The following is a 54,656-nucleotide window of genomic DNA, read 5'->3' on the forward strand; positions in this document are numbered from 1 at the left end:
CTCAAAAATCGCACGCGCACATGAGACCCCCGCTCGGGCTATGCCCTCCCGGCGGTCTCATGCGCGCGCCAAAGGTGGCCTGGTCTTGCTCCGCCTAATGGCCGGATTTTACTCCGCCGTTGACAGATGTGCCGGTTTTCGCTGCCACCGGGCTATACGCGCAGCAAGCCGGTGGCGCGGCCGAAGCTGGACGCGATGGTGCCGGTGATCGCTGCGATCCTGGAGGAAGATCGGGCTGGCCCGCTCAAGCAGCGCCACACGGCCAAGCGGATCTTCGAGCGGTTGCGCGACGAGCATGGGTTCAGCGGCGGCTACACCATCGTCAAGGATTATGTGCGGCTGGCGCAGTCGCGCAGCCGGGAGACCTTCGTGCCGCTGTCTCATCCACCTGGGCATGCCCAGGTGGATTTTGGCGAGGCCATCGGGATCATCGGCGGTGTGCGCCAGAAGATGCATTTTTTCTGCATGGACCTGCCGCAGTCCGATGCCCCGTTCATCAAGGCTTATCCCGCCGAGACGACCGAAGCCTTCCTCGATGGTCACGTCGCGGCGTTTGCGTTCTTCGGCGGGGTGCCGCTGTCGATCCTGTACGATAACCTCAAGATCGCTGTGGCCCGGATTTGCGGCGACGGCAGGCGGGAGCGGACGCGCGCCTTCACCGAACTGGTGAGCCATTATCTGTACCAGGATCGCTTTGGCCGCCCGGGCAAAGGGAGCCTGGACACCTTCGAGTTCACCGCCATGCCCGCCCTCAACAAGATGCTGGTGCTGGAGCTGGCCCGCTGCGAGTACGTGCTGGCGCGCCAGAACATCATCGCGCTCGGCAACTCGGGCACCGGCAAGACCCATATTGCCCTCGCCCTGGGTCTGGCCGCCTGCCAGAAGGGCCTGTCGGTTAGCTTCACCACCGCGGCAGCTCTGGTGCATAATCTGATGGAAGCCCGCGATGAGCGGCGCCTGCTCAAGACCCAGCGCGAGCTGCAGGCGGTCAAGCTGCTGATCGTCGATGAACTGGGCTACGTGCCGCTGTCCCCCACCGGGGCCGAACTGCTGTTCGAGGTGTTCTCCCAGCGCTACGAGCACGGTTCCACCATCGTCACCTCGAACCTGCCCTTCGAGGACTGGACCTCGGTGCTGGGGTCGGAGCGCCTGACCGGCGCGCTGCTCGACCGGCTCACCCACCATGTTCATATCCTGACCATGAACGGGGACAGCTACCGGCTCAAGCAATCCGCCGCCCGCCGGCACCGCACCGACCCCAAAACCGTGGCGGAGCAAAACCAGGCCACCGAGATCATCGACCCCGACACCGGCGAAATCCGCGCATAACTGCTAACCCAGAAGCGCCATATGCCAAGGGCCCCGATCGGGGCCCTTGGCATATCCGCTCACCAGCAGCACTGGCCGGTTTTTACGCCGCCACAATGGCCGACTTTTGCTCCGCCGTTGACACAAACTCGCCGGCCGAGTCGATAGAGCGAACCTGCCGTCGACTGCCGGATTCAAAAACATCTCTGTGTATGGGAGCGCTCAGCGCCAACTTCAGCACCCACGCGTTTTTAGTCAGTTCGGCTCAATGTAGAGCCAACTGGGGCAGCGAGTTCCCGGAGCTTTATCAATGCACCGAACAGCGGGGGCTACACGCGGCGATGTTTCTCGAGAGAAACCTCCTTCACTAACTGGAGCTGCGCCTCAAGCATGCCGGCAGAGCCGAGCGTCGGCCAGTACCTTGATGTCATTCTGGTCATTGACGAACTCGTCCAGGGCCAACCGATCTTATGCGCCCACGGAAAATGAAGTGATGCGCCCAAGGGGCCATGAAATTTGTTGCGCATCAGCAGTTTGGACGCTGGGTAAAATGATTTCTAATGGCCGCCCTTCAATGTGAAAAAGCGGCGATCACCTCGCCGCTTTTTGTTCGCATCGTCAGGGCCGTGGCCCGCTTACTGCAGGCGCGCTTGCACCATCTGGCGCAGCAGGCCGAGATCCTTGGCAAAGGCGCGGATGCCTTCGGCCAGTTTCTCGGTCGCCATGGCGTCTTCGTTCAGCAGCCAGCGGAAGGCCTGCTCGTCCACCTGCAGCGGTGGCGCGGCCGTCACCTGCTGCGGATCGAGCTTGCGCACCAGCACGCCCTCGTCCTGCGCCAGCGCCTCAAGCAATTGCGGGGAAATGGTCAGGCGGTCGCAACCGGCCAGCGCTTCGATTTCACCGACATTGCGGAAGGAGGCACCCATCACCACGGTCGAAATGCCGTTGGCGCGGTAGTAATTGTAGATCTCGCGGACGGATTTGACCCCAGGATCATCCTCGGGCCCATAAACCTGCCCGGTGCTCTTGGCGTACCAATCCATGATGCGCCCGACAAAGGGCGAAATCAGGAACGCCTTGGCGTCGGCACAGGCTACGGCCTGCACCTTGGAGAAGATCAGCGTCAGATTGCAGTCGATGCCTTCGCTCTGCAGCACTTCGGCGGCGCGCACGCCTTCCCAGGTGGCCGCCAGCTTGATCAGGATGCGCTCACGGCCGACGCCGCGCTTGTCATAATCGGCAATGATCTCGCGACCCCGCCGGACCGAGCCGGCAATGTCGAAGGACAGATCGGCATCCACCTCGGTGGAGACCCGGCCGGGGACCAGTTCCGCCAGCGCGACGCCCACCGAAACCGCAAGCCGGTCGGCCACGGCCTTGACCACGCCGTCCGACGATCCGGTCTGCTGCCGGCCCCACTGCACGGCCTCCTCGACGGCAAACGCCAGTTGCGGCGTGTTGAGCGCCTTGAGGACGATGGTGGGATTGGTGGTGCAATCGGTGGGCCGCAGCGCCCGCACTGCATCAATATCGCCGGTATCGGCAACCACCGTCGTATAGGTCCGTAACTGATCGAGTTTGGAAACCATTCGCGCCTTCTATCCTGAATGTAGCTGTCCCAACGGCCGGACCTGGGAGCGGCGCCGGCCTGGGCAGATGATTGAAACGATTAGTGTTTTTCTTGCAGTAGCAAATCTGCCGTGTCGGAATCCGTCGCCAGATGGCTGACATAACCACCCCGCATGCTGGCGCGGATGGCGTCGACCTTGTCCGGCCCGAACGCGATTCCCAGCCGCGTCGGCACCGCCTTGAGCTGCGCCAGCGAGATCGAGATGGTGCGATCATCGAGATCGGAATGCAGCATCTTGCCGTCGGCATCGAAGAACCGCGCGCAGATCGATCCGGCGGCCTTGCGCTCGATCAGCTCGGCCAGGTGAGCCTGGTCGAACAACCCATGCTGGAAGGTTGATGAGCCGGGCGCCATGCCGCCAATACCGATGATAGCCACGCTCAGGCGCTGCATCCGTTCGAACACCGCCACCGCCGCGTCAGAGGCCACGATAGCCTGGGCAATCCCGGCATTGGGCACCACCGCCGGCACCGGCAGCATCCAGGCCTGACCGCCCAGTTTCTCGGCCAAAGCCCGGCAAATCTCGCTGGTTCCCGACGCCGATTCGGCCCGCGCGACGCCGCCGATCAGGGTGATAACTTCAACATCGGCCGAGCGGCCGCGTTGCATTTCGGCGACGGTGGCGGCGACGGCGCGGCCGTTGGAGACGCCGAAAATGCTGCCGCGCGCGACCAGATCGCGGATTACGCGGGCGGTGGATTGGGCCAATTGCTGTTCGGTGGCGGCGTAGCTGTCCATGGTGGGGACGACGCAGGCATTGCTCAGGCCGAATTTGCGGACCAGCTCAGCCTCTTTGGCGAACTGGCGATAAGCGCTTGATACGACACGGGTTTCGACGAAGCCGAGGGCCAGCGCCTTTTGCAGATACCGGCTGATCGTCGCCGGCGAGACCTCCATTTTGGTGGCGATCTCGGCCTGCGGCAGTCGGTCTTCGTAATGCAAACGGGCGATCTCGAGAATGCGGTCGAGGTCGCGATAGGGTCTGGACATGACGTGATGCTAGCGCAGTCCAAACCAATCAGCAACGCAAAATCACCTCATCTAGCCGGGTAAACGCAACTTATTTCACAGCGGTGCTGACAGCATGCTGGCAGATTTCTTGCGATTTTCTGGCATTTAGCTTGCCAGCGCTCCGATCAGTTCGGCGTCATCGAAGGGTTTGCAGAACACGCGCTGGGCGCCCCAGACTTCGGCCAGGGTCAGCATGGTTTCGGTACTGAGACCGGGGCCGCCACCGGTCATGCCAAAAACCCGCAAATTCGGCTTGAGCTTGCGGCAGGCCTTGATCACCGCGACACCATCCAGGCCGGGCATCCATAGGTCAGTCAACAGGACATCGAAATCCCGCTCCGATAATTGTTGCAGGGCCGCCGCGCCGCTTTCGGCGGTTTCAACCTGCCAGCCGGCCGCTGCGACCGTGATGGCGAGCGATTGGCGCACCGCGAAATGGTCGTCGACGATCAGGATCGAGGGCTGTTGCGTCACGTCGCGTCTCCATGGGATGCGGGGAAATACATATCGAGGCGGGAACCCTGTCCCGGCTGGCTGAAAATGGCGAGGGTGCCGCCATGCTCGGCCACCAATTGCTTGACCACGACGAGGCCAATGCCGGCCGCCTGCCCCTCGGGCTTGGTGGAGACGAAAGCCTCGGTGACCCGCGCCAGCAGCGCCTGGCTCATGCCCTCGCCCTGATCGGTGACAGAGAGCATGGCGCCATCGTCCCTGGGCGTCAGGTCGATGCTGATGATGCCACTATCATCGGAAGCGCGGCGCGCATTGGCGACGACATTGATCAGAATTTGCAGGATGTCGCCGGGCCGCACCAGCACCTTGGGCACGGCCGCCAGACGGGTTTCCAATTGCACAGTAGCGGGCAGGATCAGGCGCAGGGTGGCGATGGCGTCCTGCACGGCGACGTCGATCTCGCGCCGGGGTGTCGTCAGCTCCGTGTTGCGCGCCCCGACCTTGAGAATCTGCCCCACCACGCTGATGGCCTGCTGCGCCGCCAGATCGATCAGATCGAGCATGCGGCCGGCGGTTGGCGCGTTGGCCACATGGTCGCGCAGCCCCTTGGACATATTGACGATGGGCTGGATCACATTGTTGATTTCGTGCGCGACGATGGCCGCCAGACTGCCCAGCGAAATCAGCTGCCGTTCCTGCTGGCGCTGATTTTCCTGGTCGATGGCCACCGTCACGTCGCGCAGGATCGCCCGGAAATGCGGCGCGTCGGATGCGGCGGCGCCGCTGAGGCTGAACCAGCGCGGATCGTCCGGCGCGCCAGAGGCGAAAATGTGATTGTTGAGCGGCCGCCGATCCCGCGCCGCCTCGGTCAGCAGATCCTGCGCGCGGGGCGGCAACCCGCCGGCAATGGCCTCCCCGGCCCCACCGCCGGCGAAATAGATCAGCTTTCCCGCCGCATCGATTTCGACATAGATATCGCCGCCAATGCGGGCAAAGCTTTCGAGCCGCTGCAGCAGCGCCTGGGTGCGTTGGCGCAGGCGCGCTTCGCGGCGATACAGCTCCATCGGCGTCACCACCGAGAATAGCAGCAGCGACAGCGCCAGGCCGAAATAGAGGCCGTTGAGCGCCATGGCACTGGCCGCCTGACCCGGCGCGGTATCGAGCTGGAGCCGCAGCAGGCCCGTGGCCACCAGCGGCAGCCACAGGATGACAAACAGGATAGCGCGGCGGGGTGCATGGCGCGCGCCCAACACCAGCAGCAGTGCCAGCACCGCTGCCGCTGCAATGCCGATATAGGGCAGCACGCGCCGCAGCAATCCTGTATCGGCCAGTCCATCAAGGAAGGCCGCGACGCCAATCAGCAGCAGGCCCCCGGCCAAAATGTCGATAGCGCGCCGCAGCCGCCATGATCGCCGTCCGAGATAGAGGAAGCGGACGGAGAAACTCAAAAACGCCGCGTAGAACAGCACCGAGGCTGACAGGGAGAGGGCGCGGGCCAGCACCAGTGCGCCCGGCAGCAGATGGGTTTCGAGCATGGCCTGATCGCCGGCCACATAGAGCGCGGCAAACAGCATGGCGGCGGCGAGACTGAAATAGATGCCCTGCCGCTGCACCAGACCCAGCGGCACCAGATAGACCACCGTGGCGGCCATCATGCCCAGCAACAGCGCCAGCCCGATAGTGCTGCGGGCATAGAGGGTGATGAATTGCGGCTCCGGGGCCAGATAGAGCGTCGCCCGCATCGATGATCCGGTGACGATGCGCGCATAGAGCGCGTCGGCCTGCATCGCCGCTACCGTCAATTCGAAGACGGGAAACCGGTAGCTGGTTTGGGCATCCCGCGTGAAATGCTGCTCGGTGCGCTGCGCTCCCGGGCCGACAGCATAGAGATCGACGGCGCGAAACCGTGGCTCCTCCATCGACAGCACATAGGGGGCAGCGAACTCGGTCGGGATCAGTGCCCGCAACTCGGCCAGTGGCAGGCGCAGCCAGAATGCGGTCTGTGGCGTGCTGCGCACCCCCAGATTGGGGGCGCTGCCATCGGCGGCAGCAAACAGAGCCGGCTGCGCCAGCAGATCGTCCAGCGTCACGGCGCCGCTGGGATCGACATAGGCCTCGGCCAAGCCGCCGATTTCGAGCCGTTGCTCGGCGCGCTGGCTGAGGCCATAGAGCAGCGCCGCCAGCAAGGGCAACATGACCAGCAGCAGGCTGACAATGCTGCGCCGCTCGATCCGCGCCGTGTGGATCGCGTGCTGGTCCAGCGCGATGTCGCTATTGCGGCTCGCCATCGTGCAACACCCGGATCATGTCCTCCAAGAACCGCGCAATGATCTCGCGTTCCGGCCCATCATAGCGTTCGAACACGCTGCGCGCCTTGAGCAGCGGGTCCATCTGCAACAGCGCCGCCCCCTCCTCGGTCAGTTCGAGCGCCGTCGCCCGCCCGCGCCCGGCCGGGCCGGCGGTCTTGAGGTAGCCTTTGGCGATCAGGGTGCGCACCGTGCGCGCCACCGAGCCATGCTCCTGCCCCTGAAAGCGCGCCAGATCGGAGGAGGTACGCAATTGCGGCGGCATCCGCTCGATATAGCGCAAAGCCGCCCACTGGGCCGGAAACAGCGCCTGCACATGGGCCTGCGAATGCAGCCGCCGCGCCACCTGATCGAGCAGATTGGCCAGCGACGGCGTGGGGATCAGCGGGTCTGCCAAACGAATTGCCTCAACTTGTCTGCCCGTCCCAGCACGGCCCATTTGCCTAAGCTATGCCGCGAATATCGCCCCCTGTCACGCCTTGACTGTGCAGCGACGAGCTAAATATGCTCACTGAACATTTATGGGGGCGGCAATGAGCAACAGGCATCTGGGACAGGGGCGGCGAAAGGCGTGGCGGTTGGGTGTGGCGGCAACACTCATCACGCTATCGGCGGCTCCCATGGCGCTGGCGCAGGAGTTGCGCAGCGGATCGGCGCTGGCGGGCGTGCAATGGCCGGTTTCGGCCTATGACTGGTCCGACGGTCCCGGCGGGCCGCGCCAACTGCTGCTGGAGCAAGGGGCGGCTGAGCTGGGCGGCACTTGCAGCCCGACGCGCGAATTCCACGTCTGGAACCTGGTGGCTGAGGAAGAGCCCGAGCAATTCCGGGCCAGCATTCTGACCAGCTATGCAGCGGCCGGATGGACCCTGACCGAGCAGGCCGGCGTCACCCCGACGGTGTTTCTGACGACGAAGAATGCGGATCGCCTGGTGCTCTGGCTCAATGAGCTGCCCGAGGATCATGCGCTGGCGCTGTTCAGCTGTCGGCTGGAAGGGGCGACGCCGGCGGCGGCGATCAGTTCGTCGACCAGCGACAGTCAGAGCATTGCGCCCACGGATTACTCATGGGTCATCAGCCTGATCGGGCTGGGCTTCGTCGGCCTGGGGGTGGTTTTAGGCGGCCTCGGGCTGCGGAAACGCCGACGGGCGCAGGCATCGGCTGCCTGGGACGAGGTGCCGGCGCTGATCGTTTCGAGCATCGTCGACAGGAATGAAATGATCCGCGAGCGTTCGGGCGAGGACAATATCGTCTATACGCCGATCATCCATTACAGCTATGTCTATGACGGCAAAGCCTATGAGGGGAAGCGGCTGCGCTTCGGCTCCAGCGGCACCGACGAGCAGGCCGACGCCGAAGCAATTGTCGCCCAATACATTCCCGGCGCGACCGTGACGGCGCGGGTCAATCCGCAGGAACCAGGCGTGGCGACGCTGCTGGTCGATGTGCCATCGCGGGCCGGGACGTTTCTGTTTCCCATCTTGCTGGCGATTGCCGGCGCCTTCATCCTGTCCGCCGGACAATCCTTTTTGCCCTGACCAAAGCAGCATCGGGCCGGCTGCGGCGGGCCCGATGCGCTGGCGTCAGCTATCCAGCGCGGCGCAGCTCTCCCAATCATAGGACAGCGCTTCGCCGGCATAAATTTTTGTCCAGACGGTTTTGCCATAGGACCGGCCCAGCTCGTAGCGATCGCTCTCGCCCATGCCGGCCTCGACCATCAGATCGTCGCCGCGCTCCAGCAGCCGGTTCCCCACGGCCTCGAGCTTTTCCGCCGTTTCGGCATCGCCGTCAGTCTTGGTACCAGAAAACCGGCGCCGCACACCATAAGCTTGTCGATCTCGACTTCACGCAGCGCCGCTTCGGCCACCGCCACCAGCTCGGCGCAGACTGAGGGATCAAACCCGATATCGAGCTCATCGCTCAGCACCGCGTCCATTTCAGCGGCATAATGGCCCCCAGGCCGCTCGCGTTCGGCTGCGTCCATGCCCAGATCGGTGAGCATGGCATCGGCGCGGATCATCAGGACCTCGCCCATCTGCTGCAATCTGGCGGCTTCCTCAGGCGTATTGTCCATCCCAGGGTCATCGGCCACCAGCAGATAGGCGCTGCCGCAGCGCAGATGCGATTTGGTCGGCTCGTCCATCGTGGCCGCCTGGGCCGGCAGGGGCAGCAGCACGCCCAGACCCAGAGCAAGGCAGAGCAGTCCTCTAAGCATGTCGGTTATCCTTGTGCGGGCAGCATCACTGCTCCGGTTTTTCGCGCTCAGTCACGTCGTTCAAACCCTTGAGGGCGACTGCAACACCGGCATCGGCGGCGCGCTGATACCACTGCCGCGCCAAGGCCAGATCCTGCTTTACGCCCAGCCCCTTTTCATAGTGATCGCCCAGATTGTTCCAGGCGATCGGCTGGCCGAGATCGGCGGCCTCACGGGTCCAATGCAGCGCCTTGGCATAGTCGCGGGCCACGCCCTCGCCGCTCGCATAGGCATGTCCGAGCATAGTCATGGCGGTGGGCTCGCCCAGCGCGGCGGCCTGCTGCAACAGGACGGCGGCATGGACCAGGTCGCGCGCCACGCCATTGCCCTCGCTATACATGACGGCCAGATTGGCGATGGCCAGCGGTTCGCCCGCTGCGGCCGCGCGCGCGAATAAAGCCACGGCGCGCGGGGCATCGACGGCGGTGCCGAACCCGCTAGAATAAAAATGTCCGAGCTGATTGACCGCCAGCGAGTCGCCCAGATCGGCGGCATGCTGATAATATTGCGCCGCCACGGCATAATCCTGCTGCACGCCCAGCCCGGCCTCATGCAGCCAGCCCAGATAATAGAGGCCATAGGGGTCGCCCTGCCCGGCCGCCAGCTCGGCCAGTCGCCGCGCCTCCACCAGATCAACGGCTACGCCGAGGCCTTCGCCATACATCGACGCCAGATTGGCCTGGGCGCGCGAAAAGCCCTGATCGGCGGCCAGCCGGTAATAGCGCACCGCCTGTTCGGCATCGGCGTTGACGCCCAGGCCGAAATCATAGGCCCGCCCGAGCCCGCGTTGCGCCGGCGCAAACCCCGCCTCGGCCAGCGGCGTGAGCAGGCTGACGGCGCGCGCCGGATCGGGCGTCAGATGGCGGCTATCGAGCAGATAAATGGCGTAAAGCGCCGTGCCGAGTTGGCTGCCGCCAGCGGTGGCACGTTCAAGATAGGGCAACGCCGCCGCCGGCTGGAACGCTTCGGCATAGGCATGGCCCAGCCAGGCGGCGATGTCAGGGGACGCTGGATCGTCGGCAAGCGCCGCCGCGCAGACTGCGATGGCCCGGTCTGGATCGGCGATGCGCTGGGGGTGATGGGCAAAACCACGCTCGAAGGGCGAGGCGGCCAGCTTGGCACAATCCTCGCCCGCCCCCGCCTGAGCCCGGCGCCACCAGCAGCATCGCCAAGGCGACCGAACCCAGCATGCGATCGAACCTGCCCACAGCACCCCTCCAAACTGCTCACTGAATAGTTAGTGGCAAAATTCGGTGCTGGCAAGGTGGCCCACAAACAAAAATCGGCGCCCTTGCGGACGCCGATTGGGGTCGATTGAGGCTGCGGCCCGTGGCAGGCCGCCGCGCCGATCAGTTGAAGCGGTAGCGCAAGGTACCGCGCACTTCATGCAGCCAGGCATTGTCGACCCAGGCCGCCGAGGTGCCAGCCGCCGAATTGTTGATCTGGTTGATATAGACAGCGCGATAGCCGACATCGGCGACAACAGCACCGAAATCATAGCCGACGCCGACCATGCCGGCCGCAGCCAGCGAGCTGTTATTGCCATCAGGCATCGTCGTGCCCACCGGGCCCTGCACCGCCAGATTGTTGAACGCCATACCGGCGCCGGCACCGACATAACCAAACGCGCCACCGGCTGCGCCATAGCCATAGGACTGGCCGAAAGCGAAGTCGTAGTAAACGTTGGCCAGCGCAATGGTCGAGCGCAGGGTGCCCTTATAGTCGCCGGGGAAAGCCCCGCCGGCCTTGGAGACGGTCAGGCCGCTATTGTGGACATAATCCACCGTGGCATCGACGCGCAGGCCAGTGCCGGTTTCGTAACCGAAGCCGGCGCCGACACTATAGCCGTAGCCCCAGGCCGTGATCGGATCGACCGCCAGGGTGAAGGCCCCGCCGCAGCCGAAGCAGTCATAGCCCTTGCCGTCCTTGCCCCACAGCCCATTGCCGGCCGCGCTGCCGCGCAGGTAGAACGAGCCGGCGACGCCGTAATCCACATCGGGAATATCGATGATTGGCGGATAGTCAGGAAAATCCGCGGCTAACGCCGGGGCAGCGACAAGGGCGGCTCCTGCCACCATGATCGCAGCGATAAGCTTACGCATTTGAAAATGTCCTTTGATTGCCACGACGCTAATGTGTTGCGGCCCAATATCGGACAATTTCCTTAAAGCTCACTTAACCTAAAGATTTAACCCTAACGAGACATGAGCGCGCTGTTGCTAGTCTAGGACAAGTAAACCGCGCGGCGCGATTATTAGCGGTCAGGCGATTTCGCGAATCGCCGCTTCCACTGCGGCGACGACGCTGATGACCAGCGCCGCATCATCGGCCTCGCCCATGACGCGGATCACCGGCTCGGTGCCCGAAGCCCGCACCACCAGCCGCCCGCCCTTGCCCAGCATGGCTTCGCCATCGGCAATGGCCTGGATGACCAGCTTGTGCTCAAGCGGCTTGCCGGCCTTGAATTTCACATTGCGCAGCAGCTGCGGCACCTTGGTGAAGCGGGTGCAGATTTCCGAAACCGTGCGCTCCTGCAGCTTGAGCACCGCCAGCAATTGCAGCGCCGCCACGAGGCCATCGCCGGTGGTGGTGAAATCGGACAGGATGATGTGGCCCGACTGCTCGCCGCCGACATTGAAGCCCTTGTCGCGCATGGCTTCGAGCACATAGCGGTCGCCCACCTGGGTGCGCTCGAGGGTGAGACCCAGCGAGGTCAGGTAACGCTCAAGGCCCAGATTGGACATGATGGTGGCGACGATGCCGCCGCCGACCAGCATTTCACGCTCCAGCCAGCTCTGGGCGATCACCGCCATGAACTGGTCGCCATCGACCACTTCGCCCTTTTCATCGACGATGATGACGCGGTCGGCGTCGCCATCCAGCGCAATGCCGATATCGGCGCGCACTTCCTTGACCTTGGCCGCCACGGCCTCGGGGGCGGTCGAGCCGACCTTGTCGTTGATATTGAAGCCATCGGGCTTGTCGCCGATGGTGAAGACTTCCGCCCCCAGCTCCCACAGCGCGATCGGCGCGACCTTGTAGGCCGCGCCATTGGCGCAATCGAGCACCACGCGCAGCCCGGCTAGATCGGTGTTTCGCGGCAAGGTGCGCTTGGCATATTCGATGTAGCGGGTACGGGCTTCCTCGTCGCGATGCGCCCGGCCGATGCCGCGCCCATGCGCCAGCGACGCCGACATATCGCTATCGATCAGTCGCTCGATCTCGGCTTCCACCGCATCGCTGAGCTTGTAGCCATCGGGGCGGAACAGCTTGATGCCGTTGTCGTCATAAGGATTGTGCGACGCCGAGATCATCACGCCCAGATCGGCGCGCAGCGAGCGCGTCAGCATGGCCACGGCCGGAGTCGGCATCGGCCCGAGCAGATAGACATCCATGCCCACGGCGGTGAAGCCGGCGGTCAGCGCCTGTTCGAGCATATAGCCCGAGCGGCGCGTATCCTTGCCGATCACCACGCGATTGCGATGTTCACCGCGCACGAATTTCTGCCCGGCCGCCATGCCGACGCGCAGCGCCAGTTCCGGTGTCAGCTTGTCGCCATTGGCGAGCCCGCGAATTCCATCCGTACCGAAATACTTGCGTGACATGATCTGTTGTTCTCCCGGTCCGACGCGTCGAATAATACCACTTCTGGGCGAAATAGCGGAGATTTCGCCCAAGCAAAAGGGCCGCCTCGCGGCGGCCCCTTAAAATTTACTGGCCCATCAACTATTGGGCTGCGGCTCAAGCCCGGTTTCGGGCGGCGCATCGGGACGCTTCTTGCTGGTTTTGCCAGCCGAAGGGACGCCGCTCGCCTTGGGTGGCGCCGTGCCATCTTCGTCCGGGCGGGTCGGCTGCACACCATCCATCAGGGCACGCAACTCGTCGCCGGTCAGCGTCTCGAACTCGAGCAGCGCCTGGGCAATCGCCTCCCACTGGTCGTGGTAGGTGGTCAGGATGTCCTTGGCCGAAGCCTCGCCATCCTCGATCAGCTTGCGCACTTCCTGGTCGATGATGCGGGCCGTGTCATCCGACATATGCTGGCTCTGCGTCACCGAATGGCCGAGGAACACTTCCTGGTCATTGGACTTGTAGCGCACGCGGCCGAGCTTTTCGCTCATGCCCCATTCCATCACCATCGAGCGGGCGAGACTGGTCGCCATCTGGATGTCACCGGAGGCGCCACTGGTGACCTTTTCCGGACCGAACTTGATGATCTCGGCCTCGCGGCCACCGAACAGCATGGTCAGGCGGGCCAAAGCCTTTTCGCGGGAGAACGAATAGGTATCGCTCTCGGGCAGGGTCATCACCATGCCCAGGGCACGGCCGCGCGGAATGATGGTGGCCTTGTGGATCGGGTCGATGCCGGCAACCTTGAGCGCGATGATGGCGTGGCCAGCTTCGTGATAGGCGGTCAGCTTCTTCTCGTCCTCGGACATGGCCATGGTGCGGCGCTCGGCGCCCATCATGATCTTGTCCTTGGCGTCTTCGAATTCGGCATGGGTGACGAAGCGCTTGTTGCGCCGCGCCGCCATCAGCGCCGCCTCGTTGACGAGGTTCATCAGGTCAGCGCCGGAGAAGCCGGGCGTACCACGAGCCAGAACCTTCAGATCGACGTCGGGCGCCAGCGGCACCTTGCGGACGTGAACCTTGAGCACCTTTTCGCGGCCAGCCACATCCGGGTTGGGCACCACGACCTGACGGTCGAAGCGGCCGGGACGCAGCAGCGCCGGGTCCAGCACGTCGGGACGGTTGGTGGCAGCGATCAGGATGATGCCTTCATTGGCTTCAAAGCCGTCCATCTCGACCAGCAGCTGGTTGAGGGTCTGCTCGCGTTCGTCGTTACCGCCGCCGAGACCGGCGCCACGCTGGCGACCGACGGCGTCGATTTCGTCAATGAAGATAATGCAGGGCGCGTTCTTCTTGGCCTGCTCGAACATGTCGCGGACGCGGCTGGCGCCGACACCGACGAACATTTCAACGAAGTCCGAACCCGAAATGGTGAAGAAGGGCACGCTGGCTTCGCCGGCAACCGAACGGGCCAGCAGCGTTTTACCGGTACCCGGCGGGCCGACCAGCAGCACGCCGCGCGGAATGCGGCCACCCAGGCGCTGGAACTTGCCCGGATCGCGCAGGAATTCGACGATTTCTTCGAGATCCTGCTTGGCCTCATCGACGCCAGCCACGTCCTCGAACGTCACCTTGCCATGCGATTCGGTGAGCAGCTTGGCGCGCGACTTGCCAAAACCCATCGCGCCGCCCTTACCGCCACCCTGCATCTGCCGGATGAAGAAGAACCACACGCCGATGATGACGATGAAGGGCAACCAGGAACTGAGCAGGATGGTCCAGAACGGGCTGGCCTCCGGCGCCTTGGCGGTGATCGACACGCCCTTGTCTTCCAGCCGCGAAATCACGTCGGCGCCATCGGGCAGCACGGTTTCAAACCGCGTGCCGTCGCGCAGCGCGCCGCTGACGATATTATTGGTAATGGTGACACTGGTCACACTGCCGGTTTCGACATCGGTGACGAACTGGCTGTAGCTCTTGTCGGACACGGAAATCGAGCGGGTCGACGACTGAAAGACCTGGAACAGGCCCATCAACATAAAGAGAATGACCAGCCAGATGGCGAAGTTGCGGAAATTTCCGTTCATCAATCCTGTCCCGGAGAGGCCGCACACACAGGGCGCGACGAGTAGTGCCGAATGTATGTCCGGCATTGGGGCGTTACAAGGGCATGACCTGCGGCCGTTTGTGCCCGCCGTCCAGTCATTTTAACGCGATTGGGTTAATGCGCAGTGGGGAAACGGGGTGGTTGGGGGGCGCGGGATGGCGGTCTTTCGTCCCCTCCCCCTTGAGGGGAGGGTCAGGGAGGGGGTCTTTCGCCTTGCGCGCTAGCCCATCGACCCCACCCTCGATCCCTCCCCTCAAGAGGGAGGGAAGGTCGACTGAGAAATCGCCCCTCAGTCCACCAACACCTGCACCTTGATCCGCTCATCAAATGACCAGCCGCCCAGCGCCAGCACGCCGCCGGCCGCATCGCGGACGATGGGGGCGGTGCGCAGGGCTTCGGCGGGGGCGGTGATCTTGGTGCCGAGGATGCGCTCGAGCCGGTGGCGCGGCAGATATTCGCCGACGCTGGCGGTGAAGCCGGCATCAGCCGAGAGATTGACGATGCGGAAGCGCTGCTCCCAGACCAGCTCGCCATGCGGGGGCAATGGCGCATCGGGCGGCAGCACCCGGCCCGGCTCGCGCGCCACCACAAAGGCCGCCTCCTTGAGCCGCACGACACAGCCAAGCAGCGTGGTGGTGCGGCTCAGGTTTTCCTCGACAATGGCGAGGCGCAATCGCTCCACCTGCCCCAACGCCCGCGGCTTCTGCCGGCCGCCGACAATATTGAGCACCCGGCCCAGCAGGCGGGTAGCAATGGCCGGGCTCAGCCCGACAAAAGGCGACATCTCGATGCTGGCGGCGCCAAAGCCATCGAATTGCACGATTTCGGTGAAGCAGGCATCGGCCATCTGGGCAATGGCGGCATCGGCCTCGCCCATGCGCTCGGCGAATTGCGCCAGCGTCGCCGCATCGAGTCCCAGCGCCGCCAATTGCGGCAGCGCCTGCCGCCAGCGCACGCGTTCGTAGTGCGGATCGTTATTGGAGGGGTCTTCGGAGGGCACCAGCCCCGCCGCATCGACCACGGCGCGCAACGCCGTCGGCTCGAGATCGAGCAGTGGGCGATGCACCAGCACGCCCTCGATCTGGGCCATGGCCGCCATGCCCTTGAGGCCTTCGACGCCGCTGCCATGCGCCAGCCGCATCAGCACGGTCTCGGCCTGATCCTGCCGGTGATGCGCCGTCAGCAACACGGAAACGCCATCCTCGACCATGGCCTGACCCATCAGCCGATAGCGGGCCATGCGGGCGGCCGCCTGCACGCCGCTGACCGGCTTGTCGCCGCTCCAGGCCAAAGCGCGGGCCACAAGACCGCGCATTTGCGCCGCCTGCACCACCGCCGCGACCTCGCTGGCCGCTTCGGGCCGCAGGCCGTGATCGACGGAATAGACCACGAGCCTGGGCGCATTGGGCAATTCGGCGGCCCAGCTATGCGCCAGCAGCAGCAGCGCCAGGCTGTCGGCCCCACCGGAGACGGCGAGGCCAATGGCCGGTTGGTCGGCTACGGCGGCGAACAGGGCTTGCAGGCCGGCCGCGCTATGAAGATCGGGACTTAGGCGGGCGGGCATTCGGCCCGTGTCTTCTCCTCGCTCAGCCGCGTCACAAAGGCTGGCGTCAGCGTGGTGTAGCGCTTGTCGACTTCGGCAAAGGTGCGGCAGGCGGTTTCGCGCTCGCCGGCGCCCGACAGTGCCATGCCCAGCTTGAGCAGCAGGTCTGGCGCGCGCGGGCTGTCCGGCACTTTCTGGAACGCGTTGAGCAACACGTCGGCCGCCTCGTCATAGGCGGCGCGCTGCAGCAGCACATCGCCGAGGAAATTGGCGGCGTCGGGCGCCTGCGCATTATCGGGATAGAGTTCGAGGAACTGGCCGAACTGATCCTCGGCAAAGGCATAGTCGGCCTTGACCAGCGCGTCATAGCCGGCGGCGAATTGCGCGTCGGCATCGGCATCGCCGGATTTGGCGGCGGCCGGATCATAGCTCAGATTGAGCGGTTGCCCGGTCACCAGATCGACGCCGCCACGGGCGCCGGTGCCGACCAGCGGATCGGCGGATTCGCCCAGCTCGTCAGTCGGCGCCGCGCCGTCATCGAAAGTGGGGTCGAATTCGATTTCGCCGGGCAGCGGCTGCACGCCCTGCTCGGGAATGACGGTCAGCGGCACGCCATTTTCATCGGCCGGCACGGCATTGGGGTCCTGCGGCAACACCTCGGGCTGCGTCACGCCGCCCGGTTGGGTTGCCGCCTCAGTTTTTCCCCCAGCACCGCCTTCCAGCGCCTGAAAGCGGAATTCATTGTCTTCGCCCATGCGGTTGACGATTTCCTGCATCTGCGTGAGCTGGAAGGTCAGGCCTTCGATCTGGCCATTGAGCAGGCGGATCTGTTCTTCGAGCTGCTGGATGCGCACCATCAACTGGGCCGCGTCCTGCGACTGGGCCACATGAATGCGCGCCGGGGCGGCATTGGTATAGGTGAGCCCGCCCAGTTCAGCCGGCGGCAGGCTGGTCTGCGCCGCCATGCCGGGAACGGTGATGCCAAGAGCCAGGGCCAGTGCGCAGAGCGCCGTCTTCCCCCCTCTGGTAAATGCCGAAAGCTTCAAAACAACGTCTCCAAGCGCGGGATGCGAACCCCCAACATGGGGCGGATGCACCTGCCGATAAAGGGCAATTTTGGTCAAAAAGAAGCGCCCGGACCATTTTACTGGTTCCGGGCGCTCTTGCCTCCAGTTTGCACTGGATTCCATAGGCTTTTCGGTTTCGCGAAAAGCCGGGTTTTCTACCTTACTGGACCACCGTCACGCCGCGACGGTTCTGGCTCCAGCAGGAAATGTCGTTACAGATCGCCACCGGCCGTTCCTTGCCGAAGGACTGGCTGGTGATGCGCTGGCCGTTAACGCCGCGTGACACCAGATAGTTCACCACCACGGAAGAGCGGCGGGCGCCGAGGGCGATATTATATTCACGGGTGCCGCGCTCGTCGGCATGGCCTTCGATCATGACGCGGTAATTCTGGTACTGGTTGAGCCAGGCGGCCTGCTTGTCCAGCGTGGCCATGGCTTCGGGGGTCAGCGAGCTGGAATCGGTGGTGAAGAACACGCGGTCACCGACCGAAACCAGGAATTCCTGCTGGCTGCCCGGCGCACCGCCGCCCGGCCCGAGATTGCCGACGCCGGTCGGCATGGTGTTGGGCGTGCGCGAACAGGCCGCGATGACCACGACGAAAAGCAGCATCGCGGCGGCGCGCAACATAGTGTTGATGGGTGCGGTAATGACCACGGGTGGGCTCCTGAAAGGCTACAATCTTAAGCAAGGCATTTACCGCGCTTAATCTTAAGGCCGGGTATTCTGACGTGGTTAATCTTGTGCTATCGCGGCGCCAATGTGGCAGGAATCCTGGCTTTTTTGTGATGGTGCAGTTTAGCCACAGCTCCGGGGCGATCACGTTAAGGTTAAACGAGCGCTGCCCCCGGCCGGCCACGATGGCGCCGGTCAGGAACTGCACCGCATCCTAGGCCCTTTCGAGCTTGGCGAATGACGGCACGAGTGCCTGATAGAGCTCCCGGTATAAGGCCAGATCCTGCCGCAGCAGGTCGCCGAGCTGGCGGTCGGGTTCGACGATTGTCCCGCCCAGTTCCGGGGTCAGGGCAGCCAGGCTCTGCCCGGTCTCGCTGGCGAGAGCCAGCCGCGCCACGCCAAGGGCGGCGCCGACGGCGCGCGACGACAGCAAATGCAGCGGCGTATCGAGGATCGACGCCACCAGCCGGCACAGCAGCGCACTGCGGGCGCCGCCGCCCACGACTGCCAATTGCGCCGGCATGGCCCCGAGATTTACCAGCGCCGCATAGCCATCGGCCAGCGCGAAAGCCAGCCCGCGCAGCACGGCGCGGCCAACATGGCCGGCCGAATGATCGACCAGCAGGCCAAAGATCACGCCGCGCGCATCGGGATTGTCATGCGGGGTGCGTTCCCCGGCCAGATAAGGCAGGAAGACCGGCATGCGCTGGCTCACATCCAGCTCTTCGGTGGCTCGGAGCAATTCGGATACGCTGAGCCCGGTGAGTTGCGCGGCCCAGGCAATCGCCCCGGCCCCGCTTTGCAACGCGGCGGCGCGATACCACAGCTGCGGCAGGCCATGCGCCAGAATTTGCACGGTGCTGCCCGGCGCCGGCGCATAGAAATCCTGGGCGATCGAGATTTGCGCCGAGGTGCCCAGCGAGATGAAGCCCCGGCCTGGCTCGGTCAGCCCGATGCCGATCGCCCCCGCCGCACCATCACCCGCCCCGGCAATAACCACGGCTGGTCGGTCGATCCCCCAACGGGCCGCAATGGCGGGCAGCAGGCGACCCGAGATTTCCGGGCCCTCGATGACGCGTGGCAGCTGCTCCGTTTGCAGGCCGAACAGGTCCAGACTTTCATCCGACCACTGCCGCTTGGCCTCATCAAACAACAGCGTGCCCGCCGCATCGCAGGGATCGGTGACGAATTCGCCGGTCATGCGCAGGCGCAGATAATCTTTGCAGAGGCTGATGCGGACCGTGCGTCTGGCCGTGTCGGGCTCGTTGGTCCGCAACCAGGCCAGCTTGCAGGCGGTGAGGCCCGGAGCGGCCCGCAGGCCCGCCCGGCTCTCCAACGCCACATCCTCACGATAAATCCCGGCTTCAAGCCGAGCCCGATTATCGTTCCACAGCATGGCCGGGCGCAGCACCGCGTCGTCGGCGCCCAGACACACCAGCCCATGCATCTGGCCCGACAGGCCAATCGAGGCGATGGCGGCAACCCCGGCTGGGGTCAGCCCGCGCAATTCCGCCATGGCGGCATCGAGCGCATCCCACCAGTCTTCCGGCGCCTGTTCGCTGGCCCCGGCAAACGGACTGCTCACCAGCAATGGCCGTTCGACCCCGTGCAAGGGGTGCCCCTCGGCATCGATCAGCACCAGCTTGAGCGACGACGTGCCCAGATCGATGCCTAAGGCGGTTCCTTCAAACACGGTTCGCATCGGGCTCCAGGACGCAAGTCTTAGCCGCGCAAGCCGGACCAGCCTGGATCGGACGCATAGCTTTCGGTGGGGATGGTGAGCAGGTTGCGGCCCCAGATATCGACGCTCATCAGCTTGGGGCCGTCATTGCCGCCCGGGTCCTGGAAGAACATGATGACGCGGCCATTCGGGGCCCAGGTCGGGCCTTCGGCGTGGAAGCTGGAATACAGCATGCGCTCGCCGGTGCCATCGGGGTTCATGATGCCGATGGAGAACTGGCCGCCGCCCTGGCGGGTAAAGGCAATCAGATCACCCTTGGGCGACCAGACCGGAGTGGAATAGAGCCCCTGCCCGAAGCTGACGCGCTGCGCGTTACCGCCGCCGGCACCCATCATATAAATCTGCGGCGAGCCGCCCCGGTCGCTCTCGAACACGATGCGGCTACCATCGGGCGAATAGGACGGGCCGGTATCGATGGCTGCGCCCGAAGTGAGCTGCTGCGGCGTGCCGCCGCCGGTGCCCACCGAATAGATATTGGTGGCGCCGTTCTGCTCCACCGAAAACGCCACCGTGCCGCCATCGGGCGAAAAGCGCGGGGCAAAGGTCATGGCGCCGACATTGGCCAGCCGCTGCTGGCGGCCGGTGGACAGCTGCAGCAGATAGACCTGCGGATTGCCATCGGCAAAATTCATATAGGTGACCATGTCGCCATTGGGCGCGAAACGCGGCGTCATCGCCATGGTGTTGCCATCGGTCAGATACTGCACATTGGCGCCGTCCTGATCCATGATCGCCAGCCGGCGCACCCGGTTGGCCTTGGGGCCGCTTTCGGCGGTGTAGATGACACGGGTATCGAAATAGCCCGAGCCGCCGGCCAGCGATTCATAGATCGCGTCCGAGATGATATGGGCGACGCGGCGCGACGAATTGGGATCGGTATTGTAGCTCTTGCCGACCACCTGGGAGGCCTGCTGGGTATCCCAGACACGGACTGACGAGGAAATCGTGCCGCCGCGTTCGACGCCACCCATCACCAGCGCATCGACATTGGCGGTGCGCCAGATGTTGAAATCGGGGCTGTTGTTGACGTCGCCGACCTTGACTGGCAGCGAGGCCGGATCGAGCGGCAGGAACAGGCCGGAGCGGCGCAGATTGTTGCGCACGATATCGGCGATTTCCTTGCCGAAGGCCGGATCGGACGAGGCAAAGTCGGGAATCGCGATCGGCAGCGGCTGGAAATTGGCGCCTTCCACCACGATGCGCAATTGCGCCATCGCCATGGACGAGCCGGCCAGCAGGGCTCCGCCTGCCAGGCCGAGCTTGAGGGCGTTGCGCCTTGTCATCAGGGTCATATCAACTCTCCGTTCTCGCCGTCGCGATTCATGGTGCTTGTCAAACAAGCCAATTCAAAGTCACGGCCGCAGTTCCACTTCGATCTGCCGCCACTGGTCATAGGCATCCGCCGAAAGCATGTCGTAGGGACCGCAAGCGGCCACCGCGCGCTGCGCCGCCCGCGCCACCGAGCCGCCCTCAGTCGAGGCCGGAGCGGCGATGACCTGGGTGTTGGCCACCGTGCGGTCGGGGTTCATCGTCACCCGCAAGGTGACGTTGAGCCCGCTATTGATTTCGCTGGGCATCAGGTTCCAGCAGGTCTTGATCCGGGCCACCAGCCCATCAATCGCCGACTGGCTGAGCCGCGCCGAGGTGCCGGTGGTGTCGCCCAGCGTTGGCGTACCGCCCTGCCCGGTGGTGCCACCGGTGGTCTTGTCGTTGTTGATGATGGCAGAAATATCATCGGCCAGCGACGCATCGAGCTGCGGGTTGGGCTGCGGCTTCGTCGTTGGCTTGGGGGTCGGGGTCGCCGCGGCCGTCTGCTGACGCTTGCGCTCCTCTTCCTCGCGCTTCTTGCGCTCGGCCTCGGCAGCGGCAAATTGCTGGCGCTTCTGCTCAAGATTGGCCGGACGCGCCGCCGGGGCGGGGGCGGCCACGGCTGGAGGCACTGGGGTGGGCGCCGGTTCGGGCTCGGGGGCCGGCGTTGGCGTCGGGGTTGGGGTCACCACGGGCGTGGGTTCCGGGGTCGGCTCCGGGGCTGGTTCCGGCTCCGGCTCGGGTATTGGTTCGGGCGTCGGCGCTGGCGCCGGACGCGCGGCCGGTACCGGGGCCACCACCGGCTCGGGCGTTGGCGCGGGTGTCGGTTCCGGGGTCGGCTCCGGCGTTGGTTCCGGCTGCGGCTCGGGCACCGCTTCGGGCTCGGGCGCGGTATTGGTCACCGGGGCCGGGGTCGGAATATCGGCCGGCGACGGGGTCACCTGATCCTGCTCGGTATTGCCGGTCGGCTTGGCCAGCTCGGCCGGCTGGTCATCCTCGACAATGGAGGGCGTATCGGTCTCGACGATCTCGCTGGTCAGCTGGCCGGCACGAATATTGGAATATTCCTCGACCGACACCAGGTCGACGGAAATGGATTCCACCACCGGCGTCAACGGTTCACGGAACCCCAGATTAATGAGGCCGATGGTCAGTACCGCGATGTGGGCAAGAATCGAGACGGTTACGCCGGTACGCATCGGACTGGACTATGATTCCGGCTGGGTGATGAGGCCAATCTTGGAAAAGCCTCCGGCCGACAACAGCCCCATGACGCGCATGACGGCGCCATAATTGGCACTGGTATCGCCGCGCAGGAAAATCCGGTCTTCCGCCGGATTGACGCCTAGCACATTGAGCTGCGCCACCAGATCGCTCTCGGCCACGGCAGTCTCATCGATGAATACGGCGCCATCCGGGGTCACGCCAACGGTCACCGGCTTGGCCTGATTGGGCATCGCCGCCGCCGCCGAGCTGGGCAGATCCAGCGGCACGCCCGAGGTCATCATCGGCGCCGCCACCATGAAAATGATCAGCAGCACCAGCATCACGTCCACCATGGGCGTGATGTTGATTTCGCTCATGATCGCTTTCTTGCGGCCACGACGGCGACGACCGCCGCCGCCACCGGCAGAAACACCCATCCCCATCAGTGGCTCCGCGCTTCGAGCTGGCGGCTGAGAATGGTGGAGAATTCGTCGGCAAAGCCTTCCAGCCGGCCGATCAGCTTGCCGGCATCGGAGCTGAGCTTGTTATAGGCAATAACCGCGGGAATGGCCGCGACCAGCCCGATGGCGGTGGCGAACAGCGCCTCGGCAATCGGCCCGGCCACCACGGCAAGGCTGGTATTGGACGAGGCGGCAATGGCGGTAAAGGCGTTCATGATGCCCCACACCGTGCCGAACAGCCCGATAAACGGGCCGGCCGAACCGATGGTGGCGAGAAAGCCAAGGCGCTTTTCCAAGGTCTCGCTCTCGCGGGCAATGGCCACGTCGAGCACCTTGTCGAGGCGCTGCTGCATGCCGACAAAGCTGGCGGCATTCTGCTCGTGGCTGCGTTTCCATTCCTTCATCGCGGCGACAAACACCGCGCCTAAGCCCCCGGACGGCTTTTCCGCCTGCTGCTGATACAGCTCTTCCAGCGACTGGCCGGACCAGAAAGTCCGTTCGAACTTGTTCATCTCACTATTGCTGCGCCGATAGGTGATGGTCTTGTCGACGATGATCGCCCAGCACCATACCGAGGCGCCCAGCAAACCAATCATCACGGACTTCACAATCCAGTCGGCGGCCCAGAACAGGCCCCAGATGGACAAATCTGCGTGCGGAGCCACTACTCCCACAGCATCTACGGCTTCCATGTCGTGATCCTTCTCGGCCCGGTTCATGCACCCGACCCTCAAGCATCAGGCGATGGGGTCGAAATCTGTCAAAATTAAGAGAAATGCCCACAAACCCAGCCCTGTGCGGACCGGTTGACAGACACGTGCTCGCTTTGCCGTAATTATGGTCAAGAAGAGGTTAAGAAAGAGAGTCGGGGAACCGCACCACCCGTTCTGGCCGCGCGAGCGGCCTCACTTCTACGTGACGACAATTTCCCGTAGCCTAGACGCCTCGCTACGGAGATCGGATCACATGGCCAAGCTGTTTTTTGGAATGAATCAGTCGCTGGATGGTTACGTCGATTATCAGGAGTTTGGGCCTGACCCCGTGCTGTTCAGACACTTCATCGAGCAGACGCGCAACCTCGCCGGAAGCCTCTATGGCCGTGGCCTCTACGAGCTCATGCGCTATTGGGACGATGAGCAGCCCGATTGGGGCGCCGCCGAGCGCGACTTTGCCCAGGCCTGGCGCAGCAAGCCGAAATGGGTGGTGTCGCAGTCGCTGACCTCGGTCGGCCCCAACGCCACGCTGATCAAGGATGATCTGGCGGGCGCCATAGCCGACCTCAAATCCCGTTACGACGGCGAGATCGAAGTGGGCGGGCCGGTCCTGGCGCAAAGCCTGACCGAGCTTGGCCTGATCGATGAATACCGGATCTATCTCCACCCCGTCGTGCTGGGTCGCGGCGATCCGTTTTTCACCGCCGCCAGGCCACCCCTGCATCTGGTGGGCACCGAACGGATCGGCCAGGACGTGATCAGGTTGAGCTACGTTCCTGCCTGAACCGCTCGAGGATGGTCTTCGGCATCCGCGCCGCGCCGCCGCTGGTCTTGATGGCCACGACCATCACGCTCGCTCGCGTCAGCACCGTCTCGTCCCGCAGAATGGTCTGGGTCAGGGTCAGCCGCGCCCCGGTGATGGCGGCAACTTCGGTGGTGACGGTCAGCAGGTCATCAATATGGGCCGCGCCATCGAAGGCGATGTCCATCTGGCGCACGGCAAAGGCGATGCCCTCAGCCGCCAGTTCGGAATGATGGATGCCCATGTCGCGCAAAAACTCGGTGCGGCCGCGCTCGAAGAATTTGAGATAGGCCGCGTGATAGACATTGCCGGAAAAATCGGTGTCTTCGTAATAGATGCGGACCGGAAAGCGATGCTGGGTCACGCCACCGGCTCCGCCTCGTGGAACACCACATGCTCGGGCGCCCCCGACAGCGCCCGCAGCCGCTCCGGCAACCAGGGCGGCAACAGGTTTGCCTCAGCCAGCGCCGGGCCATCCAGCTTCAGCCACGAAAACTGCAGCACATGGCCCTCATCCTCGCGCACCAGAAACGGCTGCGCCCCGCCGGGCCGCACGTCTTCGGGCAGCGTGATGGCATAGATGAACCCCAGCTCATGGAAGCGGTCGCCCGCGCGGCCGTAAAAGCTCTCCGAGGTGAAGAGCAACGGGCCGACAGTGACCGGCATCACCAGTTCCTCGGCTATTTCGCGCATCAGCGCCACATTGCTGGGCTCGCCCATTTCGACCCGGCCACCCGGCAGCATGCAATAGCTGTCATCGTCCTCGCGACAGACCAGCATATGGCCATCGCGCATGACGACCCCGGCCACGCGATAGTTGAAGCAGGTGCCGCCGACCGGAAAGCTGAGCATGACACGGTCTGTGCTCATTCCTCGGGCTCCTCAAACAGGCTCTGCTGCATGCCGATAAAGCCCTGCGGCACGATCTTGCCGAGATGCTGGAACGCCGCACCGGTCAGCATGCGCCCGCGCGGGGTGCGCTGGATAAAGCCCTGCTGCAACAGATAGGGCTCGACGATTTCCTCCACCGCGTCGCGTGGTTCGCTCAGCGCGGCGGCAATGGTTTCGATGCCCACCGGGCCGCCATTATAGAAGTCGGCAATGGTGGTGAGATAGCGCCGGTCGAGCTGATCAAGGCCACGCGCATCGACATCGAGCCGCAGCAGCGCCTTGTCGGCAATCGACCGGGTGATTGTCCCCGAGCCATCGACCAGCGCGAAATCGGTGACTCGGCGCAGCAGCCGCCCGGCAATACGCGGCGTACCGCGCGACCGTCGGGCAATTTCCATCGCCCCATCCGGCGCCATCGGCATGCCCAGCAGCCGCGCCCCCCGCGTCACGATCTGAACCAGTTCCTCGGGCGTATAGAAATTGAGCCGCACCGGAATGCCGAAGCGGTCGCGCAGCGGCGTGGTCAGCAGACCCGCCCGCGTCGTCGCCCCGACCAGGGTGAACTTGGCCAGATCGATGCGCACCGAGCGCGCCGCCGGACCTTCGCCGATGATCAGATCGAGCTGGAAATCCTCCATCGCCGGATAAAGGATTTCCTCGATCGCCGGGCTGAGCCGGTGGATTTCGTCGATAAACAGCACATCGCGGTCTTCGAGATTGGTCAGCAGCGCCGCCAGATCCCCGGCCTTGGAAATCACCGGACCGGAGGTGGCGCGGAAGCCGACGCCCAACTCGCGCGAAATGATCTGCGCCAGCGTGGTCTTGCCCAGCCCCGGCGGGCCGACAAACAGCACATGGTCAAGCGCCGCGCCGCGCTGCTTGGCCGCCTGGATGAACACTTCGAGATTCGCCCGCGCCGCCGCCTGCCCGACAAATTCGGAGAAGCCGGAAGGGCGCAGGGACACATCAAGCGGATCATCGCGTCCGGCGGCAGGAGAAGTCAGGGTCACGCGAGCAGTTCCATTCCGGGAATAAGGTCGGCGGCATCATGGTCAAAAGTCACGGTAGCTGAGCACCCGTTGGCCAGGTTCATGCACGCAATGAGACAATCGGGGAAGCTGCCCCCGCTTGCCGTTGCTGCCTCCCACGCCTGCTCGACTATCTCACGCCGGTCGACCTCAAACTCCCGGGCGTCCAGCAAATCCCGAACCACCGCGAGCAGTTCATCGGCGGGAAACCTGAACCGGCTGCGCAGCAGCCAAATCGCTTCCATGAGAACCGCTACATTGATGAGGATCGAATGAGCATCGTGGTTTTGCTGCAAAAATGCCCGAGCCTTGGCGACCTGGATTACGTCATCGTCGACCAGCATGCGAACGAGCACATTGCTATCAATCCCGATCAAGCGAGCGCTCATATCGTTCGGTGACGGCTTTCCCGATCGCCTCGTCCATGTCCTCGACAGTCAGGGGCTGTTGCCCGGGACGCTTGTATTTTCCGATAAGATCAACTGCGCTGCGCCTCGGCCGCAACAGGTAAACCCCGTCCCGCTTGATGATATCGATCTTGTCACCCGGTCCAACCTTGAGGTCGTCCCGCACGTCCTTGGGCAACGTCATCTGGCCCTTGCTCGTAAGCGTCGTCACCGCCATCGCATTACCTCACACGAAATTCTTACATTTCAATATAGTAAGGAGCGAGCAAGGAAGCAAGGCTAACTGCTCAATTCCCGCAAGCCCAGCCGGATCAGCTTTTCGGTGGGAATGTCGTCGCCGTCGCGGGCCACGATGCGGGCCAAGGCCGCCGAGGCCTGGGCGTTGGAATAGCCCAGATTGGTCAGTGCCGAGACGGCGTCGGCAATGGCAGTTGGCGCAAGCCCATCGCCCAACGCCGCTTGCAGCCCCAGCGTACCGGCATCGATCCCCGGCCCGGCCGGCACCTTGCCCTTGAGTTCGGTGATCAGCCGCACTGCCAGCTTGGGCCCGACGCCGCTGGCGCGGCCCATCATCGCCTTGTCCTGCAAGGCCACGGCACTCGACAGTTCAGCCGGCGTCAGCGCCGACAACAGCGCCAGCGCTACCCGCGCGCCCACCCCCTGCACGGTCATCAGCAGGTTGAACCAGCCCTTCTCGCTCTCATTGGCAAAGCCATAGAGCCGGATCATGTCCTCGCGCACGATGGTTTCGATGAACAGCACCCCGGCCTCGCCGACGCGCGGCAACAACTGCAGCGTGCGGCTGGAGCAGAAGGCCACGTAACAGACGCCACCGCAGTCGATCAGCACATGGTCGTCACCAAAGCTGTCGACCAGCCCTTTGAGCTTGCCGATCATGCCAGCGCCTTCAGCCGCTGGGCGGCGACGCGATGATGGGCATGGCAGATGGCAATGGCCAGCGCGTCGGCCGCGTCAGGCCCCTTGAAATCGGCCGTCGGCAGCAGCGTCTTGACCATCAGTTGAACCTGTCCCTTATCGGCGTGGCCGGTGCCGACCACGGATTTCTTGACCAGATTGGCGGCATATTCCGCCACCAGCAGGCCGCGCACCGCCGGCGACAGCAGCGCCACGCCGCGCGCCTGCCCCAGGATCAGCGCCGAGCGCGCCCCCGCATTGACGAAGGTTTCTTCCACCGCTGCCTCGTCCGGGGTGAAGCGCTCGAGCACTTCGCCCAGCCCGGCAAACAGGATCGCCAGCCGTTCCGCCAGCGAGCCATCGACCGGCGGCGTCACCGTGCCGGCGGCGACAAAGCTCAGCCGGTTGCCCAGCGTCTCGATCACTCCCCAGCCACAGCGACGCAGGCCGGGGTCGATACCGATGATTCGGGTAGCAGCACTCATGCGACAATCCTTAATGAAGCGAGGCCAGCCTACCAAGGCCAATGTGAACAAAGAGGCAACAAAGCCCGTGGAAAACGCTGTATACGGTAAAATTGTAGCTATCTCGGAAACACCATCTTCAAGCCACGACCCTAGTTTCGCCCCGGGAATGCAGGGGCAAATCATTCATGGCCGAGATTCGTCGGAAACTTCCGAAGCGAGCGTGGTTGCGCGTTTATCGCATCGCAGGCGCATTGATCGGCTTGTCGATCATGCTGTCGCTGATTTTGACCAATGTCATCATGGAGACCTTCTCCGCCGGCATTAACGTGCAGGGGCTGGTGGTTTCCATCGCCATGCCGCTGACGCTGGGCGGGCCGCTGATCTTTCTGCTTATGCTCAAGCATGAGCGGCTGCGCTACGCCAATAGCCAGCTCGAACATCTGGCAGCCACCGATTGGCTCACCACCTGCCTCAACCGGGGCGCCTTTACCGGCGCCGTCATCCGCCATCTCGACCGTCTGGCGTCCGCCCATGCCCAGGGCGCCCTGCTGATCGTCGATGCCGACGACTTCAAGAGCGTCAACGACCGCTTCGGCCATGACCATGGCGACAGGGCGCTGCAGTTGATGGCCAGCGCCATCCGCCAAGCCGTAAGCGGCAATGATCTGGTCGGTCGGCTGGGCGGCGAAGAGTTCGGCGTGCTGCTGGTCGGAGTCGATAGCGCTACCGCCGACGACGTGGCCGAACGCATCCGCAGCGCCATTGCCACCATCACCTTCGCGCCCAATGGCACGAAATATCCCCTGTCGGTCAGCATTGGCGGGGCCATCTATGTCGCCGGTGCCCAGTTCAACGACCTCTACCGCCTTGCCGACCAGCGCCTCTATGCCGCCAAGCATGCCGGCCGCGACCGGGTCGCCATCGCCCAAGCCGCCTGAGCCCACGGAGCCACCACACCGCCCAGTTGATCGCCGAGCCGCCTGCATGGCGGCATCCCACCACTCCAGCCCGAAAGGCCGCGCCAGATGCTGATCTCCAAGACCCTGACCGCGATGCAGACCTGGTCCAGTGTCGGCCGCTGGACCCTGTTTGGTACGCTGGCCTGCATGCTGGTGGCGGTGGCATTCAGCGCCTTCATGTTCCGCGACATGGGCGAGGCGGCGCTGCATTTGGCGATTGTCACCGCTGCGATCCTGCCCGTCATGCTGGGGGTGCCGGTATTTCTCTATATGAGCCTGCGGCTGCGCATGCTGGCCATCGCCAATCGGCGGCTTGGCCTCGTGGCGCGCACCGACAGCCTCACCGCCTGCCTCAATCGCGGCGCCTTCGCCAGCACGGTGAGCACCCTGCTCACCCAGCGGTCGCGCCGCGCCGGCGGCGCACTGCTGATGATCGACGCCGACAACTTCAAGGCAATCAATGATCTGTTCGGCCACGAGGCCGGCGACGAGGCGCTGACCATCATCGCCCGCTCGATTCGCACCACTTTGCGCGGCGGCGATCTGGTGGGCCGCATGGGCGGCGAGGAATTCAGCGTCTATCTGCCCGATACCGACCAGCATGCCGCCGAAGCGGTCGCCGAGCGCATCCGGCGTTCGGTCAATCTGGCGGTGTTCACCCCCGCCGACCGCCAGCGCAATCTGTCGGTCTCCATCGGCGGCGTCGCCTTCGACGGTTCGGCGAGCTTTTCCGAACTGTTCCGCATTGCCGACCAGCGGCTCTACAACGCCAAACAGAGCGGCCGCAACCGCGTCGCCATGGCCCATGCCGACGACTACCCCTCCATCGGCCTCAAGCGCATTGCATAAAAAAGGGCGGCGCCGCAGCACCGCCCCGAAATTCACTGGATTGAAGCCTCAGCCTTCCAGCTTGGCCGCGTCTTCGTCGCTCATCTCGAAATTGGTATAGACGTTCTGCACGTCGTCATCTTCTTCCATGGTGGCGATCAGCTTCATCAGCGTCGCGCCCTTGTCGGCGTCGATCATCGTATTGGTCTGCGGCTTCCACACGGCCTTGACCGATTCGGCCTCGCCCAGCACCTTCTCCAGCGCCGCGGCAACATCCACCATCGCTTCAAACGTGGTGGTGATGTAGTGGCCCTCTTCGTCGCTCTCGACGTCGTCGGCGCCAGCCTCGATGGCCGCTTCCATCACCTTGTCTTCATCGCCAGCAGCCAGCGGATAGGTGATCTCGCCCACCTTGTCGAACATGAAGCCGACCGAGTTGGTTTCGCCCATCACGCCGCCATTCTTGGAAAAGTAGGAGCGGACATTGGAGGCGGTGCGGTTGCGGTTGTCGGTCAGCGTCTCGACGATGATGGCGACGCCGCCCGGGCCATAGCCCTCATAGCGGATCTCGTCATAATTCTCGCCGTCCGAGCCGATCGCCTTCTTGATGGCGCGTTCGATATTGTCCCGCGGCATCGACTGGGAGCGAGCATTGGTCACCGCCAGGCGCAGGCGCGAATTGAAGGCTGGGTCGGGCATGCCCATCTTGGCGGCGACGGTAATTTCGCGCGCCAGCTTGGAGAATACCTTGGAGCGCACGGCATCGGACTTGCCTTTGCGGTGCATGATGTTTTTGGCATGTGAATGGCCGGCCATCGGTCACTCCCCTCGAAAAAGAAGCTGCAGGATTATGGTGCCGGATTATAGGCAAGCGCAGCACATTTGTGAAGCTGAGCGCCTGCCACCCGTGACGTCCACGCTAGCGCGCCGGGGGAGGCCGACCGGAACGACAACCGCTGGGGCCAAAGCTGTTCGAGGCCGGGCTCAATCGAAAATCGGCTCCGCTTGCGCCAGCGTGCCACCGATGCGAACCGGCAGCACCTTGAGCGCCAGCCCGCTGCGCGGATCGGTTTCCACCGCCACGCCGCACAGGGTCGCCTCGCCCTCGGCCGGGGTGAACCGCCCATTGGGAATGCCGGTGAGAAAGCGGTTGAGCGGCTCATCGGTATCGGTGCCGATGATGGAATCGAAATCCCCGCACATGCCGGCATCGGCCATCAGCGCCGTGCCGCCGCGCAGCACGCGGTGATCAGCGGTGGGAATATGGGTGTGGGTGCCAACCACCAGGCTCACCTTGCCATCGAGAAATTGCCCCATGGCCTGGATTTCCGAAGTGGCCTCGGTGTGGAAATCGACAATCACCGCATCGGCCTGCTCGCCCAGCGGACACGCCGCCACCGCAGCCTCAACGGCGCGGAACGGGTCATCCGCCGGCCCCATGAACACCCGGCCCAGCGCATTGATCACCAGCACGCGATGGCCATTGCGGCCCTCGACAAACATCGCCCCACGCCCCGGCGTGCCCGGCGGCATATTGATCGGGCGGATCAGCGTAGTCTCGCGCTCGATATAGGAAATCGTCTCGCGCTGGTCGAACGCATGGTCGCCCAGCGTCACGATATCGGCGCCGGCCTGACGGATGGCATTGAAATGCGACTCGGTCAGCCCCTTGCCGTGGCTGGCATTCTCGCCATTGACCACGACGAAATCAAAGCCATAGCGCTCGATCAACCCCGGCAGGCGCTCGGTCACGGCATCGCGGCCGGACCGGCCCATCACATCGCCCAGAAACAGAAATCTCATGAAGTCGCGCCGAAATGGCGCACACCCGCCTCGGTGACAATCGCGTCGAGCGGCACGTCATGCGCCTCGCGCGGAATCTGCTCAAGCTCCTGCGCCGCAAAGGCGAGGCCGACCAGCAGGGGCTTTTTCTTGAATTTGGCCAGGGTCCGGTCGTAATAGCCGCCGCCATAGCCCAGTCGGGTGCCGGTGCTGTCAAAGCCGAGCAGCGGCATGATGACGATATCGGGCTCGGCCTTGGGCGCCAGCTCGGAGGGGGCCAGCGTACCGAAACCGGATTCATAGAGCGACGCGCCCTGCTCCCAGACCCGCAAATCCAGCGGCTCTTCCTCGCCCATCACCACCGGCAGCACCACTGTCTGGTCGCTATCCATCAACCGCACCAGGATCGGCTGGCAATCCAGCTCGTCGCGAATGCGCCAATAGGCAGCGACCACGTCGGTTTTTTGCATTTTGATGCCGTCGAAGAAATGGCCGGCCGCCGCCAGGGCCGCCTCGGCGCGCTCGGTGTGGTCCAGCGATGCCCGGGCCGCCCGGGCCCTGATCCGCAGCGCCGCCTTGGCTTCCTCGATCATCTCATCAACCATGACGCGCGCAAACCCACTAGAACAAGAGGGGCCGGAGCACTTCGCCGATGCTCCAGCCAAATAAGGTGCCGCCCTGGCCGTGTGATACACGATCCCGGGACCTACTTTACGTAGGTGGGCACCGTATGTCTGAGCCCAGGAGCTCAGTCAGGGACAGCTCCCTTAGGATCGATAAGGCCCCGGGGATATAGGTATCCATCACGCGCCGGGCAGCCATTGAGATATAGGCGCTTTGCCGCGTTGTGCAAAGGGTACGTTACAAAAGCTCGAACCAGTTTTGCAGGCCGTGCAGCACGCGGACGATAACAACGTCCTCGTCCTCAATGACGTACAGGATGTTGTGGGCGCCGAACGGCATCAATCGGACGCGGCTGGTGGCGGCCTGTCGCTCACCGGCCATTCTGGGCTGCGCCGCCAGCGTGTCGAACATATCCAGAAAGCTGGAGATGTAGTTCTGCGTGTGCCGGAAGCCGAAATTGGTGATGCCCTGCTCGGCAATCCTTTGGAGGTCGAACGTCGCTTGCTCGGACGCTCGCCACGCCATGCTCTAGGCTGACTTGCGAGCGTTGACCGCCGCCTGCGCCCGATCCATCAGCCGCGCCAGCAATTCATCGCGCCCGATCTCGACAATGCCGCTGGCCAGCGCTTCGTCGACCATGTCCTGCAGCTTCTGTTGCGCATAGGCCCGCTGATCGCGGCGCACCAGATCGCGGACATAGTCACTGCTATTGCCGTAGCGGCCGGACTGCACCTGTTCTTCCACCCAGGCTTTCATCGCGTCAGGCAGGGAGATATTCATCGTGGCCATAGCAGTCTCCTTCGGCCCGAAGACTAGCAGAATTGGCAAACCTTGCCAATCTTTGCCAAATTACCCCTGCGGCAGCAGCGCCGCGCCATCGAGCGCCCCGGCCACGCCCTCAATCGCCTTGGCGGCGTCGCTCAGCTTGGCCGCGAATTTTTCTTCCAGCGACTCGATTTCGGCCGCCACTTCCTGGCCGGCTCGGGTCAGCACCAGCACTTCGCTTTCCAGCGCCTTGATCTTGCGTTCGGCGGCGGCCAGTTCATCCACCACGGCGATACCGGCCATCACCGTCAGCCGGTTGTCGCCAATTTCCCCAACCGCGCCCTTGAGCTGCTCGACCTGGGTATTGAACCGGTCGGCCAGCCCGATCAGCCGCTGCTGCTGACCCTCTTCGCAGGCCATGCGGTATTTGCGGCCGTTGATTTCGACATTGACCTCGGGCATCGCCTTACTCCGCCTTCGCCAGCACTTCGCGGACGGTTTCCATCGCTTCCACCAGCCGGCGCGACACGTCATGGGCGCTGTCATCGAGCCGCTTGGCCCGCGCTGCCGTCTTGTCGAGTTCGGTGGCGAGCCGCGCCCGCTCATGCACCAGCCGCTGCGTATCGACATCGATGCGGTTCTGCTGGCGCAGTCGGGTGCCCAGATTTTTCACGCTCTGGTCGAGCCGCGCCATGGCGCGATCGAACCGTGCCTGGGCAGCATTCAACCCGTCTTCAAGTTCCGGCTCACTCATTGCGATTACGGTCCTCAATTCCCGGCAGCGTCGCCAGCATAACGGAGCCGCCCGCCTTGGCGCAATGCAATCGGCTGACATTGACAGGATAGTCGAACCTGTTATGCCTCGAACCGCCTTTGGGAGAAGGGTTCCAGCGCCGCTTCTCCCCAGATTTTCAGCCCTGATGAAAGCGCCAGCCCGATGACGAACTCCGCCCAGCAGAACGATTTGGCCAATGCGATCCGCTCCTTGTCGATGGATGCAGTCGAGAAAGCCAATTCCGGCCATCCGGGCCTGCCCATGGGCTGTGCCGACATTGCCACCGTATTGTTCACCAAGGTGATGAAGTTCGATCCCGCTGACAGCAAGTGGGCGGATCGCGACCGCTTCGTGCTCTCGGCCGGCCACGGCTCGATGCTGCTCTATTCCTCGCTCTACCTCCTCGGCTACGAGGACATGACCGTCGAACAGATCAAGAATTTCCGTCAGCTCCACGCCAAGACCGCCGGCCATCCTGAATATGGTTATGCCCAGGGCATCGAGACCACCACCGGCCCGCTCGGCCAGGGCGTCGGCAATGCTGTCGGCATGGCCGTGGCGGAAGCCAAGCTGGCTGCCGAATTCGGCGCTGACCTGGTCGACCACCATACCTGGTGCCTCGCCGGCGACGGCTGCCTGATGGAAGGCATTTCCCAGGAAGCCATCGCCCTGGCCGGTCACCTCAAGCTCAACAAGCTGACGCTGATCTGGGACAACAACTCCATCACCATCGATGGCGCCGTCTCCAATTCCGACTCGACCGACCAGATCGCCCGCTTCAAGGCGTCGGGCTGGAACACCATCGAGATCGACGGCCACGATCAGGCCGCCATCGAAAAGGCGCTGCTTGCCTCGAAGGCGTCCGACAAGCCCACTTTGATCGCCGCCAAGACCACCATCGGCTTCGGCGCCCCCAAGAAGGCTGGAACCGAGAAGGTGCATGGCTCCCCGCTCGGTGCCGAGGAACTGGCTGGCGCCAAGGCCGCGCTGGGCATCACCTATCCGGCGTTTGAAATCCCCGCCGAAATCCTCTCGTCCTGGCGCGCTGCCGGCACCCGCAGCCAGAATGTGCGCGGCGAGTGGCAGTCCCGTCTGGCCGCTTCGGCCAACCGCCTCGAATTCGAGCGCCGCATCAATGGCGACCTGCCCGCCGGCTTCCTCGAAGCCATGGACAGCTACAAGCGCCAGCTGACCGAGGACAAGCCCAAGGTCGCGACCCGCAAGTCCAGCCAGATGGCCCTCGACGTCATCAACGCCATCGTCCCCGAGACGCAGGGCGGCTCGGCTGACCTGACCGGCTCGAACCTGACCAACACCAAGGAAACCCAGCCCTTCACCGCCACCGATCGCTCGGGCCGCTACATGATGTACGGCATTCGCGAGCATGGCATGGCCGCGGTGATGAACGGCATTGCGCTGCATGCCGGGCTGATTCCCTATGGCGGCACCTTCATGGTGTTCACCGACTATGCCCGCCCCGCCATCCGCCTTTCGGCGCTGATGGGCCAGCGCGTCATCTATGTGATGACCCACGATTCGATCGGCCTGGGCGAAGACGGCCCGACTCACCAGCCGGTGGAGCATCTGTCGGCGCTGCGCGCCATTCCGAACCTCTTGGTCTTCCGCCCGGCCGACGCGGTGGAAACCGCTGAATGCTGGCAGCTGGCGCTCGAAAGCACCACCGCCCCGTCGATCCTGGCCCTGTCGCGCCAGAACCTGCCGGCGGTGCGCACCGAATATTCGATGGAAAACAAGTCGGCCAAGGGCGCCTATACCCTCGCCGGCGATCTCGACGCGCAGGCGGTGATCTTCGCCACCGGCTCGGAAGTCGCCATTGCGCTCGAAGGCAAGAAGGCCCTGGAAGAAAAGGGCATCACCGCCCGCGTCGTTTCGGTGCCGTCGATGGAGCTGTTCGCCAAGCAGACCGACGCCTATCGCGCCGAAGTCATCGGCAAGGCCAAGGCCCGCGTTGCGGTCGAAGCCGGTATCTCGATGAGCTGGGACAAGCTGCTCGGCGACCGTGGTCGCTTTGTCGGCATGACCTCGTTCGGCGAGTCGGCCCCCATCGACGCGCTCTACGAATACTTTGGCATTACGTCCAAAGCCATTGTTGAAGCCGTCACCGCACAGTTGTAAGAGAGCGACAACCTCCCTGACGCAACTTCCTCCCTAGGAGCATCCTCTATGGCAATTCGTGTCGCCATCAATGGCTTTGGCCGCATCGGTCGCAACATCCTGCGCGCCATCATCGAGTCGGGTCGCACCGATATCGAAGTGGTGGCGATCAACGATCTCGGCCCGGTCGAAACCAATGCTCACCTGTTCCGCTTCGATAGCGTCCATGGACGCTTCCCCGGCACGGTGACGGTCGATGGCGACACCATTGACGTGGGTCGTGGCCCGATCAAGGTGACCGCCGTCCGCGATCCGGCCGAGCTGCCGCATGCGGCCATGGGCGTCGATATCGCGCTCGAATGCACCGGCATCTTTGCCTCCAAGGAAAAGGCCAGCGCTCACCTGCGCGCCGGCGCCAAGAAGGTGCTGATCTCGGCTCCGGGCGAAGGCGCCGACCTGACCGTGGTCTATGGCATCAACCACCAGTTGCTGAACCAGGACCACATCGTGGTCTCCAACGCTTCCTGCACCACCAATTGCCTCGCACCCGTAGCCTTTGTGATGCACAAGGAATTCGGCATCGAGCACGGAATGATGACCACCATCCATTCCTATACCGGCGACCAGCCGACCCTCGACACCATGCACAAGGATCTCTATCGCGGTCGCGCTGCGGCCCTGAGCCAGATCCCGACCTCGACCGGCGCTGCCAAGGCCATCGGCCTGGTGCTGCCCGAGCTCAAGGGCAAGCTCGACGGCATTTCGATCCGCGTGCCGACCCCCAACGTTTCCTGCGTCGATTTCAAGTTCATCACCAAGCGCGATGTGACTGCCGACGAAATCAACGCCGCGATCCGCAAATATGCCGATGGCGAGCTGAAGAACATCCTCGGCTACACCACCCAGCCGCTGGTCTCGATCGACTTCAATGGCGATCCGCATTCCTCGACCATGGCGCTGGACCAGACCAAGGTGATGGGCGGCAATTTCGTCTCGATCCTGACCTGGTACGACAACGAATGGGGCTTCTCCAACCGCATGTCCGACACCGCCGTCGCCATGGGCAAGACGCTCTAGGCTAGCCAACTCGGTGTGGGTGGCGCTATGTCACCCACCCACCGTGTCACCTCGGCCTTGAGCCGGGGCCCATCCTGAGATCTCAAGCTGGATCCTGGCTCAAGGCCGGGATGACATCGAGGGTGGGTGAGTTCGGAGCCCCCCATGGACGACAAGATCGACTTCCGCGCCGAGCTGAAACAGCTCTATCAGCCCGGCCCCCGCGACTTCGTTTTCGTCGATGTCCCCACCATGAATTTCGTCATGGTCGACGGCCAGGGCGACCCCAACACCGCGCCCAGCTACCGCAGTGCCGTCGAATGGCTCTACAGCGTCAGCTACGCCATGAAGTTCGCCTCCAAGGACCTCGGCCAGGACTATTTCGTCCCGCCGCTGGAGGGGTTGTGGTGGGCAGACGATCCCAATGACTTCATCACCCGCAACAAGGCCAATTGGCACTGGACCATGATGATCATGGCCCCCGATTTCCTCACCCGCGCCATGTATGACACCGCGCTCGAAAAAGCCGCCGAAAAGCTGGGCGACGCCCCCGCCAACCTGCGCCTCGAACCCTATGCCGAAGGCCGCGCCCTGCAAATCCTGCATCTGGGCAGCTATGACGAGGAAGGCCCCGCCCTCGAACATCTGCACCAGGTGGAAATCCCCGGTCGCCAGCTCGTGCCCAATGGCCACCACCACGAAATCTATCTCAACGACCCGCGCAAGACCGCCCCAGCCAAGCTCAAGACCATCCTGCGCCAGCCGGTCCGCCCCGCCTGAGCGGTTGCCAGCGCGCCGCATCCGCTTCTAATCTGGCGCCAAAACCCCACGGTGCCGCCGATGAGCCTTGACCGTTCCGTCCGCTGGCGCGGCCTTGCGCCTGCCAGCCTTGAGCATTGCCACATCATCGCCACCGCCCGCGATACCCGCATCCGCTCGACCCTCATCACCCCCGATTATGGCCTCGCCTATCGCCTCAAGCTCGACGAGGCCGGGCATATCCGCACTGCGCGGCTGGAGCGCACGGATGGCACGGTGCTGGAGCTGTTTTCCGACGGTGCCGGCAATTGGTCCGACGACCGCGCCGAGCCGCTGGCGGCGCTGCGCGGCTGCATCGACCTCGATATCTGGCCCACGCCGCTGACCAATTCGCTGCCCATCTGGCGCTGCCAATGGACCACCGACGTGCCGCAGCGCTTCGCCATGGTGTGGATCAATGCCGACGATATGAGCCTGCGCCGCAGCGAGCAGCTTTACACCCAGCGCGATGCCACCCATTTCCGCTTCCAGTCCGCCGATTTCGAGGCCCTGCTGGAGATCGACGCCGATGAGCTTGTCCTCAACTACCCCGGATTGTTCACCCGCGCTGACTGAGCCCCCCTTCCCCGCCTCTCTCGGCTCTGCTACGCCACCAGCGACGATCTAGCCCCCGGGAGCCCGCCATGTCCGCGACCTTCAAGACCCTCGACGAACTCGACCTCAACAACAAGCGCGTATTGCTGCGGGCCGACCTCAACGTCCCGGTCGCCGACGGCAAGGTCACCGACGCCACCCGCATCGAGCGGCTGGTGCCCACCATCCGCGAAATCGTCAAGCATGACGGCAAGGCCATCCTGCTGAGCCATTTCGGCCGTCCCAAGGGCAAGGTCGATCCCGAATTTTCGCTGGAGCAGGTCTGCGCCGCCGTGGCCAATGCAACCGGCCATCCGGTCGGCTTTGTCGCCACCGACTGGACCGACATGACCGCCGCGCAGGCGGCCATCGACTCGGCCCCCGCCGGCTCGGTGCTGATCATGGAAAACACCCGCTTCCACCCCGGCGAGGAAGCCAACGATCTCGAACTGGCCAGGCGCATGGCCAGCCTCGGCGACGTCTATGTCAACGACGCCTTCTCCGCCGCTCACCGCGCCCACGCCTCCACCGCCGCGCTGGCCCATCTGCTGCCCGCTGCCGCGGGCCTCGCCATGCAGGCCGAGCTCGAAGCGCTGCAAGCTGGTCTCGGCCAGCCGAAAAAGCCGGTGATCGCCGTGGTCGGCGGCGCCAAGGTCTCCTCCAAGATCGATCTGCTGGAAAACCTCGTCGCCAAGGTCGATGCCCTGGTGATCGGCGGCGGTATGGCCAATACGTTCCTCCACGCCCAGGGCCATGGCGTCGGCAAGTCGCTGGCCGAAAAAGACCTGGCGGAAACCGCTCTGCGCATCATGGACAAGGCCGTCGATAGCGGCTGCGCCATCATCCTGCCGATCGACGCGGTGGTCGCCTGGCACTTCAAGGCCGACACCCCGACCCGCCTCTACGGCGTCGACGCCATCGACAATGACGGCATGATTCTCGATATCGGCCCGTCCTCGATCGAGCGCATCATCGCCGCCATCGACGATGCCAATACCGTGGTGTGGAACGGCCCGATGGGCGCCTTCGAAATGAACCCCTTCGATGCCGGCACCGTCGCCATCGCCAAGCACGTCGCCAAGCGCACCCATGACGGCAAGCTGGTCTCGGTCGCCGGTGGCGGCGACACCGTCGCGGCGCTCGCCCATGCCGGCGTCAAGGACGCCTTCACCTACGTCTCCACCGCCGGCGGCGCGTTCCTGGAATGGATGGAAGGCAAGCCTTTGCCGGGGGTTGATGCGCTAAAGAAGTAGTCTGGGGTTACCCCAGCCTGTGTCCCCTCACCCTAGCCCTCTCCCCGAAGGGGCGAGGGGATCAAGCTGGTGTCGGACACACATCTCGCCCCATTCACGATGCAGTCCCCTCGCCCCTTCGGGGAGAGGGTTAGGGTGAGGGGACCAATCTCTCCCCACCCGCAGGAGCAGGCAGTCCTCACCCCTCCGTCAGCTTGAATTCGATCCTTCGATTCCGCCGATAGGCATCCTCATTCTCCGCCGGATCGAGCGGCGTAAACTCGCCAAAGCCCGCTGCCACCAACCGGTTGGGCGACACGCCCTTGCTCACCAGATAGCGCGCCACCGAAATCGCCCGTGCCGCCGACAGCTCCCAGTTCGACGGGAAGCGGGCATTGGAAATCGGCCGAATATCGGTGTGCCCGTCAATGCGCAGCACCCAGTTGATATCGGGCGGAATTTCCTGCTCCAGCTGCAGGATCGCGTCGGCCAGTGCATCGAGATCGGGCGTGCCCTCGAGCGAGATATCGGCCTGCCCGGCCGCAAACAGCACTTCGGACTGGAACACGAAGCGGTCCCCGACCACCCGCACATCGGCGCGGCCTTCCAGTATCTGCCGCAACCGTCCGAAGAAATCGGAGCGATAACGGGACAGATCCTGCACTCGCTGCGCCAGCGCCAGATTGAGCCGTTTGCCCAGATCGGCAATCTGGGTCCGCGATTCGGTATCGCGGCTTTCCGAGGCTTCCAGCGCCGCCTCCAGCGCCCCGATCTGGGTGCGCAGAGCCGCCAGCTGCTGGTTGAGCAGCGCCACCTGCGCATTGGCCTCGTCGGAAAGCTCCTGCGCGCTCAGTAGATCATCCTGCAACCCGGCAATCGCCGCATCCTTGTCGCCAATGCCCGCGCCAATCCCGGCCAGCTGACTGGAGAGGCTCACATTATCCGCCTGCGCGCTGCCCAAAGTGGCGGTCAGCGTGGCAATCTGCGTGGTCAGATCGTCCGAATTGGCTCGTTCCAGCTGCAGCAGGTCGGTCAGCTCGGCAATCTGGCTGTTGAGCCGTGACAAAGCCGTGTCGCGGCCCTGCAATTCCTGGCCCAGGAAAAACTGCGTCAGCATGAACAGGCTGAGCATGAAAATGATGACGAGCAGCAGGCTCGACAGCGCGTCGACGAACCCCGGCCAGTAATTGGCCTCCTGCCGCCTGCGGCTACGGGCTCCGGCCATGGATCAGTTCCGCCGCTCGGTGTCGGCCTGCGACAGCACCGCGTCGATCAGCTCGCGCAGTTTGCGGTTGGTCTCGCCCTGCTCGGTGATATGGGCGCGCAGATCGTCCTGCTCGACGCGGATATGCTTGACCAGCCCGTCAATACCGCGCGCCAGCTCGGCCATGGCGCGAATGGCGTTCTGGCTCGAATTCTGGTTCTGCATGCTGTCGCCGAGCTTGTCGAACATGGCCTGCATTTCAGGACCCCCGGCATTGGCCTGCATGGCGCTGACCGGATGATCCAGCTCGGTCATCGAGGTCATCCAGTCTTCGAGATCGGTATAAAACGCATTCTGCGCCTGGCTGGTCTGCAAATCGAGAAAGCCCAGCACCAGCGATCCGGCCAGACCGAACAGCGAGGACGAAAACGCTGTGCCCATGCCGGCCAGCGGCGCACTCAGCCCTTCGCGCAGGCTGGCGAATTGCGAAGCGCTGTCGCCATTGCTGACATCGAGCGCATTGATCACCCCGGCCACGCTGGTGACGGTTTCCAGCAAGCCGTAAAACGTGCCCATCAGGCCCAGAAACACCAACAGCCCGGTGAGGTACCGCGAGGTGTCCTTGGCTTCATCGAGCCGGTTGCCGACGCTGTCCAAAATCGACCGCATCGAAGAAGGGGTAATGACGGCTTCGCCGATGCGCTCGCGCAGAATGCCGGCGACTGGCGCCAGCAGGATCGGTGGCCGCACATTGGTGCTGGTGCCGTCCTGCAGGGAATTGACCCACTTCACCTCGGGAAACAGCCGGATGACCTGGCGGAAACTGAGGAAAATACCGACAAACAGGGCGAAGAAGATCATCGAGTTGATGAACGGATTGGCCCAGAAAAACGTGACGATAGTGGTGAACAGGATCGCCGCCACCAGCGCGACCAGCACCAGGAAGATGACGATCTTGACCAGGTAAACCGTCGGACTGGCGAGGTGGTAGGGATCGTAGCCTTGCGTCATCAGTCTGTACCTTGCCCCACACGCGCAAATCACTGCGTGGGCAGAGTAGTCAGCACGGTTGGGCGTGACAATGACAAAGGTTAACGGATGGGGGCTGGGTGCGAAACCATCACTCTCACCGACACGGCCCCAAACTCGATGTCATCCCGGCCTTGAGCCGGGACCCTTCCTGAGATCCCACCGCGCCCACCCATCACGGTGGGTGGATGACATTGCGTGGGGGATGACACAAAGCCAAACAAGTGCTTCGCTTCACCAATGGGGCAGAGCTATTTCGTCTACATCGTCGCCAACCGACGGCATGGCACGATCTATGTCGGCGTCACCAATGATCTGATCCGGCGCGTCCACGAGCATCGCGAAGGCGTGGTCGACGGCTTCACCAAGGAACATGGCTGCAAACAGCTGGTGTGGTTCGCCCCCCACGGCGACATCGAAGCCGCGATCCTCCACGAAAAGCGCCTGAAAAAATGGCTCCGACCATGGAAAGATCAACTGATCGAAGCGCAGAATCCGGATTGGCGCGATCTGTGGTGGGACATCACCGGCACGATGCCACCGGAGCAGTGACGATCACCAGCATTCCCCGAACCTCGATTTCACCCAAACTCGATGTCATCCCGGCCTTGAGCCGGGACCCATCCTGAGATGCCACCGCGCCCACCCATCGGAGGATGGGCCCCGGCTCAAGGCCGGGGTGACACGGTGGGTGGGGTAATTGCGGTGGTTGAGAACCAGCGCCTTACTGAATGCCCTTGAGCTGCTTCAACAACGCCGCCTGCAGCGTTTCATTGCCGGCCACGACCTGGCCATTCCATACCGAACCGGAGCTGCCGGCGAAGTCGGTGACGAAGCCGCCGGCTTCCTTGACCATCAGCAGGCCGGGCGCCACGTCCCACGGCGACAACCCGGCTTCCCAGACGGCGTCGTAGCGGCCGCCGGCCAGCCAGGCCAGATCCATCGCGATCGAGCCGGAGCGGCGGATGCCGGCGACGGCAGGATTGATATGGGCCAGCTGGCGCAGCTGCAGGCTGTCATTGGCCGTGCCCTGGGTCTTGATGCCGGTGCAGATCACCGCATCGGCCAGCGACTTGCGGCCGGCAATGCGCAGGCGCTTGCGGTCATTGAGCCAGGTGCCGCCGCCCTTTTCGGCGGTGTAGAGTTCGTCGAGCACCGGATTGTAGATCACTGCGGCGACGATCTCATTGGCGCGTTCCAGCGCAATGGCGACCGCAAACAGCGGGATCGAGTGCAGGAAATTGGTGGTGCCATCGAGCGGATCGATGATCCAGCGGTGCTGGCCATCGGTGCCGGCCACTTCGCCACCCTCTTCCATCAGGAAGGCATAGGTGGGACGGGCCTTGAGCAACTCGTCATAGACGATCTGTTCGGCGCGCAGATCGGCCTTGGAGACGAAATCGGCCGGCCCCTTGCGCGAGACCTGCAGGTTTTCGACTTCGTTGAAGTCCTTGGTCAGCGAACGGCCGGCCTTGATGGCGGCATTGACCATGACGTTGAGGATTGCTGAGCGTGCCATGTCTTAGTCCGCCCGGCGCATATAGGTGGCTTCGGTGGTGTCGACCACGATGCGTTCGCCCACGGCAATGAAGGGCGGCACCATGACCCGCAACCCATTGGCCAGGATCGCCGGCTTGAACTGGCTCGACACGCTCTGACCCTTCTGCACCGGATCGACCTCCATGACTTCGACAATGACGTTGGCCGGGAAGCGGATGCCCAGCGGCGTATCCTCGTGCATTTCGAGGGTGATCTTCATGCCGTCCTGCAGGAACGCGGCGCGCTCGCCGACAAAATCCTTGGCCAGTTCGACCTGCTCATAGCTTTGCTGATCCATGAACACCAGATTATCGCCCTGCTCATAGAGATAGGTGAAATCGCGGAATTCGAGTTCGACGGTTTCCACCGTCTCGGCCGAACGGAACCGCTCATTGAGCTTGGTGCCGCCCAGAATGGCCTTGAGTTCGACCTGGGCATAGGCGCCGCCCTTGCCCGGCTTGACGTGGTCGACCTTGACCGCCACCCACAGGCGATCCTGGTGGTTGACGACATTGCCGGGGCGGATTTCGTTGCCGTTGATCTTGGCCATAGATGCTCGCTTGCGTTGGTCGCGGCTGCGGCCGTCGAAGGACGCGGTAGGGCGCAATGCCGCCCAACCGCGTGGCTCGACAAGCTCACCATAAGGTTCGAAACTGAAGACCCTAGCCGCGCAAAATCGTGTGGCGACTTTCTGCCTCAGAAACCCCTTGGTTTCAAGGGTCTTGCGGCGCGGCGCTGGAAGGCTCCTCGCCGGCATCGACCGGGGTCGGCAGCGTAGCATCGTCGTCGGACGCTCCGGTGGTCGGAATTTCCAGCACGGTTTCGATGCTGGGCGGCGTCGATGGCCAGAAGCGGGCGCGTTCCTCGGCGCTGGCCAGTTCCCCCTCGGGGATCGACACCAGCAGCCGGTCGAGCGAGGGATCGCTGAGCCCCTGCCGCCGCGCCAAGGCCCGCCACATCGCGGCGTCTTCCAGATTCAGCGCCACGCCCTCGCCCACCGCCAGCAATTTGGCATAGCGGTTCTGCGCCACGGCATTGCCGGTTTCGGCGGCGCGGCTATACCACATCGCCGCTTTGGCCACGTCCTTGTCGATACCCTGCCCCAGATAGAGCAGGGTGGCGTAGTCGATCTGCGCCGCCGGCAGGTTCTGCTCCGCCGCCAGCCCGATATAGCGGGCCGCCTCAGTCGGATTGGGGGCGACGCCGGCCCCTTCGGTCAGCATCGAGCCATAATCATATTGCGCCTCGGGCAGCTCGGCGTCGGCCGCTTCCTTCATCAGCGTCGCGGCCGTCACGAGGCTCGGCGAAGCATAGACGCCTTCGACATGCAGCAGCGCCATATTGTATTTGGCCGGCACATAACCCGCCTCCGCCGCCTGGCTGAACAGGTCGGCAGCCCGGGCGCGGTTCTTGGGCACGCCAATGCCGTCCTGATAGGCCAGCGCCAGCGCAAAGACCGCCAGCCGATCGCCATTATTGGCGGCGAGCTGATACCAGCCGGCCGCGCGCTGATCATTCTGCCCAACGCCCAGCCCCTTGGAATAGAGTTCGGCGATCAAGGTCTGGGCCGCTGCATCGCCCTGTTCGGCGCGCGGCAGGGCATAGCCCAGCGCCGTCAGAAAATAGCCGCGCTGGAACGCGCCGAAAGCTTCGTCGACCGGCACCCGTGGCCCGAAAATTTCGTCGGAGATGGCGTCGGCCGGATTGGCCGGATTCGGCGGATTTTCTTCCTGCGCTGCGGCGGCGAGCGGAGTCAGCGCGAAAAGGGCAGCAAACAGCAAGCGAAGCATCAGCTTTCCCCCAGCATGCTGGCAGCGAGTGCTTGCGCCATTTCGGCCGGTGCCGGGGCGGCCCACAGGCTATCCGACAGCGCCACAAACTCGGCGCCATGCGCGTCGGCGGCCTCGGGCGCCGCCGCAGGCAGGCTCAATACCGCAGGGATTTCAAAGGTTTCCGCCCACCACTGCGCCAGCTCGGCGGCATCGTCACCCGGGCCGAAAAACACGTAATCAATGTCCATTTCACCCGCCGTCATGGCGTCATGGCGCGACGCCAGATTTCCAGCACCAACGATCATTGCTGGCTTGATGGCGGCAATGGCCGCCTTGATTGCAGCCGGGCCGCCGGTGACGTGAACCCCGTCGGCGCCGAGCCGTCGCGCCAGCGCCGCATCGTCCTCCAGCAGCACGGCGCAGCCCGCGCCCTGGCCGATATTGACGATGGCTTCGGCAGATTTCGCATAGGCCGCAGCATCTTGCGTCCCGCGCGCCACCAGCAGCGCCGAAAATTCGGCAGCACTCAGCACGGCCATCAGGCTGGGCAGGTCGGGATTGGCAGGGGTGATCAGATAAAGCTGGGGCGCCATGACAGTACTCAATACGGAAGGGCTTCTTGACCGCCCATTTTGGCGACAAAGAGGACGTTCTCCAATAGGCGATGGTCCCGACAGGCGCAAAGAAAATGCGCGCCCTCCGGGGAGAGCGCGCATCCGCATGACGTTGGGAGACGTCGGGGCGTTTGGGTTTTTAGGCGGCCTGATCCTGCTCGCCGCTCCAGGTGCCGAGCGCTGCCAGCGAATTCATGTGGGCGCGATGGGTGAAGGCCACCTGGGCCTGCGGGAAATTCTCGCGACGGCCAGCCCAGGTGCGCAGCGCCACATTCTGCAGCGCGCGGCCATAGGAGAAGGTCAACGGCCAGGGCTTGCCGCCAATCTGGTTCATCGCCGACAGATGCGCCGTCGCCTCTTCATCGGTCTGCCCACCCGACAGGAAGGCAATGCCCGGCACGGCGGCCGGCACATGGGCGCGCAGCACCGCCACGGTGCGGCGAGCCACTTCCTCGACGCTGGGCCGGTCGCGCGAGTTGATGCCGGGCAGCACCATGTTCGGCTTGAGCAGCATGCCGCCCAGATCGACACCGGCCAGACGCAGTTCCTTGAAGGTATTTTCCAGCACGTCGCCGGTCACCGCCGCGCAGCGCTCCAGCGAGTGATTGCCCGGATCGCCATCGCCAACCACTTCGGGCTCGACCACGGGAACGATGCCGGCCTCCTGGCACAGGATGGCATAGCGGGCCAGCGCATGGGCATTGGCGCGGATATTGTTGCGGGTGGGGGCGACGTCATTGATGGTGATCACGGCGCGCCACTTGGCGAAGCGGGCACCCAGATCGGCGTAACGCGCCAGTCGCTGGCGCAGGCCATCGAGGCCCTCGGTGATTTTCTCGCCATTCTCGCCCGGCATGGGGAAGGCGCCGCGATCGACCTTGATACCGGGGATAACGTCGGCATCGGCCAGGATGGAGCGGAACGCCGTGCCATCAGCGGCAGACTGTTCCAGCGTTTCCTCGGTGAGAATGACACCGGAGATATAATTGGTCATCGCGCCGGTCGAGCGGAACAGCATTTCGCGGTAATCGCGGCGCAGATCGAGGGAATTGGGCAGATTGATCTTGGCAAAGCGCTTGGCGATAGTGCCTTCCGATTCATCGGCGGCCAGGATGCCCTTGCCGGGCTCCATCAGTTTTTGGGCAATGGCGTTTAGCGACTTCGTCATGGTCCGACCTCGAGGGGATAATTTGCCCGGAGATTAGACTTTGGTTTTGGTCAATTCGATTAGACCTGTGGTTATGCGACGAAAGGTGAATTCACGCGGCACCGCCTAGCTGACGTCGTCCAGCCGGAATTGCAGCCGCGCCAATTCGGCATAGCGCCCGCCCTTGGCGACCAGTTGGTCATGGGTACCATGGTCGATAATGTGGCCGCCATCCAGCACCAAAATCTTGTCGGCATCGCGGATCGTCGCCAGCCGGTGGGCGATGACCAGCGTGGTCCGCCCCTGCATCAGATGCTCCAGCGCCGTCTGCACCAACTGCTCGCTCTTGGCGTCGAGGGCACTGGTCGCTTCGTCCAGCAACAGAATCGGGGCGTTCTTGAGAATGGCCCGCGCGATGGCGAGGCGCTGCTTCTGCCCGCCCGACAGCATCACCCCACGCTCACCGACCAGCGAGGCATAGCCCAACGGCAGGTCGACCACGAAATCATGCACCAGAGCGGCGCGAGACGCGGCCTCGACTTCGGCGTCACTCGCCTCGGGCTTACCGAAGCGGATATTGTCGGCGATGGTGCCGGCGAAAATCGTCGGCTCCTGCTCGACATAGGCAAAACGCTGCCGCAGCTCGGTCAGCCGCAATTTCCGAATGTCGATGCCATCCACAAGAATGGCGCCGTCGGTCACATCATAAAAGCGTTGCAGCAGCGACAAAGTGGTCGACTTGCCCGAGCCCGAGGCCCCCACCAGCGCCACCGTCTCGCCATGCGCGACGGTAAAATCGAGCCCGCGCAGCACCGGCTCGGAGCCGTCATAGGAAAAATCCACCTGCTGGAAGGCCACGGTGCCCAGCGGCGGCTGTGGCAGCGCTATGGGCTGGGCCGGATCCTTGATGGTCGGTTCGGTATCGAGGATTTCGGTCAGCCGCTCGGTGGCGCCCGACACCTGCTGCAAGGTGCCCAGCACGTCGCTGATATTGGTCAGCGCGCCGGACGCCATCAGCGCATAAATCATGAACTGGGTCAGCTCGCCCGCCGTCACCGTGCCGTCGAATACGGCGCGAGCGCCCCACCAGATCAGCACCACGATCGCGGCGGTACCCAGGAAAATCGCCATGCCGACCAGCACCGAGCGCGCCAGCAGCCGGCGCAGTTCGGCCATATAGCTGTCGCGGCTGTGGCCGGCATAAATCGCCGACTGCACAGCTTCCTGGGTGAAGGATTTGAGCGTGCGCGTTGCGCCCAGCATTTCTGTGGACATAGCCGACAGGTCGGCCAGCGCATCCTGGGTCTTGCGCGACATGCCACGCAGGCGGCGCGAATAGGCGATCAGCGGAAACAGAATGCACGGCACCAGCACCGCCACCGCAATGGTCAGTACCGGACTGGTCAGCATCATCATCACCAGCGCGCCGATGATGGTCACCAGCGAGCGCAGCGCCAGCGAAAAGCTCGACCCCACTGCCGAGCGGATGACATTGACGTCGCCATTGAGCCGGCTGGTGAGTTCACCGACCCGGTTGGTGTCGAAATAATGCGTATCGAGGCCCAGCAGATGGGTGAAGACCGCTTCGCGCAGGTCGGCCAGCACCTTTTCGCCCAAGCTGGAGATGAAATAGAAGCGTGCGCCGCTGGCGATGCCCATCACAGCGGCGATACCGACGATCATCCAGCCATAGCGGCTCACATTGGCCAGATTCTGCGTCAGGAAGCCTTCGTCGATCGCCCCGCCCATCACATAGGGGATGGACAGCGAGGACAGTGCCGACACCAGCAGGAACAAAATGGTCAGCGCCAGCCGCACCGGATAGCGCAGCATGAACGGCACCAGCTTGCGCAAGGGCCGCAGCTTGCGGGCATTGACCACCGGTGTGGTTATGATGGATTCAGGATCAGCCTGAGCCGGGACCGCCTGGTCTGTCATCGGTTACGCCACTGCTTTTCTGGGTCCGATGGGTTCCGGGCCGCGCTGAGGCTTGGATATAGGCACTGCCCGGAAGTGCGGCAACCGCTTTGTCCGGTGCAAAATTGACGCGCCCGGTGGTTTCGCGGACAAGGCCTTGCGAAGGCGGCAGGGTTTCTGTATGAAGCCGGCAACACCCAATTTTAGATGCTCTCCGGGCGCTACGGCGCCCGTTTGATTTGAGGCGACACCGATGAAGGCAGATATCCATCCGGACTACCACGCGATCACCGTGGTGATGACCGACGGCACCAAGTACGAGACCCGCTCGACCTATGGCAAGCCGGGCGACACGCTGCAGCTCGACATCGACCCCAAGACCCACCCGGCCTGGACCGGCGGTACGGGCCAGCTGATGGACCGCGGCGGCCGTGTTTCGCGCTTCAAGGAGCGCTTCAAGGGCCTAGGCATCTAAGCCAGCCTCTGATCAGATTCGAAAAACCCGGCCTTGTGCCGGGTTTTTTGTTGTCTGGACCGGCAGCCCTTAGATCGCTCCGCTGGCGGCATCGTGTGTCAGGGATGTCTGGTGAACGGCCTAAGCCCGGCCGAAGGCGGCCTTGAGGCGGGCCAACTGGTCGGCAATGCCATTGGCGATGCCGGGATCGAGATCGGGCATTTTGCCCCGCTCCAGCGTATCGAACTGCATCACCCGGTCGAACAGGCGGTCGCCCTTGTCGATATAGGTGCGCAGGATTTCGGGAAGCTGGTCATAGCCGGGGCCGCCGCGTTCCGATGGGGTAGCGGAAAACTTGACCTTTTCCTTTTCGGAACGGGCGTTTTCCTTGCTGATTTCGCCTTCATTGACGGCGCGTTGCAGCAGTAGCCACGAGGCGAGCTGCATCAGGCGCGTGGTCAGACGCATCGATTCCGTGGCGTAGAGGAATGAGGCTTCGCGGCTGAGGATACGGCTATCGGCGCGGCCCTCGCCATCGAGATAGGAGGCCACGGCCTCGATCAGCCCCATGCCCTCACGATAGAGCACGTCGAACCCGCCGGACGCCACAATGCGCGGTCCGATGGCAATCGCCGACCCAGTCTCGTTCAAATCGGTCACGAACTGCTCCCTCTGAGGTCGCCATGCTAGGCGCAATCGGGCCAAGCGTCATCCGTTTGGACCGATCAAGCTGAAAAGAGCTTTAAGAACAGGGCCATGTGATGGCAAACCGACGCCTGAAAAGAAAAAAGAGCGGTAGGAACCGCTCTCGAAGTTAACAGGGAGGCGTCAAACAGAGGGAGAAATCGCTCTGCCAAATCCAGAAAACTCTGAATAAATTTAGGTTACCGCGCAGAGATTAATTGAGCGTTAACAGGAGTCGATTTCTTAACCGTGCCGCTTGGCACTGTGTTGACGACAATGGCGCGCACCAGCGTGGGAGCACTTCACGCTTAGAACTTGAACGCCGATTCGGCGGCCTTGCGGGTGGCCCCGCGCACCTCGATGGCCGCCTTGAGCCGAGCAATCTCGGCTTCTAGCAGGCCGATCCGCTCGGTCAGTTCCTCCACCGACATGGTATCGATGACCATGCCCACCTCATGGCCTTGAGGCTTTTTGATTTCTTCGTCGAACATGGTCAGCCTCCTGTGGCAGATTTTCAAGCCGAGCTTAGCGGCAAAGGCTTGCCGCGCAAATCCACATCGGCGAGCATGGCGGCATGAGTTTACCCGCTGAAATGAATGTCATCGCCATCGCCCGCGCCGGTGGTCCCGAAGGGCTCGAACAGCAGACCTGGCCCGTACCGGCCTGTGGGGCTGACGAAATCCTGATTCGAGTCGCCGCCGCCGGGGTCAACGGCCCCGATCTGGCGCAACGGCGCGGCCATTACGATCCGCCGCCCGACGCGTCGCCATTGCCCGGCCTCGAAGTGGCTGGCGAAATCGCCGCGCTGGGCAGCGCTGTCGCCGGCTGGCAGCTGGGCGATAGGGTGATGGCGCTGGTCAATGGCGGTGGCTATGCCGAATATGTGGCGGTGCCGGCGGCTCAGGCCCTGCCCGTCCCCAAGGGCTGGACGCTGACCGACGCCGCCGCCCTGCCAGAAACCTGGTTCACCGTCACCCAGACGCTGGTGATGCGGGCCGGGCTGGAGCCGGGCATGAGCGTGCTGGTGCATGGCGCAGCCGGCGGCATTGGCGGCGCGACTGTCCAGATCGCCACCATTCTCGGCGCGCGCGCCATTGCCGTGGTGTCCTCCCCGGCCAAGGCTGACTACGCACGCCGCCTCGGCGCCGTCGCGACCATCGACTATACCAAGGAAGATATTGCCGCCCGGGCGCTGGCGCTGACCGACGGCAAGGGCGTCGACCGCATCGTCGACATTATCGGCGGCGCCATGGCCGAACAGAATATCGCCGCCGCGGCCCGGGGCGGTCATATCATCCAAGTTTCGACCCTCGACGGGGCCAGCGCCAAGCTGTCGCTGCGCACCATCATGGCCAAGCAACTGACGCTGTCCGGCTCGACGCTGCGCCCGCAGAGCCCGGGCACCAAAGCCGCCATCGCCGCCCGCATCCGCGCCGACCTGCTGCCAGCGCTGGCGGCGCCGGACTTTGCCCGCCCGGCCGTCGCGACCTTCCCGCTGGCCGAGGCTCATGCCGCCCATCGGCTCATGGAAGCCCGGAGCCATATTGGAAAAATCGTGCTGGTCACCCGGTTTGGCGCCGTAAAATAGCGCGGCATGCCATAGGCAAAAGCCGACATTTCCATTGCAGAGCGGCGGTTAATTCCATATATTGGGTCAATATTCCCCCTCAGCATGAAGCAAAGAGGCGGAGCGGCCCGGAGGAACACCGGCCGCGCCTGCAGGAGAGATTCATCATGACCCAGCCCTTGTTGATGCCGAAGGCAACTGCTGTCTGGCTCGTTGACAACACGGCGCTGTCGTTCGAGCAGATCGCTGCCTTCTGCACGCTGCACCCGCTCGAAGTTCAGGGCATTGCCGATGGCGATGTTGCTGGCGGTATCATGGGCGTCAACCCGATCCAGAACGGGCAGCTGACCCGCGAGGAAATCGAGAAGGCCGAGAACGACGTCAATTATCGTCTCAAGCTGAGCGAGCCCAAGGTTCACGTGGCGGCCAGCAAGCGCAAGGGTCCGCGCTACACCCCGATTTCGCGCCGCAATGAGCGTCCCAACGCCATCAAGTGGCTGGTGCGCAATCATCCCGAGCTCAAGGACGCCCAGATCATGCGTCTGGTCGGCACCACCAAGTCGACCATCGATTCGGTGCGTGAATCGACCCACTGGAACGCGGCCAATCTGACCGCCATGGACCCGGTGACGCTGGGCCTGTGCAGCCAGATCGACCTCGACCTTGAGGTCAAGCGCGCCAGCAAGGGCAGCGTCGGCCCCGATGAGGTCGAGGAAGGCACCATGCTGATGACGGCCGAGGAAGCGCTGGCCCGTTCGGGTAGCCGCGGCCATAGCGAAGACGCCGATGGCGAATTCGCCAGCAACGACCATCGCCCCGAACAGGCGCAGGACGATTTCGACGCCGACTCGGTGTTCTCCAAGCTCAAGTCGCTGCAGCCCAACACCGACGACTGATCTACCCCGATACGACAAAACTCCCGCGCCAGCGGGAGTTTTTCTTTGTCTGGCAGCTGCCGGCGCGGCAGTGACATTGCACTCCACCGACTGGACCGCTTATGCCCATCTTCGATCCCTATTTCGTCGCGGTCGCAGTCAGCGCAGCACTCATTGTCGGGCTGTCCAAGGCCGGACTGCTGGGCAGCCTGGGCATGGTCGGCGTGCCGCTGCTCAGCCTCGTCATGCCGGCGCGCGATGCCGCCGGGATGATGCTGCCGGTGTTGCTGGCCATGGATGTGATCGCCGTCTGGACCTATCGCAAGGAAGTGAACTGGCACATCCTGCGCGTCATGCTGCCCGGCGCCGCCATCGGCACGCTGCTGGGCTGGGCGCTGTGGTCGGTGGTGTCCGATGCCGGGGTGCTGCTGTTTGTCGGCGTGGTGACGCTGCTGTTCATCCTCGACGCCATCCTGCCGCTGCGCAAGAAGCTCGAAGGCCTGCCGCCATCACGCCTCTGGGGCAATTTCTGGGGTGGCTTTGCCGGCTTCACCAGCTTCATCAGCCATACCGGCGGCCCGCCGTTCCAGATCTTCGTGCTGCCGCAGCGCCTGCCCCCGGCCATCTATGCCGGCACCTCGGCGTTTTTCTTCGCTATGGTCAATTCGGCCAAGCTGATCCCGTATTTCTTCCTGGGCCAGCTCAATATCCACAATCTGACCCTGTCCGCCGCGCTGATTCCGGTCGGCATTCTCGGCGTGCTGATCGGCGTCTGGCTGGTGCGGCGCATCTCCCTGTCCTGGTTCTACCACATCGCCTATTGGCTGGTGTTCCTGCTGGCCCTCAAGCTGATCTGGGACGGCGCCAGAGGGGTGTTCTGGGGGCTTTAGCCCCACCCCCTGCCGGCCAACAAAAAAGGGCCGCAGCACAGGCTGTGACCCTTCAATCCAATACTGGAAAACCTGCTTTTTACTGGGTCGTCGCCGCAAACTTGTAGAGTTGGTCCTTCACTTCGAGTTTCTTGCGCTTGAGCGCTGCGACCGTAAGATCGTCGACCCGAGAATTCTGCATCTCGGTCTGGATCTTGCGGTCCAACTCCTGATGGCGCCGTTCGAGCGCCGCGATATGCCCTTCAGTCGTCATGACAACTCCTTGCAAGCCTATGTGGACAAGGGGATCGTCACAAATAATTCATGCTTTGTCGACGCCCTTTCGGAGCCCGTTTGAAAACGGGTGCAAAAGTTCCCGTGATCAGTTAACCAGAGGTAACGGCTGAGGCGTCAGGAGCGCGCGGAATCAATGCTTTCGCTCACCAAGGAACAGGAAGCCAGCCTGGGTCTGGAATTGGCCACTAAGCGGCAGGAACACAGCGATCTCAACGCTGCCATCGACACGTTGACCGAGTCTCATGTCGCCGACCGGATGCTGATTCAGCGGCTCAAGAAGCGCAAGCTGGCGCTCAAGGACCGCATCGTCCAACTTGAGAATATTCTGCTGCCCGACATCATCGCCTGAGCCGATAGCCGCCTTGTTTTGTGGCCAAATCTGGGCTAAGTGCGCGCTTTGCGGAGCTTGAGGATGAGGGCTCTATGCTGATCAAGCCACCTGTCGCCGTTGTCATGGGCAGCCAGTCCGATTGGCCCACCATGCGCCTTGCTGCCGAAACGCTCGAAGCGCTGGAGGTGGAGTATGAGGCACGCATCATCTCGGCCCACCGCACCCCCGACCGCATGGTCGACTTCGCCAGCAATGCGCGCAGCGAAGGCTTCAAGATCATTATTGCCGGTGCCGGCGGCGCTGCCCATTTGCCCGGCATGATCGCGGCGATGACGCCGCTGCCGGTGTTTGGCGTCCCCGTTAAATCCAAGGCGCTGAGCGGGCAGGATAGCCTGCTCTCCATCGTGCAGATGCCCGGCGGCATTCCGGTGGGCACGCTGGCCATTGGCGAGCCCGGCGCCATCAATGCGGCGCTGCTGGCCGTCGCCGTGCTGGCCCTGTCCGATGACGATCTGGCCGACCGGCTCGACGCCTACCGCGCCGCCCAGACCGCCTCCGTCCCCTTGTTCCCTGCAGATACCGAGTAAGTCTTGACTCACGACCTCACCGCGCTGCCCCCCGGCAGCATGATCGGCATTCTCGGCGGCGGCCAGCTCGGCCGCATGCTGTCGCTGGCCGCCAGCCGGCTGGGCATGCGCACCCATATCTATTGCCCCGACCCCAATAGCCCGGCTTTCGAGGTCACCCCGCACAAGACCGTCGCCGCCTATGACGACGAGGCCGCGCTGGCTGCCTTTGCCGATGCGGTCGACGTCATCACCTATGAATTCGAGAATGTCCCGGCGGCCACCGCCGAATTTCTCGCCGCCCGCAAGCCGCTGCGCCCCGGCGCCAACGCGCTGGCAGTGTCGCAGGACCGGCTGGTCGAAAAGACCTTCCTCGCCACCAAGAACATCCCCGTGGCGCCGCACCGG

General features: G+C 63.8%; 62 protein-coding genes, 1 other RNA gene and 1 pseudogene (1 of these 64 running past the window's edge). 19 read left to right on the forward strand and 45 right to left on the reverse strand.

The window, feature by feature from the left end:
* Positions 1-123 precede the first annotated feature (123 nt).
* Positions 124-717, forward strand: a pseudogene (gene istA, locus ACX3OZ_RS14580) (IS21 family transposase); the annotation flags it as partial.
* Positions 718-1,329: an IS21-like element helper ATPase IstB gene (gene istB / locus ACX3OZ_RS14585; protein ID WP_459104804.1), complete on the forward strand. Its 612-nt coding sequence runs from the start codon at positions 718-720 to the stop codon at positions 1,327-1,329.
* A 614-nt stretch (positions 1,330-1,943) separates the two neighbouring features.
* Here istB and tal read toward each other — a convergent pair.
* The 5 genes from tal to ACX3OZ_RS14610 form a co-directional block, all read right to left on the reverse strand.
* Complete coding sequence (gene tal, locus ACX3OZ_RS14590) at positions 1,944-2,897, reverse strand: transaldolase (protein WP_459095677.1); 954 nt, start codon at positions 2,895-2,897, stop codon at positions 1,944-1,946.
* Between the two features lie 80 nt (positions 2,898-2,977).
* Positions 2,978-3,928, reverse strand: coding sequence for a sugar-binding transcriptional regulator (locus tag ACX3OZ_RS14595; protein ID WP_459095676.1), 951 nt, complete (start codon positions 3,926-3,928; stop codon positions 2,978-2,980).
* A 126-nt stretch (positions 3,929-4,054) separates the two neighbouring features.
* Positions 4,055-4,423: a response regulator gene (locus ACX3OZ_RS14600; RefSeq protein WP_459095675.1), complete on the reverse strand. Its 369-nt coding sequence runs from the start codon at positions 4,421-4,423 to the stop codon at positions 4,055-4,057.
* The gene (locus ACX3OZ_RS14605) at positions 4,420-6,690 is read right to left on the reverse strand and encodes an ATP-binding protein (protein ID WP_459095674.1); all 2,271 of its coding nucleotides are present in this window, start codon (positions 6,688-6,690) and stop codon (positions 4,420-4,422) included. The genes ACX3OZ_RS14600 and ACX3OZ_RS14605 overlap by 4 nt, the downstream gene beginning before the upstream one ends.
* On the reverse strand, positions 6,674-7,105 hold the full coding sequence (locus ACX3OZ_RS14610; protein ID WP_459095673.1) for a MarR family winged helix-turn-helix transcriptional regulator: 432 nt from the start codon (positions 7,103-7,105) through the stop codon (positions 6,674-6,676). The genes ACX3OZ_RS14605 and ACX3OZ_RS14610 overlap by 17 nt, the downstream gene beginning before the upstream one ends.
* 136 nt (positions 7,106-7,241) lie before the next feature.
* Here ACX3OZ_RS14610 and ACX3OZ_RS14615 point away from each other — a divergent pair, with 136 nt between their 5' ends.
* Positions 7,242-8,243: a DUF3592 domain-containing protein gene (locus ACX3OZ_RS14615; RefSeq protein ID WP_459095672.1), complete on the forward strand. Its 1,002-nt coding sequence runs from the start codon at positions 7,242-7,244 to the stop codon at positions 8,241-8,243.
* 45 nt (positions 8,244-8,288) lie between these two features.
* Here the strand turns inward: ACX3OZ_RS14615 and ACX3OZ_RS14620 are convergent, their stop codons facing one another.
* The 14 genes from ACX3OZ_RS14620 to tolQ form a co-directional block, all read right to left on the reverse strand.
* Positions 8,289-8,459 carry a hypothetical protein gene (locus ACX3OZ_RS14620; protein ID WP_459104767.1) on the reverse strand — a complete coding sequence of 57 codons (171 nt, stop codon included), beginning with the start codon at positions 8,457-8,459 and terminating at the stop codon, positions 8,289-8,291.
* On the reverse strand, positions 8,423-8,920 hold the full coding sequence (locus ACX3OZ_RS14625; RefSeq protein ID WP_459104768.1) for a hypothetical protein: 498 nt from the start codon (positions 8,918-8,920) through the stop codon (positions 8,423-8,425). Before ACX3OZ_RS14625 ends, ACX3OZ_RS14620 begins: the two co-directional genes overlap by 37 nt.
* 25 nt (positions 8,921-8,945) lie before the next feature.
* Positions 8,946-10,172: a tetratricopeptide repeat protein gene (locus tag ACX3OZ_RS14630; protein ID WP_459104769.1), complete on the reverse strand. Its 1,227-nt coding sequence runs from the start codon at positions 10,170-10,172 to the stop codon at positions 8,946-8,948.
* A gap of 136 nt (positions 10,173-10,308) precedes the next feature.
* A complete protein-coding gene (locus tag ACX3OZ_RS14635; protein ID WP_459095669.1) occupies positions 10,309-11,061 on the reverse strand; it encodes a hypothetical protein in 753 nt (250 codons plus the stop codon).
* Between the two features lie 159 nt (positions 11,062-11,220).
* Positions 11,221-12,564 (reverse strand): phosphoglucosamine mutase, encoded by a 1,344-nt coding sequence (glmM, locus tag ACX3OZ_RS14640; protein ID WP_459104770.1) that lies wholly within the window; start codon positions 12,562-12,564, stop codon positions 11,221-11,223.
* Between the two features lie 117 nt (positions 12,565-12,681).
* Positions 12,682-14,613 carry an ATP-dependent zinc metalloprotease FtsH gene (gene ftsH / locus ACX3OZ_RS14645; RefSeq protein WP_459095667.1) on the reverse strand — a complete coding sequence of 644 codons (1,932 nt, stop codon included), beginning with the start codon at positions 14,611-14,613 and terminating at the stop codon, positions 12,682-12,684.
* 309 nt (positions 14,614-14,922) lie between these two features.
* Positions 14,923-16,197 carry a tRNA lysidine(34) synthetase TilS gene (gene tilS, locus ACX3OZ_RS14650; protein WP_459095666.1) on the reverse strand — a complete coding sequence of 425 codons (1,275 nt, stop codon included), beginning with the start codon at positions 16,195-16,197 and terminating at the stop codon, positions 14,923-14,925.
* Positions 16,182-17,222, reverse strand: a complete 1,041-nt coding sequence (locus tag ACX3OZ_RS14655) for a hypothetical protein (protein WP_459095665.1) — start codon at positions 17,220-17,222, stop codon at positions 16,182-16,184. The genes tilS and ACX3OZ_RS14655 overlap by 16 nt, the downstream gene beginning before the upstream one ends.
* 181 nt (positions 17,223-17,403) lie before the next feature.
* Positions 17,404-17,871, reverse strand: a complete 468-nt coding sequence (gene pal, locus ACX3OZ_RS14660; RefSeq protein WP_459104805.1) for a peptidoglycan-associated lipoprotein Pal — start codon at positions 17,869-17,871, stop codon at positions 17,404-17,406.
* A 259-nt stretch (positions 17,872-18,130) separates the two neighbouring features.
* Complete coding sequence (xylB, locus tag ACX3OZ_RS14665; RefSeq protein WP_459104771.1) at positions 18,131-19,609, reverse strand: xylulokinase; 1,479 nt, start codon at positions 19,607-19,609, stop codon at positions 18,131-18,133.
* 29 nt (positions 19,610-19,638) lie between these two features.
* Positions 19,639-20,949 carry a Tol-Pal system beta propeller repeat protein TolB gene (tolB, locus tag ACX3OZ_RS14670; protein ID WP_459095663.1) on the reverse strand — a complete coding sequence of 437 codons (1,311 nt, stop codon included), beginning with the start codon at positions 20,947-20,949 and terminating at the stop codon, positions 19,639-19,641.
* Positions 20,950-21,009: 60 nt separating this feature from the next.
* Positions 21,010-22,164: a hypothetical protein gene (locus ACX3OZ_RS14675; RefSeq protein WP_459104772.1), complete on the reverse strand. Its 1,155-nt coding sequence runs from the start codon at positions 22,162-22,164 to the stop codon at positions 21,010-21,012.
* Positions 22,165-22,173: 9 nt separating this feature from the next.
* Entirely contained in the window at positions 22,174-22,614 is a 441-nt protein-coding gene (locus ACX3OZ_RS14680) for an ExbD/TolR family protein (RefSeq protein WP_459095661.1), read from the reverse strand.
* Positions 22,614-23,324, reverse strand: a complete 711-nt coding sequence (tolQ, locus tag ACX3OZ_RS14685) for a protein TolQ (protein ID WP_459095660.1) — start codon at positions 23,322-23,324, stop codon at positions 22,614-22,616. The genes ACX3OZ_RS14680 and tolQ overlap by 1 nt, the downstream gene beginning before the upstream one ends.
* A 274-nt stretch (positions 23,325-23,598) precedes the next feature.
* Between tolQ and ACX3OZ_RS14690 the strand changes: the two genes are divergently transcribed.
* On the forward strand, positions 23,599-24,129 hold the full coding sequence (locus ACX3OZ_RS14690; RefSeq protein ID WP_459104773.1) for a dihydrofolate reductase family protein: 531 nt from the start codon (positions 23,599-23,601) through the stop codon (positions 24,127-24,129).
* Here the strand turns inward: ACX3OZ_RS14690 and ybgC are convergent.
* The 7 genes from ybgC to ruvC all read right to left on the reverse strand — a co-directional run bounded on the left by ybgC (position 24,104) and on the right by ruvC (position 27,873).
* Positions 24,104-24,511: a tol-pal system-associated acyl-CoA thioesterase gene (ybgC, locus tag ACX3OZ_RS14695; RefSeq protein ID WP_459104774.1), complete on the reverse strand. Its 408-nt coding sequence runs from the start codon at positions 24,509-24,511 to the stop codon at positions 24,104-24,106. The genes ACX3OZ_RS14690 and ybgC overlap by 26 nt on opposite strands.
* Positions 24,508-25,017 carry an NUDIX hydrolase gene (locus ACX3OZ_RS14700; protein WP_459104775.1) on the reverse strand — a complete coding sequence of 170 codons (510 nt, stop codon included), beginning with the start codon at positions 25,015-25,017 and terminating at the stop codon, positions 24,508-24,510. The genes ybgC and ACX3OZ_RS14700 overlap by 4 nt, the downstream gene beginning before the upstream one ends.
* Positions 25,014-26,042, reverse strand: a complete 1,029-nt coding sequence (gene ruvB, locus ACX3OZ_RS14705; protein ID WP_459096089.1) for a Holliday junction branch migration DNA helicase RuvB — start codon at positions 26,040-26,042, stop codon at positions 25,014-25,016. Before ruvB ends, ACX3OZ_RS14700 begins: the two co-directional genes overlap by 4 nt.
* Before the next feature lie 2 nt (positions 26,043-26,044).
* Positions 26,045-26,443, reverse strand: a complete 399-nt coding sequence (locus ACX3OZ_RS14710; protein ID WP_459095656.1) for a PIN domain-containing protein — start codon at positions 26,441-26,443, stop codon at positions 26,045-26,047.
* The gene (locus ACX3OZ_RS14715; RefSeq protein WP_459095655.1) at positions 26,430-26,690 is read right to left on the reverse strand and encodes an AbrB/MazE/SpoVT family DNA-binding domain-containing protein; all 261 of its coding nucleotides are present in this window, start codon (positions 26,688-26,690) and stop codon (positions 26,430-26,432) included. The genes ACX3OZ_RS14710 and ACX3OZ_RS14715 overlap by 14 nt, the downstream gene beginning before the upstream one ends.
* A gap of 62 nt (positions 26,691-26,752) precedes the next feature.
* Complete coding sequence (ruvA, locus tag ACX3OZ_RS14720; protein ID WP_459095654.1) at positions 26,753-27,370, reverse strand: Holliday junction branch migration protein RuvA; 618 nt, start codon at positions 27,368-27,370, stop codon at positions 26,753-26,755.
* Entirely contained in the window at positions 27,367-27,873 is a 507-nt protein-coding gene (gene ruvC, locus ACX3OZ_RS14725; protein WP_459095653.1) for a crossover junction endodeoxyribonuclease RuvC, read from the reverse strand. The genes ruvA and ruvC overlap by 4 nt, the downstream gene beginning before the upstream one ends.
* Before the next feature lie 167 nt (positions 27,874-28,040).
* On the opposite strand from ruvC, the gene ACX3OZ_RS14730 reads away from it, so the two are divergent.
* The gene (locus ACX3OZ_RS14730) at positions 28,041-28,793 is read left to right on the forward strand and encodes a GGDEF domain-containing protein (RefSeq protein ID WP_459095652.1); all 753 of its coding nucleotides are present in this window, start codon (positions 28,041-28,043) and stop codon (positions 28,791-28,793) included.
* 87 nt (positions 28,794-28,880) lie between these two features.
* Positions 28,881-29,663 (forward strand): GGDEF domain-containing protein, encoded by a 783-nt coding sequence (locus ACX3OZ_RS14735; RefSeq protein WP_459095651.1) that lies wholly within the window; start codon positions 28,881-28,883, stop codon positions 29,661-29,663.
* Positions 29,664-29,711: 48 nt separating this feature from the next.
* Here ACX3OZ_RS14735 and ACX3OZ_RS14740 read toward each other — a convergent pair whose 3' ends face one another.
* The 8 genes from ACX3OZ_RS14740 to ACX3OZ_RS14775 all read right to left on the reverse strand — a co-directional run bounded on the left by ACX3OZ_RS14740 (position 29,712) and on the right by ACX3OZ_RS14775 (position 33,567).
* Positions 29,712-30,458 carry a YebC/PmpR family DNA-binding transcriptional regulator gene (locus ACX3OZ_RS14740; RefSeq protein WP_459095650.1) on the reverse strand — a complete coding sequence of 249 codons (747 nt, stop codon included), beginning with the start codon at positions 30,456-30,458 and terminating at the stop codon, positions 29,712-29,714.
* Positions 30,459-30,626: 168 nt separating this feature from the next.
* Complete coding sequence (locus ACX3OZ_RS14745) at positions 30,627-31,445, reverse strand: TIGR00282 family metallophosphoesterase (RefSeq protein WP_459095649.1); 819 nt, start codon at positions 31,443-31,445, stop codon at positions 30,627-30,629.
* Entirely contained in the window at positions 31,442-32,029 is a 588-nt protein-coding gene (locus ACX3OZ_RS14750; RefSeq protein WP_459095648.1) for a 5-formyltetrahydrofolate cyclo-ligase, read from the reverse strand. Before ACX3OZ_RS14750 ends, ACX3OZ_RS14745 begins: the two co-directional genes overlap by 4 nt.
* A gap of 61 nt (positions 32,030-32,090) precedes the next feature.
* Positions 32,091-32,248: non-coding RNA, 6S RNA (gene ssrS / locus ACX3OZ_RS14755), on the reverse strand.
* Positions 32,249-32,285: 37 nt separating this feature from the next.
* The gene (locus tag ACX3OZ_RS14760; protein ID WP_459095647.1) at positions 32,286-32,573 is read right to left on the reverse strand and encodes a type II toxin-antitoxin system RelE/ParE family toxin; all 288 of its coding nucleotides are present in this window, start codon (positions 32,571-32,573) and stop codon (positions 32,286-32,288) included.
* A gap of 3 nt (positions 32,574-32,576) precedes the next feature.
* Complete coding sequence (locus ACX3OZ_RS14765) at positions 32,577-32,837, reverse strand: type II toxin-antitoxin system ParD family antitoxin (RefSeq protein WP_459095646.1); 261 nt, start codon at positions 32,835-32,837, stop codon at positions 32,577-32,579.
* A 60-nt stretch (positions 32,838-32,897) separates the two neighbouring features.
* The gene (locus tag ACX3OZ_RS14770) at positions 32,898-33,275 is read right to left on the reverse strand and encodes a cell division protein ZapA (protein ID WP_459095645.1); all 378 of its coding nucleotides are present in this window, start codon (positions 33,273-33,275) and stop codon (positions 32,898-32,900) included.
* A gap of 4 nt (positions 33,276-33,279) precedes the next feature.
* Positions 33,280-33,567 (reverse strand): DUF4164 family protein, encoded by a 288-nt coding sequence (locus tag ACX3OZ_RS14775; protein ID WP_459095644.1) that lies wholly within the window; start codon positions 33,565-33,567, stop codon positions 33,280-33,282.
* Between the two features lie 183 nt (positions 33,568-33,750).
* On the opposite strand from ACX3OZ_RS14775, the gene tkt reads away from it, so the two are divergent.
* From tkt to ACX3OZ_RS14800, 5 genes are all read left to right on the forward strand, one after another.
* A complete protein-coding gene (gene tkt, locus ACX3OZ_RS14780; RefSeq protein ID WP_459095643.1) occupies positions 33,751-35,724 on the forward strand; it encodes a transketolase in 1,974 nt (657 codons plus the stop codon).
* A gap of 48 nt (positions 35,725-35,772) precedes the next feature.
* On the forward strand, positions 35,773-36,780 hold the full coding sequence (gene gap, locus ACX3OZ_RS14785; protein ID WP_459095642.1) for a type I glyceraldehyde-3-phosphate dehydrogenase: 1,008 nt from the start codon (positions 35,773-35,775) through the stop codon (positions 36,778-36,780).
* 144 nt (positions 36,781-36,924) lie between these two features.
* A complete protein-coding gene (locus tag ACX3OZ_RS14790) occupies positions 36,925-37,539 on the forward strand; it encodes a GyrI-like domain-containing protein (RefSeq protein ID WP_459104776.1) in 615 nt (204 codons plus the stop codon).
* A gap of 60 nt (positions 37,540-37,599) precedes the next feature.
* Positions 37,600-38,133, forward strand: coding sequence for a putative glycolipid-binding domain-containing protein (locus ACX3OZ_RS14795; protein ID WP_459104777.1), 534 nt, complete (start codon positions 37,600-37,602; stop codon positions 38,131-38,133).
* A 68-nt stretch (positions 38,134-38,201) separates the two neighbouring features.
* On the forward strand, positions 38,202-39,404 hold the full coding sequence (locus tag ACX3OZ_RS14800; protein ID WP_459104778.1) for a phosphoglycerate kinase: 1,203 nt from the start codon (positions 38,202-38,204) through the stop codon (positions 39,402-39,404).
* A gap of 178 nt (positions 39,405-39,582) precedes the next feature.
* Here the strand turns inward: ACX3OZ_RS14800 and ACX3OZ_RS14805 are convergent, their stop codons facing one another.
* Together ACX3OZ_RS14805 and ACX3OZ_RS14810 are read right to left on the reverse strand one after the other, a co-directional pair.
* Positions 39,583-40,608 (reverse strand): peptidoglycan -binding protein, encoded by a 1,026-nt coding sequence (locus ACX3OZ_RS14805; RefSeq protein ID WP_459095638.1) that lies wholly within the window; start codon positions 40,606-40,608, stop codon positions 39,583-39,585.
* A gap of 3 nt (positions 40,609-40,611) precedes the next feature.
* Entirely contained in the window at positions 40,612-41,598 is a 987-nt protein-coding gene (locus tag ACX3OZ_RS14810) for a flagellar motor protein MotA (protein ID WP_459095637.1), read from the reverse strand.
* Between the two features lie 258 nt (positions 41,599-41,856).
* Here ACX3OZ_RS14810 and ACX3OZ_RS14815 point away from each other — a divergent pair, with 258 nt between their 5' ends.
* Positions 41,857-42,168, forward strand: coding sequence for a GIY-YIG nuclease family protein (locus ACX3OZ_RS14815; RefSeq protein WP_459104779.1), 312 nt, complete (start codon positions 41,857-41,859; stop codon positions 42,166-42,168).
* Positions 42,169-42,340: 172 nt separating this feature from the next.
* Here the strand turns inward: ACX3OZ_RS14815 and ACX3OZ_RS14820 are convergent, their stop codons facing one another.
* The 6 genes from ACX3OZ_RS14820 to ACX3OZ_RS14845 all read right to left on the reverse strand — a co-directional run bounded on the left by ACX3OZ_RS14820 (position 42,341) and on the right by ACX3OZ_RS14845 (position 48,626).
* Positions 42,341-43,135, reverse strand: coding sequence for an inositol monophosphatase family protein (locus tag ACX3OZ_RS14820; protein WP_459104780.1), 795 nt, complete (start codon positions 43,133-43,135; stop codon positions 42,341-42,343).
* 3 nt (positions 43,136-43,138) lie between these two features.
* Positions 43,139-43,705 carry an elongation factor P gene (efp, locus tag ACX3OZ_RS14825; protein ID WP_459095634.1) on the reverse strand — a complete coding sequence of 189 codons (567 nt, stop codon included), beginning with the start codon at positions 43,703-43,705 and terminating at the stop codon, positions 43,139-43,141.
* A gap of 163 nt (positions 43,706-43,868) precedes the next feature.
* Entirely contained in the window at positions 43,869-44,945 is a 1,077-nt protein-coding gene (locus tag ACX3OZ_RS14830) for a tetratricopeptide repeat protein (protein ID WP_459104781.1), read from the reverse strand.
* Complete coding sequence (locus tag ACX3OZ_RS14835; protein ID WP_459095632.1) at positions 44,945-45,520, reverse strand: thiamine phosphate synthase; 576 nt, start codon at positions 45,518-45,520, stop codon at positions 44,945-44,947. Before ACX3OZ_RS14835 ends, ACX3OZ_RS14830 begins: the two co-directional genes overlap by 1 nt.
* Positions 45,521-45,680: 160 nt before the next feature.
* Positions 45,681-46,709, reverse strand: coding sequence for a class I fructose-bisphosphate aldolase (locus tag ACX3OZ_RS14840; RefSeq protein ID WP_459095631.1), 1,029 nt, complete (start codon positions 46,707-46,709; stop codon positions 45,681-45,683).
* Between the two features lie 105 nt (positions 46,710-46,814).
* On the reverse strand, positions 46,815-48,626 hold the full coding sequence (locus ACX3OZ_RS14845) for an ABC transporter transmembrane domain-containing protein (RefSeq protein WP_459095630.1): 1,812 nt from the start codon (positions 48,624-48,626) through the stop codon (positions 46,815-46,817).
* Positions 48,627-48,858: 232 nt separating this feature from the next.
* Here ACX3OZ_RS14845 and rpmE point away from each other — a divergent pair, with 232 nt between their 5' ends.
* Positions 48,859-49,080: a 50S ribosomal protein L31 gene (rpmE, locus tag ACX3OZ_RS14850; protein ID WP_459095629.1), complete on the forward strand. Its 222-nt coding sequence runs from the start codon at positions 48,859-48,861 to the stop codon at positions 49,078-49,080.
* Positions 49,081-49,200: 120 nt separating this feature from the next.
* On the opposite strand, the gene rcdA is transcribed toward rpmE, so the two are convergent.
* Together rcdA and ACX3OZ_RS14860 are read right to left on the reverse strand one after the other, a co-directional pair.
* Positions 49,201-49,719 carry a protease adaptor protein RcdA gene (rcdA, locus tag ACX3OZ_RS14855; RefSeq protein ID WP_459095628.1) on the reverse strand — a complete coding sequence of 173 codons (519 nt, stop codon included), beginning with the start codon at positions 49,717-49,719 and terminating at the stop codon, positions 49,201-49,203.
* Between the two features lie 332 nt (positions 49,720-50,051).
* A complete protein-coding gene (locus ACX3OZ_RS14860; RefSeq protein ID WP_459095627.1) occupies positions 50,052-50,234 on the reverse strand; it encodes a DUF1192 domain-containing protein in 183 nt (60 codons plus the stop codon).
* 83 nt (positions 50,235-50,317) lie between these two features.
* Between ACX3OZ_RS14860 and ACX3OZ_RS14865 the strand changes: the two genes are divergently transcribed.
* From ACX3OZ_RS14865 to ACX3OZ_RS14875, 3 genes are all read left to right on the forward strand, one after another.
* Positions 50,318-51,331 (forward strand): NAD(P)H-quinone oxidoreductase, encoded by a 1,014-nt coding sequence (locus tag ACX3OZ_RS14865; RefSeq protein WP_459104782.1) that lies wholly within the window; start codon positions 50,318-50,320, stop codon positions 51,329-51,331.
* Positions 51,332-51,477: 146 nt separating this feature from the next.
* A complete protein-coding gene (locus tag ACX3OZ_RS14870) occupies positions 51,478-52,206 on the forward strand; it encodes a DUF1013 domain-containing protein (protein ID WP_459095625.1) in 729 nt (242 codons plus the stop codon).
* A gap of 101 nt (positions 52,207-52,307) precedes the next feature.
* On the forward strand, positions 52,308-53,075 hold the full coding sequence (locus ACX3OZ_RS14875; protein ID WP_459104783.1) for a sulfite exporter TauE/SafE family protein: 768 nt from the start codon (positions 52,308-52,310) through the stop codon (positions 53,073-53,075).
* A gap of 79 nt (positions 53,076-53,154) precedes the next feature.
* Here ACX3OZ_RS14875 and ACX3OZ_RS14880 read toward each other — a convergent pair whose 3' ends face one another.
* A complete protein-coding gene (locus tag ACX3OZ_RS14880; protein WP_459095623.1) occupies positions 53,155-53,328 on the reverse strand; it encodes a YdcH family protein in 174 nt (57 codons plus the stop codon).
* Between the two features lie 156 nt (positions 53,329-53,484).
* Here ACX3OZ_RS14880 and ACX3OZ_RS14885 point away from each other — a divergent pair, with 156 nt between their 5' ends.
* The 3 genes from ACX3OZ_RS14885 to ACX3OZ_RS14895 form a co-directional block, all read left to right on the forward strand.
* On the forward strand, positions 53,485-53,700 hold the full coding sequence (locus ACX3OZ_RS14885) for a YdcH family protein (protein ID WP_295886717.1): 216 nt from the start codon (positions 53,485-53,487) through the stop codon (positions 53,698-53,700).
* 74 nt (positions 53,701-53,774) lie between these two features.
* Positions 53,775-54,269: a 5-(carboxyamino)imidazole ribonucleotide mutase gene (gene purE, locus ACX3OZ_RS14890; protein WP_459104784.1), complete on the forward strand. Its 495-nt coding sequence runs from the start codon at positions 53,775-53,777 to the stop codon at positions 54,267-54,269.
* A 3-nt stretch (positions 54,270-54,272) separates the two neighbouring features.
* Positions 54,273-54,656 carry the 5' end (the start) of a 5-(carboxyamino)imidazole ribonucleotide synthase gene (locus ACX3OZ_RS14895; RefSeq protein ID WP_459104785.1) on the forward strand. It continues 702 nt past the right edge of the window, so the window shows 384 of its 1,086 coding nt (coding positions 1-384); its start codon is at positions 54,273-54,275; the stop codon falls past the right edge of the window.

The sequence above is a fragment of the Devosia sp. A369 genome (genome assembly GCF_054489345.1).

Bases quoted from the DNA above. Each gene is read 5' to 3' on its own strand.
- tal (WP_459095677.1), bottom strand. From the start codon at position 2,897: ATGGTTTCCAAACTCGATCAGTTACGGACCTATACGACGGTGGTTGCC.
- ACX3OZ_RS14595 (WP_459095676.1), bottom strand. From the start codon at position 3,928: ATGTCCAGACCCTATCGCGACCTCGACCGCATTCTCGAGATCGCCCGT.
- ACX3OZ_RS14605 (WP_459095674.1), bottom strand. From the start codon at position 6,690: ATGGCGAGCCGCAATAGCGACATCGCGCTGGACCAGCACGCGATCCAC.
- ACX3OZ_RS14615 (WP_459095672.1), top strand. From the start codon at position 7,242: ATGAGCAACAGGCATCTGGGACAGGGGCGGCGAAAGGCGTGGCGGTTG.
- ACX3OZ_RS14625 (WP_459104768.1), bottom strand. From the start codon at position 8,920: ATGCTTAGAGGACTGCTCTGCCTTGCTCTGGGTCTGGGCGTGCTGCTG.
- ACX3OZ_RS14635 (WP_459095669.1), bottom strand. From the start codon at position 11,061: ATGCGTAAGCTTATCGCTGCGATCATGGTGGCAGGAGCCGCCCTTGTC.
- glmM (WP_459104770.1), bottom strand. From the start codon at position 12,564: ATGTCACGCAAGTATTTCGGTACGGATGGAATTCGCGGGCTCGCCAAT.
- ftsH (WP_459095667.1), bottom strand. From the start codon at position 14,613: ATGAACGGAAATTTCCGCAACTTCGCCATCTGGCTGGTCATTCTCTTT.
- tilS (WP_459095666.1), bottom strand. From the start codon at position 16,197: ATGCCCGCCCGCCTAAGTCCCGATCTTCATAGCGCGGCCGGCCTGCAA.
- pal (WP_459104805.1), bottom strand. From the start codon at position 17,871: ATGTTGCGCGCCGCCGCGATGCTGCTTTTCGTCGTGGTCATCGCGGCC.
- tolB (WP_459095663.1), bottom strand. From the start codon at position 20,949: ATGACCCTGATGACAAGGCGCAACGCCCTCAAGCTCGGCCTGGCAGGC.
- ACX3OZ_RS14675 (WP_459104772.1), bottom strand. From the start codon at position 22,164: ATGCGTACCGGCGTAACCGTCTCGATTCTTGCCCACATCGCGGTACTG.
- ACX3OZ_RS14680 (WP_459095661.1), bottom strand. From the start codon at position 22,614: ATGGGGATGGGTGTTTCTGCCGGTGGCGGCGGCGGTCGTCGCCGTCGT.
- tolQ (WP_459095660.1), bottom strand. From the start codon at position 23,324: ATGGAAGCCGTAGATGCTGTGGGAGTAGTGGCTCCGCACGCAGATTTG.
- ACX3OZ_RS14690 (WP_459104773.1), top strand. From the start codon at position 23,599: ATGGCCAAGCTGTTTTTTGGAATGAATCAGTCGCTGGATGGTTACGTC.
- ACX3OZ_RS14700 (WP_459104775.1), bottom strand. From the start codon at position 25,017: ATGAGCACAGACCGTGTCATGCTCAGCTTTCCGGTCGGCGGCACCTGC.
- ACX3OZ_RS14715 (WP_459095655.1), bottom strand. From the start codon at position 26,690: ATGGCGGTGACGACGCTTACGAGCAAGGGCCAGATGACGTTGCCCAAG.
- ruvA (WP_459095654.1), bottom strand. From the start codon at position 27,370: ATGATCGGCAAGCTCAAAGGGCTGGTCGACAGCTTTGGTGACGACCAT.
- ruvC (WP_459095653.1), bottom strand. From the start codon at position 27,873: ATGAGTGCTGCTACCCGAATCATCGGTATCGACCCCGGCCTGCGTCGC.
- ACX3OZ_RS14730 (WP_459095652.1), top strand. From the start codon at position 28,041: ATGGCCGAGATTCGTCGGAAACTTCCGAAGCGAGCGTGGTTGCGCGTT.
- ACX3OZ_RS14735 (WP_459095651.1), top strand. From the start codon at position 28,881: ATGCTGATCTCCAAGACCCTGACCGCGATGCAGACCTGGTCCAGTGTC.
- ACX3OZ_RS14740 (WP_459095650.1), bottom strand. From the start codon at position 30,458: ATGGCCGGCCATTCACATGCCAAAAACATCATGCACCGCAAAGGCAAG.
- ACX3OZ_RS14745 (WP_459095649.1), bottom strand. From the start codon at position 31,445: ATGAGATTTCTGTTTCTGGGCGATGTGATGGGCCGGTCCGGCCGCGAT.
- ACX3OZ_RS14750 (WP_459095648.1), bottom strand. From the start codon at position 32,029: ATGGTTGATGAGATGATCGAGGAAGCCAAGGCGGCGCTGCGGATCAGG.
- ACX3OZ_RS14760 (WP_459095647.1), bottom strand. From the start codon at position 32,573: ATGGCGTGGCGAGCGTCCGAGCAAGCGACGTTCGACCTCCAAAGGATT.
- ACX3OZ_RS14765 (WP_459095646.1), bottom strand. From the start codon at position 32,837: ATGGCCACGATGAATATCTCCCTGCCTGACGCGATGAAAGCCTGGGTG.
- ACX3OZ_RS14770 (WP_459095645.1), bottom strand. From the start codon at position 33,275: ATGCCCGAGGTCAATGTCGAAATCAACGGCCGCAAATACCGCATGGCC.
- ACX3OZ_RS14775 (WP_459095644.1), bottom strand. From the start codon at position 33,567: ATGAGTGAGCCGGAACTTGAAGACGGGTTGAATGCTGCCCAGGCACGG.
- tkt (WP_459095643.1), top strand. From the start codon at position 33,751: ATGACGAACTCCGCCCAGCAGAACGATTTGGCCAATGCGATCCGCTCC.
- gap (WP_459095642.1), top strand. From the start codon at position 35,773: ATGGCAATTCGTGTCGCCATCAATGGCTTTGGCCGCATCGGTCGCAAC.
- ACX3OZ_RS14790 (WP_459104776.1), top strand. From the start codon at position 36,925: ATGGACGACAAGATCGACTTCCGCGCCGAGCTGAAACAGCTCTATCAG.
- ACX3OZ_RS14795 (WP_459104777.1), top strand. From the start codon at position 37,600: ATGAGCCTTGACCGTTCCGTCCGCTGGCGCGGCCTTGCGCCTGCCAGC.
- ACX3OZ_RS14800 (WP_459104778.1), top strand. From the start codon at position 38,202: ATGTCCGCGACCTTCAAGACCCTCGACGAACTCGACCTCAACAACAAG.
- ACX3OZ_RS14805 (WP_459095638.1), bottom strand. From the start codon at position 40,608: ATGGCCGGAGCCCGTAGCCGCAGGCGGCAGGAGGCCAATTACTGGCCG.
- ACX3OZ_RS14810 (WP_459095637.1), bottom strand. From the start codon at position 41,598: ATGACGCAAGGCTACGATCCCTACCACCTCGCCAGTCCGACGGTTTAC.
- ACX3OZ_RS14815 (WP_459104779.1), top strand. From the start codon at position 41,857: ATGGGGCAGAGCTATTTCGTCTACATCGTCGCCAACCGACGGCATGGC.
- ACX3OZ_RS14820 (WP_459104780.1), bottom strand. From the start codon at position 43,135: ATGGCACGCTCAGCAATCCTCAACGTCATGGTCAATGCCGCCATCAAG.
- efp (WP_459095634.1), bottom strand. From the start codon at position 43,705: ATGGCCAAGATCAACGGCAACGAAATCCGCCCCGGCAATGTCGTCAAC.
- ACX3OZ_RS14830 (WP_459104781.1), bottom strand. From the start codon at position 44,945: ATGCTTCGCTTGCTGTTTGCTGCCCTTTTCGCGCTGACTCCGCTCGCC.
- ACX3OZ_RS14835 (WP_459095632.1), bottom strand. From the start codon at position 45,520: ATGGCGCCCCAGCTTTATCTGATCACCCCTGCCAATCCCGACCTGCCC.
- ACX3OZ_RS14840 (WP_459095631.1), bottom strand. From the start codon at position 46,709: ATGACGAAGTCGCTAAACGCCATTGCCCAAAAACTGATGGAGCCCGGC.
- ACX3OZ_RS14845 (WP_459095630.1), bottom strand. From the start codon at position 48,626: ATGACAGACCAGGCGGTCCCGGCTCAGGCTGATCCTGAATCCATCATA.
- rpmE (WP_459095629.1), top strand. From the start codon at position 48,859: ATGAAGGCAGATATCCATCCGGACTACCACGCGATCACCGTGGTGATG.
- ACX3OZ_RS14860 (WP_459095627.1), bottom strand. From the start codon at position 50,234: ATGTTCGACGAAGAAATCAAAAAGCCTCAAGGCCATGAGGTGGGCATG.
- ACX3OZ_RS14865 (WP_459104782.1), top strand. From the start codon at position 50,318: ATGAGTTTACCCGCTGAAATGAATGTCATCGCCATCGCCCGCGCCGGT.
- ACX3OZ_RS14870 (WP_459095625.1), top strand. From the start codon at position 51,478: ATGACCCAGCCCTTGTTGATGCCGAAGGCAACTGCTGTCTGGCTCGTT.
- ACX3OZ_RS14875 (WP_459104783.1), top strand. From the start codon at position 52,308: ATGCCCATCTTCGATCCCTATTTCGTCGCGGTCGCAGTCAGCGCAGCA.
- ACX3OZ_RS14880 (WP_459095623.1), bottom strand. From the start codon at position 53,328: ATGACGACTGAAGGGCATATCGCGGCGCTCGAACGGCGCCATCAGGAG.
- ACX3OZ_RS14885 (WP_295886717.1), top strand. From the start codon at position 53,485: ATGCTTTCGCTCACCAAGGAACAGGAAGCCAGCCTGGGTCTGGAATTG.
- purE (WP_459104784.1), top strand. From the start codon at position 53,775: ATGCTGATCAAGCCACCTGTCGCCGTTGTCATGGGCAGCCAGTCCGAT.